At 60.6% G+C, this 55,765-nt stretch carries 53 protein-coding genes and 5 pseudogenes (1 of these 58 cut by a window edge); 23 read left to right on the top strand and 35 right to left on the bottom strand.

From position 1 onward, the window contains the following. On the bottom strand, window positions 1–123 hold the 5' end (the start) of the coding sequence (locus tag AC3A6J_RS26720; protein ID WP_487863048.1) for an AraC family transcriptional regulator. The gene continues 786 nt to the left of window position 1, outside the view; 123 of the gene's 909 nt are visible here — the first part of the coding sequence; its start codon is at window positions 121–123; the stop codon falls past the left edge of the window. Window positions 124–437: 314 nt separating this feature from the next. On the opposite strand from AC3A6J_RS26720, the gene AC3A6J_RS26715 reads away from it, so the two are divergent. Beyond that, window positions 438–1,205, top strand: a complete 768-nt coding sequence (locus AC3A6J_RS26715) for an SDR family NAD(P)-dependent oxidoreductase (RefSeq protein WP_487863034.1) — start codon at window positions 438–440, stop codon at window positions 1,203–1,205. Window positions 1,206–1,231: 26 nt separating this feature from the next. Next, window positions 1,232–2,089, top strand: coding sequence for an SDR family oxidoreductase (locus tag AC3A6J_RS26710; protein ID WP_487863033.1), 858 nt, complete (start codon window positions 1,232–1,234; stop codon window positions 2,087–2,089). A gap of 137 nt (window positions 2,090–2,226) precedes the next feature. Here the strand turns inward: AC3A6J_RS26710 and AC3A6J_RS26705 are convergent, their stop codons facing one another. The 3 genes and pseudogenes from AC3A6J_RS26705 to AC3A6J_RS26695 form a co-directional block, all read right to left on the bottom strand. After that, entirely contained in the window at window positions 2,227–2,319 is a 93-nt protein-coding gene (locus AC3A6J_RS26705; protein WP_487863032.1) for a hypothetical protein, read from the bottom strand. A gap of 14 nt (window positions 2,320–2,333) precedes the next feature. Beyond that, a pseudogene (locus tag AC3A6J_RS26700) lies at window positions 2,334–2,735 on the bottom strand (ABC transporter substrate-binding protein); the annotation flags it as partial. Window positions 2,736–2,838: 103 nt separating this feature from the next. Continuing rightward, entirely contained in the window at window positions 2,839–3,771 is a 933-nt protein-coding gene (locus AC3A6J_RS26695) for a LysR family transcriptional regulator (RefSeq protein WP_487863031.1), read from the bottom strand. Between the two features lie 125 nt (window positions 3,772–3,896). Between AC3A6J_RS26695 and AC3A6J_RS26690 the strand changes: the two genes are divergently transcribed. The 3 genes from AC3A6J_RS26690 (at window position 3,897) to AC3A6J_RS26680 (ending at window position 7,670) form a co-directional block, all read left to right on the top strand. Further along, on the top strand, window positions 3,897–5,870 hold the full coding sequence (locus tag AC3A6J_RS26690; protein ID WP_487863030.1) for an FAD-binding monooxygenase: 1,974 nt from the start codon (window positions 3,897–3,899) through the stop codon (window positions 5,868–5,870). A gap of 66 nt (window positions 5,871–5,936) precedes the next feature. Beyond that, a complete protein-coding gene (locus AC3A6J_RS26685) occupies window positions 5,937–6,974 on the top strand; it encodes a Bug family tripartite tricarboxylate transporter substrate binding protein (protein ID WP_487863029.1) in 1,038 nt (345 codons plus the stop codon). An 18-nt stretch (window positions 6,975–6,992) separates the two neighbouring features. After that, complete coding sequence (locus AC3A6J_RS26680) at window positions 6,993–7,670, top strand: EthD domain-containing protein (RefSeq protein ID WP_487863028.1); 678 nt, start codon at window positions 6,993–6,995, stop codon at window positions 7,668–7,670. A gap of 81 nt (window positions 7,671–7,751) precedes the next feature. On the opposite strand, the pseudogene AC3A6J_RS26675 reads toward AC3A6J_RS26680, so the two are convergent. Further along, window positions 7,752–7,947, bottom strand: a pseudogene (locus tag AC3A6J_RS26675) (IS3 family transposase); the annotation flags it as partial. 37 nt (window positions 7,948–7,984) lie between these two features. Between AC3A6J_RS26675 and AC3A6J_RS26670 the strand changes: the two are divergent. Further along, complete coding sequence (locus AC3A6J_RS26670; RefSeq protein ID WP_487863027.1) at window positions 7,985–8,107, top strand: hypothetical protein; 123 nt, start codon at window positions 7,985–7,987, stop codon at window positions 8,105–8,107. Between the two features lie 127 nt (window positions 8,108–8,234). Here AC3A6J_RS26670 and AC3A6J_RS26665 read toward each other — a convergent pair whose 3' ends face one another. From AC3A6J_RS26665 to AC3A6J_RS26640, 6 genes are all read right to left on the bottom strand, one after another. Continuing rightward, window positions 8,235–9,158: an alpha/beta fold hydrolase gene (locus tag AC3A6J_RS26665; protein WP_487863026.1), complete on the bottom strand. Its 924-nt coding sequence runs from the start codon at window positions 9,156–9,158 to the stop codon at window positions 8,235–8,237. A gap of 75 nt (window positions 9,159–9,233) precedes the next feature. Then, on the bottom strand, window positions 9,234–10,244 hold the full coding sequence (locus AC3A6J_RS26660) for a sulfurtransferase (RefSeq protein WP_487863025.1): 1,011 nt from the start codon (window positions 10,242–10,244) through the stop codon (window positions 9,234–9,236). Window positions 10,245–10,263: 19 nt separating this feature from the next. Then, window positions 10,264–11,247 (bottom strand): Bug family tripartite tricarboxylate transporter substrate binding protein, encoded by a 984-nt coding sequence (locus tag AC3A6J_RS26655; protein WP_487863024.1) that lies wholly within the window; start codon window positions 11,245–11,247, stop codon window positions 10,264–10,266. Window positions 11,248–11,290: 43 nt separating this feature from the next. After that, the gene (locus AC3A6J_RS26650; protein WP_487863023.1) at window positions 11,291–12,271 is read right to left on the bottom strand and encodes a Bug family tripartite tricarboxylate transporter substrate binding protein; all 981 of its coding nucleotides are present in this window, start codon (window positions 12,269–12,271) and stop codon (window positions 11,291–11,293) included. A 52-nt stretch (window positions 12,272–12,323) separates the two neighbouring features. Continuing rightward, window positions 12,324–12,704 (bottom strand): tautomerase family protein, encoded by a 381-nt coding sequence (locus tag AC3A6J_RS26645; RefSeq protein ID WP_487863022.1) that lies wholly within the window; start codon window positions 12,702–12,704, stop codon window positions 12,324–12,326. A 17-nt stretch (window positions 12,705–12,721) separates the two neighbouring features. After that, the gene (locus AC3A6J_RS26640; protein WP_487863021.1) at window positions 12,722–13,492 is read right to left on the bottom strand and encodes a 3-ketoacyl-ACP reductase; all 771 of its coding nucleotides are present in this window, start codon (window positions 13,490–13,492) and stop codon (window positions 12,722–12,724) included. A gap of 138 nt (window positions 13,493–13,630) precedes the next feature. Between AC3A6J_RS26640 and AC3A6J_RS26635 the strand changes: the two genes are divergently transcribed. Beyond that, entirely contained in the window at window positions 13,631–14,587 is a 957-nt protein-coding gene (locus AC3A6J_RS26635; RefSeq protein WP_487863020.1) for a LysR substrate-binding domain-containing protein, read from the top strand. Here the strand turns inward: AC3A6J_RS26635 and AC3A6J_RS26630 are convergent. From AC3A6J_RS26630 to AC3A6J_RS26590, 9 genes are all read right to left on the bottom strand, one after another. Continuing rightward, window positions 14,584–15,426: a shikimate dehydrogenase family protein gene (locus AC3A6J_RS26630; protein ID WP_487863019.1), complete on the bottom strand. Its 843-nt coding sequence runs from the start codon at window positions 15,424–15,426 to the stop codon at window positions 14,584–14,586. The two genes, AC3A6J_RS26635 and AC3A6J_RS26630, sit on opposite strands and share 4 nt — an antisense overlap. A gap of 44 nt (window positions 15,427–15,470) precedes the next feature. Then, a complete protein-coding gene (locus AC3A6J_RS26625) occupies window positions 15,471–16,226 on the bottom strand; it encodes an alpha/beta fold hydrolase (protein ID WP_487863018.1) in 756 nt (251 codons plus the stop codon). Window positions 16,227–16,522: 296 nt separating this feature from the next. Continuing rightward, window positions 16,523–17,239: an ABC transporter ATP-binding protein gene (locus AC3A6J_RS26620; protein ID WP_487863017.1), complete on the bottom strand. Its 717-nt coding sequence runs from the start codon at window positions 17,237–17,239 to the stop codon at window positions 16,523–16,525. After that, on the bottom strand, window positions 17,236–17,985 hold the full coding sequence (locus AC3A6J_RS26615; RefSeq protein WP_487863016.1) for an ABC transporter ATP-binding protein: 750 nt from the start codon (window positions 17,983–17,985) through the stop codon (window positions 17,236–17,238). The genes AC3A6J_RS26620 and AC3A6J_RS26615 overlap by 4 nt, the downstream gene beginning before the upstream one ends. Then, window positions 17,982–19,004, bottom strand: coding sequence for a branched-chain amino acid ABC transporter permease (locus AC3A6J_RS26610; RefSeq protein WP_487863015.1), 1,023 nt, complete (start codon window positions 19,002–19,004; stop codon window positions 17,982–17,984). The genes AC3A6J_RS26615 and AC3A6J_RS26610 overlap by 4 nt, the downstream gene beginning before the upstream one ends. A gap of 94 nt (window positions 19,005–19,098) precedes the next feature. Beyond that, window positions 19,099–19,962 (bottom strand): branched-chain amino acid ABC transporter permease, encoded by an 864-nt coding sequence (locus tag AC3A6J_RS26605; protein WP_487863014.1) that lies wholly within the window; start codon window positions 19,960–19,962, stop codon window positions 19,099–19,101. 111 nt (window positions 19,963–20,073) lie between these two features. After that, the gene (locus tag AC3A6J_RS26600) at window positions 20,074–21,282 is read right to left on the bottom strand and encodes an ABC transporter substrate-binding protein (protein ID WP_487863013.1); all 1,209 of its coding nucleotides are present in this window, start codon (window positions 21,280–21,282) and stop codon (window positions 20,074–20,076) included. Window positions 21,283–21,337: 55 nt separating this feature from the next. Next, on the bottom strand, window positions 21,338–22,207 hold the full coding sequence (locus AC3A6J_RS26595) for an alpha/beta fold hydrolase (RefSeq protein WP_487863012.1): 870 nt from the start codon (window positions 22,205–22,207) through the stop codon (window positions 21,338–21,340). Between the two features lie 112 nt (window positions 22,208–22,319). Beyond that, window positions 22,320–22,937, bottom strand: coding sequence for a TetR/AcrR family transcriptional regulator (locus tag AC3A6J_RS26590; RefSeq protein WP_487863011.1), 618 nt, complete (start codon window positions 22,935–22,937; stop codon window positions 22,320–22,322). A 179-nt stretch (window positions 22,938–23,116) separates the two neighbouring features. On the opposite strand from AC3A6J_RS26590, the gene AC3A6J_RS26585 reads away from it, so the two are divergent. From AC3A6J_RS26585 to AC3A6J_RS26545, 9 genes are all read left to right on the top strand, one after another. Continuing rightward, window positions 23,117–24,067: an alpha/beta fold hydrolase gene (locus AC3A6J_RS26585; RefSeq protein WP_487863010.1), complete on the top strand. Its 951-nt coding sequence runs from the start codon at window positions 23,117–23,119 to the stop codon at window positions 24,065–24,067. A gap of 2 nt (window positions 24,068–24,069) precedes the next feature. Continuing rightward, window positions 24,070–24,945, top strand: a complete 876-nt coding sequence (locus tag AC3A6J_RS26580; protein ID WP_487863009.1) for an alpha/beta fold hydrolase — start codon at window positions 24,070–24,072, stop codon at window positions 24,943–24,945. A 274-nt stretch (window positions 24,946–25,219) separates the two neighbouring features. Then, window positions 25,220–26,089, top strand: coding sequence for a sugar phosphate isomerase/epimerase family protein (locus AC3A6J_RS26575; protein WP_487863008.1), 870 nt, complete (start codon window positions 25,220–25,222; stop codon window positions 26,087–26,089). Further along, entirely contained in the window at window positions 26,086–26,721 is a 636-nt protein-coding gene (locus tag AC3A6J_RS26570) for a nuclear transport factor 2 family protein (protein ID WP_487863007.1), read from the top strand. The genes AC3A6J_RS26575 and AC3A6J_RS26570 overlap by 4 nt, the downstream gene beginning before the upstream one ends. 2 nt (window positions 26,722–26,723) lie before the next feature. Then, complete coding sequence (locus tag AC3A6J_RS26565) at window positions 26,724–27,569, top strand: sugar phosphate isomerase/epimerase family protein (protein WP_487863006.1); 846 nt, start codon at window positions 26,724–26,726, stop codon at window positions 27,567–27,569. 246 nt (window positions 27,570–27,815) lie between these two features. Then, on the top strand, window positions 27,816–28,673 hold the full coding sequence (locus AC3A6J_RS26560) for a sugar phosphate isomerase/epimerase family protein (protein ID WP_487863005.1): 858 nt from the start codon (window positions 27,816–27,818) through the stop codon (window positions 28,671–28,673). Window positions 28,674–28,794: 121 nt separating this feature from the next. Beyond that, window positions 28,795–30,186: an MFS transporter gene (locus AC3A6J_RS26555; protein ID WP_487863004.1), complete on the top strand. Its 1,392-nt coding sequence runs from the start codon at window positions 28,795–28,797 to the stop codon at window positions 30,184–30,186. A 7-nt stretch (window positions 30,187–30,193) separates the two neighbouring features. Further along, window positions 30,194–31,264, top strand: coding sequence for a Gfo/Idh/MocA family protein (locus AC3A6J_RS26550; protein ID WP_487863003.1), 1,071 nt, complete (start codon window positions 30,194–30,196; stop codon window positions 31,262–31,264). Between the two features lie 177 nt (window positions 31,265–31,441). Further along, on the top strand, window positions 31,442–31,912 hold the full coding sequence (locus AC3A6J_RS26545) for an IS4/Tn5 family transposase DNA-binding protein (protein ID WP_487863002.1): 471 nt from the start codon (window positions 31,442–31,444) through the stop codon (window positions 31,910–31,912). Between the two features lie 220 nt (window positions 31,913–32,132). On the opposite strand, the gene AC3A6J_RS26540 is transcribed toward AC3A6J_RS26545, so the two are convergent. The 5 genes from AC3A6J_RS26540 to AC3A6J_RS26520 form a co-directional block, all read right to left on the bottom strand. Then, on the bottom strand, window positions 32,133–32,426 hold the full coding sequence (locus tag AC3A6J_RS26540) for a DUF1330 domain-containing protein (protein ID WP_487863001.1): 294 nt from the start codon (window positions 32,424–32,426) through the stop codon (window positions 32,133–32,135). 413 nt (window positions 32,427–32,839) lie between these two features. After that, entirely contained in the window at window positions 32,840–34,027 is a 1,188-nt protein-coding gene (locus tag AC3A6J_RS26535; protein WP_487863000.1) for an L-dopachrome tautomerase-related protein, read from the bottom strand. Window positions 34,028–34,145: 118 nt separating this feature from the next. After that, complete coding sequence (locus tag AC3A6J_RS26530) at window positions 34,146–34,625, bottom strand: putative quinol monooxygenase (RefSeq protein ID WP_487862999.1); 480 nt, start codon at window positions 34,623–34,625, stop codon at window positions 34,146–34,148. 52 nt (window positions 34,626–34,677) lie between these two features. Next, a complete protein-coding gene (locus AC3A6J_RS26525; RefSeq protein WP_487862998.1) occupies window positions 34,678–35,106 on the bottom strand; it encodes a GlcG/HbpS family heme-binding protein in 429 nt (142 codons plus the stop codon). Between the two features lie 18 nt (window positions 35,107–35,124). Further along, window positions 35,125–36,138 carry a zinc-binding alcohol dehydrogenase family protein gene (locus AC3A6J_RS26520; RefSeq protein WP_487862997.1) on the bottom strand — a complete coding sequence of 338 codons (1,014 nt, stop codon included), beginning with the start codon at window positions 36,136–36,138 and terminating at the stop codon, window positions 35,125–35,127. A gap of 137 nt (window positions 36,139–36,275) precedes the next feature. Between AC3A6J_RS26520 and AC3A6J_RS26515 the strand changes: the two genes are divergently transcribed. Beyond that, window positions 36,276–37,208, top strand: a complete 933-nt coding sequence (locus tag AC3A6J_RS26515; RefSeq protein ID WP_487862996.1) for a LysR family transcriptional regulator — start codon at window positions 36,276–36,278, stop codon at window positions 37,206–37,208. Window positions 37,209–37,519: 311 nt separating this feature from the next. Here AC3A6J_RS26515 and AC3A6J_RS26510 read toward each other — a convergent pair. The 3 genes and pseudogenes from AC3A6J_RS26510 to AC3A6J_RS26500 form a co-directional block, all read right to left on the bottom strand. Then, window positions 37,520–37,681 (bottom strand): annotated as a pseudogene (locus AC3A6J_RS26510) (IS66 family transposase); the annotation flags it as partial. A gap of 141 nt (window positions 37,682–37,822) precedes the next feature. Further along, a complete protein-coding gene (locus AC3A6J_RS26505; protein ID WP_487863047.1) occupies window positions 37,823–38,290 on the bottom strand; it encodes an Lrp/AsnC family transcriptional regulator in 468 nt (155 codons plus the stop codon). 81 nt (window positions 38,291–38,371) lie between these two features. Beyond that, the gene (locus AC3A6J_RS26500) at window positions 38,372–38,704 is read right to left on the bottom strand and encodes a hypothetical protein (RefSeq protein WP_487862995.1); all 333 of its coding nucleotides are present in this window, start codon (window positions 38,702–38,704) and stop codon (window positions 38,372–38,374) included. 86 nt (window positions 38,705–38,790) lie between these two features. Between AC3A6J_RS26500 and AC3A6J_RS26495 the strand changes: the two genes are divergently transcribed. Both AC3A6J_RS26495 and AC3A6J_RS26490 read left to right on the top strand, forming a co-directional pair. Beyond that, window positions 38,791–39,411, top strand: coding sequence for an aminotransferase class I/II-fold pyridoxal phosphate-dependent enzyme (locus tag AC3A6J_RS26495; RefSeq protein WP_487862994.1), 621 nt, complete (start codon window positions 38,791–38,793; stop codon window positions 39,409–39,411). Window positions 39,412–39,615: 204 nt separating this feature from the next. Then, the gene (locus AC3A6J_RS26490; protein WP_487862993.1) at window positions 39,616–41,253 is read left to right on the top strand and encodes a thiamine pyrophosphate-binding protein; all 1,638 of its coding nucleotides are present in this window, start codon (window positions 39,616–39,618) and stop codon (window positions 41,251–41,253) included. Between the two features lie 152 nt (window positions 41,254–41,405). Here AC3A6J_RS26490 and AC3A6J_RS26485 read toward each other — a convergent pair. From AC3A6J_RS26485 to AC3A6J_RS26465, 5 genes and pseudogenes are all read right to left on the bottom strand, one after another. Continuing rightward, window positions 41,406–41,642, bottom strand: a pseudogene (locus tag AC3A6J_RS26485) (IS3 family transposase); the annotation flags it as partial. Window positions 41,643–41,815: 173 nt separating this feature from the next. Beyond that, a pseudogene (gene istB / locus AC3A6J_RS26480) lies at window positions 41,816–42,624 on the bottom strand (IS21-like element helper ATPase IstB). Then, window positions 42,617–44,128, bottom strand: coding sequence for an IS21 family transposase (istA, locus tag AC3A6J_RS26475; RefSeq protein WP_487862992.1), 1,512 nt, complete (start codon window positions 44,126–44,128; stop codon window positions 42,617–42,619). Before istA ends, istB begins: the two are co-directional and overlap by 8 nt. An 81-nt stretch (window positions 44,129–44,209) precedes the next feature. After that, window positions 44,210–44,593: a hypothetical protein gene (locus AC3A6J_RS26470; RefSeq protein ID WP_487862991.1), complete on the bottom strand. Its 384-nt coding sequence runs from the start codon at window positions 44,591–44,593 to the stop codon at window positions 44,210–44,212. A gap of 51 nt (window positions 44,594–44,644) precedes the next feature. Further along, on the bottom strand, window positions 44,645–44,983 hold the full coding sequence (locus AC3A6J_RS26465; RefSeq protein WP_487862990.1) for a hypothetical protein: 339 nt from the start codon (window positions 44,981–44,983) through the stop codon (window positions 44,645–44,647). A gap of 289 nt (window positions 44,984–45,272) precedes the next feature. Between AC3A6J_RS26465 and AC3A6J_RS26460 the strand changes: the two genes are divergently transcribed. The 3 genes from AC3A6J_RS26460 to AC3A6J_RS26450 all read left to right on the top strand — a co-directional run bounded on the left by AC3A6J_RS26460 (window position 45,273) and on the right by AC3A6J_RS26450 (window position 49,518). Further along, window positions 45,273–45,602 (top strand): helix-turn-helix transcriptional regulator, encoded by a 330-nt coding sequence (locus AC3A6J_RS26460; RefSeq protein ID WP_487862989.1) that lies wholly within the window; start codon window positions 45,273–45,275, stop codon window positions 45,600–45,602. A 7-nt stretch (window positions 45,603–45,609) separates the two neighbouring features. Next, entirely contained in the window at window positions 45,610–46,956 is a 1,347-nt protein-coding gene (locus tag AC3A6J_RS26455) for a HipA domain-containing protein (RefSeq protein WP_487862988.1), read from the top strand. Window positions 46,957–47,049: 93 nt separating this feature from the next. Beyond that, window positions 47,050–49,518, top strand: coding sequence for a YecA family protein (locus tag AC3A6J_RS26450; protein WP_487862987.1), 2,469 nt, complete (start codon window positions 47,050–47,052; stop codon window positions 49,516–49,518). A gap of 106 nt (window positions 49,519–49,624) precedes the next feature. Here AC3A6J_RS26450 and AC3A6J_RS26445 read toward each other — a convergent pair whose 3' ends face one another. Beyond that, complete coding sequence (locus AC3A6J_RS26445; protein WP_487862986.1) at window positions 49,625–52,027, bottom strand: hypothetical protein; 2,403 nt, start codon at window positions 52,025–52,027, stop codon at window positions 49,625–49,627. Beyond that, on the bottom strand, window positions 51,976–53,460 hold the full coding sequence (locus AC3A6J_RS26440; protein WP_487862985.1) for an nSTAND3 domain-containing NTPase: 1,485 nt from the start codon (window positions 53,458–53,460) through the stop codon (window positions 51,976–51,978). The genes AC3A6J_RS26445 and AC3A6J_RS26440 overlap by 52 nt, the downstream gene beginning before the upstream one ends. Before the next feature lie 497 nt (window positions 53,461–53,957). On the opposite strand from AC3A6J_RS26440, the gene AC3A6J_RS26435 reads away from it, so the two are divergent. After that, on the top strand, window positions 53,958–55,679 hold the full coding sequence (locus AC3A6J_RS26435) for a hypothetical protein (RefSeq protein WP_487862984.1): 1,722 nt from the start codon (window positions 53,958–53,960) through the stop codon (window positions 55,677–55,679). The last annotated feature ends 86 nt before the right edge of the window (window positions 55,680–55,765 follow it).

Raw genomic sequence — 55,765 nt, 5'->3', positions numbered from 1 at the left:
GCTCGGCTCGTACAGGACCGGCGTCCGTCCCAGCGGCCGGTCGGCGCGCATCAGGCGCACGCCGTCGAGCAGGGACTGTGTGTGGCCTTCGTAAGGCGCAAGCTGCTCGATCAGCGTGGCCATTTCGGTCTGCCGGGAGCTGCCCGGATTGATCTTTCCCACGGTGATCACCCATTCTTAGAAATAGCAGGAGGCCATATTGTTTCCGCTTTTATGGCCCGTCGTCCTTGATCCGAAGACGAATAGGCAATGACGGGAGAATTTTGACTCTAGTCCCATTCGCGCGGTCTTCCTACGATCACAGCTCGTTCATTCATCCGCGCCGATAGCCGCCGCAAGCCATCCCCTCACCGGATGATGACCACGTCAGCGAAGCCGCCGTGCGTGCACTTTTTCGTCTTCACGATCCACAAGATCAATCCGCCAAAGGACTTTCCATGTCTCCAGAGAGATCTCCCGCCAACGACGCGGCATTTGCCGGGCGCGTCGCCATCGTCACCGGTGCCGCCAGCGGCATTGGCTTGGCCACCGTCGAACTTCTTCATCGCCGAGGCGCGCGCATCGTCACGGTGGACAGCCACGACGACATCAAGACACTTGCCCGTGAAGGCATCGTGCCTCTCGTGGTGGACGTAGCGCGGGAAGCCAGTGCCACGCTGGCCGTGCAGGCGGCCCTGGAGCGCTTCGGCCGCCTGGACATCCTGATCAACAACGCGGGAATCATCATCAACAAGCCAGTGGTCGAGATGAGCCTGGAGGAATGGAACCAAGTATTGGCAGTCAATGCGACCGGCGCTTTCCTTTTCGCCCGGGAAGCGATGCGGCCAATGATGGCGGCTGGGTCCGGCGCCATCGTGAATATCGGTTCCTACGCCTGCTATCGATCGTTCCCCGGCATCGCTGCCTATGCGGCGTCTAAGGGGGCATTGGCCCAGCTCACCCGGACGCTCGCCCTGGAGGCCATCGGCCACGGCATCCGCGTCAATGCGGTTGGCTCCGGCGATGCCATTACTAACATCACGAATGCCATTCATCCGGACGGACAAGCCTACCTGGCCGAGCATGGCCGCAAGGCGCCCATCGGACGCGCTGCCCACCCCCGCGAGATCGCGGAGGTCGCGGCATTCCTGGCTTCGGACCAGGCCAGCTATCTGGTCGGTTCGGTGGTCATGGCCGATGGCGGCATGAGTGTCGCAATTCAGTAAATCAATCCATCAAGGTACATCGACTCATGCAACAACAAGCACGAACTTCCAAGGTCTGGTTCATCACCGGAGCGGCGCGCGGCATCGGACTTTCGCTGGCGCGCAAGGCGCTGGCCAGCGGCGACGCCGTGGCCGCCACCTCGCGCACTCTAGGCAGCCTGCAACAGGCGTTTCCCGGCGAAAGCGCCAACCTGCTGCCGATGGAGGTCGATCTGGGCAGTGAAGCGAGCGTGAAGGCAGCCATCGAGCAAACGATCACCACCTTCGGCCGCATCGACCGCGTGGTGAACAACGCGGGCTACGGTCAGCAGGGCACAATCGAGGCGCTATCCGATGCAGAACTGCGCCGCAATTTCGAGGTCAACGTGTTTGCGCCACTGCACGTGCTGCGCCACGCATTGCCGCTTCTGCGCCGGCAGCGCAGCGGCCATGTCTTCAACGTGGCGTCCATCGTCGGCTTTCAGGGGGGATATGCCGGATGGGGAAGCTACGTCGCAAGCAAGTTCGCCTTAGCCGGGCTGACGGAAACCCTGGCCGCTGAACTGGCCGAACTGGGCATCAAGGCGACCGTGGTCTATCCTGGCCCGGTGCGCACGGGATTTTTGTCGAGGAACAGCCTGGCCGTGGCGCAGCATTCGATCGCCGATTACACCGAAGCTCAGGCTTCGCTGGATTTGCATCTCGATGGGCTCGATGGAAAGCAAGCTGGTGACCCCGAGGAATTGGCCGGCTTGATCCTGCGGGCCGCTGACGTCGACGAACCCCCCGTGCATCTGTTTGCGGGCAAGATCGCCAACACTCTGGCCGAACAGAAGATTCAGACCGTGCGCAACGACCTGGAAGCCTGGCGCAAGATTTCCGAGGCCACTGATTTCGTCGAATGACTGGCACGCGCCGAAGAGCCCAAAAGCCCGAGAGCTTGGCGCCCGCACTCTCTGCGGTGGATCGACTCGGGCACCAGCCGCCAGGAGCCCTGTCGACCCGGACTTTCGTCGGGCCCAACGTTTCCGGCCAGCCGACGCTAGCCGCTGTGCGGTGGTGAAGGGCCTTGTACTAAGAACGCGCCGTAGTATTGCCACCACCCCTGCATCACCGGGTTATATAGCCGAGCCAAGTCAGCCAGCGTCGTGCCACGCCGTGCGTCTGGTACATCTTGCCGGTGTAGCCACGCTCCTTGAGCGTCTTCTGCGGCAGCGCGGCCGGCGTGCCCGAGCTTGCGACGAGCACCGCGTCGGCCTTCGCCGCCATGATCTTCAGCGCCTGGCCGGTGACCGAGGTGTCGGTGCGCGCATAGCGCTCGTTGGCGACGACCTTGAGCTTCTTCAGCTCGGCGGCCTTCGCAAACTCCTGCGACCAGCCTTCGCCGTAGGCGTCGGAGAATCCGATGAAGGCCGCGGTCTTCACGCCGTTGGCCGTCATGTGCTCGGCGATCGCGAGCGACATCATGATGTCGTTCTGCGGCGTCTTGAAGACCCACTTCTTCTTGTCGTCCATCGGCTCGACGATGCGCGCCGAAGCGGCGATGGAGAGTGTGTCTGGCGATTGAGTCGCCAGCGGCGCACCACCTTCCGGCCCGGCAACGCCTATGGCGTGGAGTAGCCCTCGGTGATGGCCGAACTCAGGACTCACGAAGCTAGGGCCGCGGGGACACAGCTATGCCTTCCACCGGGCCCGCACCCGTACCCAACAGCTCTGCCACCGTCGCGCGCAGCCAGCGATTGCCCGGGTCTGCGTGAAAACGTGCATGCCAGTGCTGCTTGACCGCATAGCCCGGCATCTCGTACGGCAGCGGGGTCACGCGGATGCGTTCCTGCGCCTGCATGGCTTCGGCGAAACGCTCGGGCACGGTGGCGATCAGCTCCGTGTCGGCGACGATGCGCGCCAATCCCAGGAAACTGGGCACCCGCAGCACGACCTTGCGTTCGACTTGCTCGCTGCGCAATGTTTTTTCCACCACGACGTGGCCGGTGCCTGAACTGCTCACCACCACGTGGCATTCGCGCACATAGGCCTTCCGGGTCAGCCGGTGTTGCACGCGCGGATGCTGCTGCGCCACCATGCAGACGAAGTCCTGCAGGAACAGCACCTGCTGGTAGAAGCCTGCATCGAGCTGGGGCATGAAGCCCACGGCCAGGTCCACTTCGCCTTCCTCCAGCCGACGCGGACTGTCGGCGGAGATGCGCTCCACGTCGATGTCGACGCCTGGCGCGGTGCGTCGCAGGTGATTGACCAGCGTCGGCAACAGAACCACTTCGCTAATGTCGGTCATGCAGATGCGAAAGTTGCGCCGAGCTGCGTGTGGCAGGAACGCGTCCGGCTGCTGCCGCATGCTGTCCAGACGCGCCAGCAGCTCCCGGACGTCGGCGTGGAGCGCCTGCGCCCGGTGGGTGGGCCGCATGCCCCGGGCGCCGCGGCTGAACAAGGGGTCGCCGTAGTAGGCCCGCAGCTTGGCCAGCGCGGTGCTGGCCGTGGCCTGGGCCATGCCGAGGTGCTCCGCGGCACGCGACACGCCGCCGGTGCGCATGACCGCATCGAAGACCGTGAGCCACTCGACGTCCAGCTTCAAAAGTGGGTCCCCTATGTGTCGTGATATCGAAGAACGTGATGCGAATTATCGAAGATGTGGGCTTGCTGCCATAGCGGTCGCGAGAAAAAATGCCGGCGAATCGCGCAGCTTGACACCCCCAACCCATGCAATACCACCTCCATGGCTTCCGCCCTGGCAACCCAGCCATCGCCCAGCCGGCGCCCCACCTTCCGTCAGCGCCAGGCACTTGGGATTCCTCCGAGGTCGATGTACTGATCGTCGGTTGCGGCCCGGCTGGCCTGACCCTCGCGACGCAACTCGCCCAGTTCCCGTCCATCACCACGCGCATCGTCGAGCAGAAGCCGGGACCGCTGCAGGTGGGCCAGGCCGACGGCATCGCATGCCGTTCGATGGAAATGTTCGAGGCCTTCGGCTTCGCCGAAAAGGTCATGAAGGAGGCCTACTGGATCAACGAGACTTGCTTCTGGCGGGCCGCCACCGGACAGCGTGCGGGCATCGAACGCACCAGCCGCATGTCGGATGTGGAGGACGGCCTGTCTGAATTCCCGCACACGATCCTGAACCAGGCGCGCGTGCACGACTTCTACCTGGAAGCGATGCGGCAATCGCCGCGGCGCCTCGAGCCCGTCTATGGCCGCCGTCTGACAGGACTCGAGATCGATCCGGACGCGACGGCCGACCATCCGGTGGTCGCGATGCTCGAAGGCACGGACGCCCGCGATGGCCTGCGCGAGACGGTGCGGGCCCGGTACGTGGTGGGCTGCGATGGTGCCCGCAGCGCGGTCCGGGCCGCGCTGGGGCACGCACTGCGGGGCGACAGCGCCAACAAGGTGTGGGGCGTCATGGACGTGCTGGCGGTCACCGACTTTCCCGACATCCGGCTGAAGGCGGCCATCCACTCCGCCAGCGAAGGCAGCCTGCTGCTCATCCCGCGCGAAGGCGGCTACCTGGTCCGCATGTACATTGAGCTGGACTCGCTCGGCAAGGCGGAGCGGGTCGCGGACCGCAACATCACGTCCGACCAGTTGGTCGCCGCGGCGCAGCGCATCCTGCATCCCTACACCCTCGCAGTGAAGGAAATCGCCTGGTGGTCGGCCTACGAAATCGGCCAGCGCGTCGCCGACAGCTTCGACGACGTCACCGACGATCAACGCGATGTGCGCAACCCCCGGGTCTTCATCGCGGGTGACGCCTGCCACACGCACAGCCCGAAGGCTGGACAAGGCATGAATGTGTCTATGGCCGATTCCTTCAATCTCGGGTGGAAGCTGGCGGCGGTGCTCGAGCACAGGGCGGATGCGAAGCTGCTCCACACCTATTCCGCGGAGCGCCGTGCCAAGGCGCAGGAACTGATCGCGTTCGACCGCGAGATGGCGCAGCTATTCAGCGCCCGGCCGGCCGGCGGCGGTGCCGACCCGGCAAAGTTCGAGCAGTATTTCGCCAGGCACGGCCGCTACACCGCCGGCGTGGAAACCCGTTACGACCCTTCGCTGATCGTGGGTCCGGACGCCTACCAAGCACTGGCCACCGGCTTCACGATCGGCAAACGCTTGCATTCCGCTCCGGTGGTCCGGCACGCGGACGCCAGGCCCCTGGAACTGGCCCACACCGTCAAGGCCGATGGCCGGTGGCGGCTGTTCGCCTTCGCGGGATCGGACGCCGCGTCAGCCGGCATGGCAGGTATCCGCGCCTTGTGTGACTTCCTCGCCGAGGCCCGGGAATCTCCGTTGATCCGGCATACGCCGCAGGGGTGCGAGATTGACGCGGTCATCGACCTGCGTGCCGTGTTCCAGCAGGTGCACAGCGCCTTGGACAACGGCGACCTGCCCACGCTGCTGCGGCCGGCTAAGGGCACGTACGGGCTGATCGACTACGAAAAAGTCTTCTGCGCCGACCTCAGGAGCGGCTCGGACATCTTCGACCTGCGCGGCGTCGACCGCGAGCGGGGCTGCCTGGTCATCGTCCGTCCGGACCAGTTCGTCGCCCATGTGCTGCCGCTGGACGCCCATGCCGAGCTCTCCGCGTGGTTCGGCGCATGCATGGAGCCGGGCTTCCCGCTTGCGTCGAGCACGAGAAGCGGTGCATCGCCCAGCGAGACCGTCCCCGTCACGGCATGAAGCCGACGGCCGATCCCACAACGACATCGAGCAAGCACGCGGTCATCAACCGGGCAAGGAGAAACCATGGACATACAACTTTTGACGCAAGCAGAAAATCATCTGTCGGCAATGGGGACAAGGCGCTGCATGAACAGACGCAAGGCAATCGCATTCGGCGCGGCATTGCTGGCGTCTTTGGCAACCCTCTCTCACGCCCAGGACTACCCGAACAGGCCAATCCGCCTGGTCGTGCCATTTCCCGCGGGCGCGGGCATGGACGCCATTGCGCGCAGGTTCTCCGAAGGGCTGGGCAGACGCCTGGGCCAAGCGATCATCGTCGACAACAAGCCGGGTGGGAACCTGATCCCCGCGACGATCTACAACGCGAAGGCCGCACCGGACGGCTACACGCTGTTCTTCATGCTGTCCCAGCCCTATACCGTGAACCAGTTTCTGTTCAAGAAGCTCCCGTACGATGCGGCCAAGGACTTCACGCCGATCGGAACCATGATTGCCTTCACCACGGGCATTCAGGTTCCCTCCGACAGTCCTTTCAAGAACTTGAAGGAATTCGTCGAGGCTGCCATGGCATCCCCGGAGAAAATGAACTTCGGCTCGGCAGGCACTGCAACGCAGAATCGTTTGTCCATGGAGATCTTTGCGGCCGCCACGAAAATCAAGCTGACGCATGTGCCCTACCAGGGATCGGGACCAGCCACCATCGCCATGCTGGCAGGCCAGGTCGATGCGGTCTTTTCCGACTACGGCACCATTGCGCCTCACCTGAAGGCGCACAAGGCACGCGGGCTCGCCATCAATCTGCCGAAAAGATTGCCCGGACTTCCTGACGTGCCGACCTTCGCGGAGGCGGGGTACAAGGATCTTCACATCCCGCTACTCTGGACGGGCATAGTCGCACCACCGAACATGTCGCCGCAACTGGCCGCCAAGCTTTCGGCCGCCGTCGTGGCCGAAGCGGGCTCCACAGAGATGCGAAAGTTTGCCGACGAGCAGAACATGATCGTCATGCCCGCTGGCGCGGGTGAGATGCGCACCTTGATCGAGAAGGATATCGAAGCGTGGGGCGGCATGGTTCAGAAACTCAAAATCACCATCGACTGAGGCGGTGGTGAAGAAATCATGACCATTTCCAAGCTGTCCTTTCTCAAGCGCTCCCCTTCGTTGTCCGCAGACGAGTTCTCATCCTATTGGCGTGTGCCTCACGTGAGGGCCCTGGTCGAGAAAGGCGGACACCGCGAGTACAACCGAAGTTATGTGCAGAACCTGATACTGGAACACAGGCTGGAAAGGACGTCGTCCGTGTTCGATGGCATCGCCCAGATGGCAATTCGGGAAGACGTCCCGTCGACACGCCGGTTTCAAGAGGATCCACGCTACATGCGCAGTGTGCGCCCCGACGAAGAGAAGTTCCTCGACGTGGGCCAGTGCAGGGTGGTCTATTGCACGTCCGAAGCTGTCGTCGACGCGCCTGCAGGTGCGCATTTCAAGTTGTTCATCATGCACGCCGCTGATCCACAGATGACCCGCGCCGATCTGGCCAATCTGTTGCAAGAGATCGGGGGTAGCGCTCGCGCTGGCATGACCCACCATGTCGTCGATCACACCAAACTGACAAGCATGTCTGATGGCAGTCCTGCTCGATGGCCCTATACAGCCATCACGGAGATAGGAGTGGTGGCGTCCACGACGACCAGCCAGCTGAACTGGGTCAGTGCCTTGCACGCAAGCATCTCGGAAATGCGAAGCCGTCCTGACGCGCTTGAATTCATGACCGCGTTGGAGCGCGTCATTTACTAAGGTTGGTTTGCCGGCTCCAGCAGTCTGAGCACCAAGCCGAGGTGAAGCGCCCCGGCTTTCGTGGAGGCCGGTTGGTTCAAGTCATACCGCCAGCGTGGCGGTATGACTGGCGAGTTGCCGGTAATAGTTTGCCTCAGCTTCTGCAGGCGGGATGTAGCCGCTCGGTTCGAGCATGCGCCTGGTGGTTGAACCAGGACACCCATTCGAGCGTCGAACTCCACGGCCTCCTTGGTTTCCACGGTGCTCGGCGATGGATCAGCTCGGCCTTGTAGAGCCCCACTGCGAGTCGCAATGTCGCACGCGGGAGATCTCCGATGACGCACGTCATCGCCACGCTGCTGGAAGACAGCCTGCCCAAACTCACCGTACCGTGGCCCACCGCGGCTGCACCTCGATTTCGCTGGCACCGGTTCGAGCGCGTCCGCGGGATTGGCTAACGCATCTAGCGGCACCCGCACTCTTGCCAGTGGTGACGCTGCTTGCGGCGTCTCGATGCTCTTGCTCTTGCTCTTGCTCTTGGGTCGAGCACCTCACCACAGTTCTCAGTTGGTAACGGCCAATTTTCTACAAAAGTCCTCCCAGAACACCGGCGAGCACATCAGGCATCGACGCAAAGGGGGAATGACTAGCTTCCAATGTCTTCACGTCAAATTTGTTGGCCGGCGTCATTGCGTCGGCTTCGGCGATCATCCGGTCCTGTAGCTCAATAGGAAGCGCGCGGTCTTGAGTGCATCGGATAAATGTTCGAGGGACCGCCCCCCACCGCTGGGCGGTCCCTCGCGCATCGTCGTTCACCGCTGCCAGGGGAAGATCGGGGTTGAGATAGCTTGCAAACCCGATGAATTCTTCGTTCGGGACATCGCCATAGAAAGCAATGCGGGATTTCTCCACGTACGAGGCATCGCCGCTACGTGGATTGATGCGTACTGCGCCGATGACGGATGGGTCGCCGATATAGATCGAAGATGCCAATGTGCTCGAGTTTTCGGGTAAAACGCTGTATTCGGAAAGACTCTTAAAGCGCGTTGGCACAAAAGCGGTGAGATAGACGAGCCTTGCGATTTTCTCCGGAGCAGCCTCTCCAGCCAAAGTGATAGAAAGTCCTCCGAAGCTATGTCCGACAAGCGTCACCTTTCCAAATTTCGCGAGTTGTTTGATCTGCGTGACTATTGCGTCGCGATAGTCGGAAAGATGCACATCTTTTGCAGGCGAAACCTCGGTTTCAAGCTTAACGAAGTCGTTCGAAAGATACGATTTCGGATAGCGAGCATTGAGTCCGCTTCCAGGCAAGTCGATAGAAAAGACGTTGTGACCCATCGCCGTCAGGGATTTGGCTAATCTATTCCAATGCGCTGCCGCATGCCAGGCGCCGTGAACCAACAAAAAGTTCTTCTTTCTTGGTGCGGCCGCGTGCCCACTGCCAGAAACGGAAAGAGCTGCGCCTGCGGCAAAAAGGGGACTCTTTTTTAACAGATCTCGGCGAATCATAAATTTCCTTCAATTTTCAATTGACGTACTGACATATGCATCGAATTAAGTGTGTATGCTGACTATTAATAATCTCTAGGATCGGCTCTCAGTGCCGTCGCTCTCCTTGCTACCAATATCTGCCGGTTCGCTTGCCATGGGCAGGCTTGGATCAGCCGCCCACTCAGCAAGCGAGCCGTCGTACAACCGGACATCCTCTCGCCCCAACAGTGCAAGAGAAAACACGGTGCCGCTGGCTGCGAGGCCATAGCCGCAGTAAGCGATGACCTCGCAGCCTGGTGCCAGCACCTTGTCAAATTGCGCACGCAAGTTGGCCACTGGCAGGAACCTTTGCGTCTGCGTATCCAGGTGGAACGCAGCAGGAACGTTGACACTGCCTACGATGTGGCCGCGCCGACCATAGACATTGCCACCTTCACCTAAAAAGAAGGGTGGCAGCCGAGCATTGGTCAAGGCGGTATTTTTTTTCTCGATGCTCCTGAGCACGTCGTGACGATCCGCTAGCAGGGCGATCCGCTTGAGCGGAGTGAATGGCTGCCATCCAACAGGTCGATGGGGTGAGAGAAATGCGTCCTCCCCATTGGCCGTTGGTCGAGCTTCCAGATTCCAGAGTGTCCAGCCTCCATCCAAAACGCTGCATCGGTCGAACCCATACAAACGCAGCACCCACCAAATGCGGGTGGCGGTCCACATCTCGCCGCGGCTGTAGACGACAACTCGTGTGTTCGCCCCGATGCCCAGGCGTTGCAAGGCCCCCGACAACTGCTCAGGCCCCGGCGCCATGAATCGCACGGGATGGGTCGGGTCAGACAACTCTTGCTCAAGATCGACAAACTTGGCCCGGGGAATATGCGACTGACGAAATTCCGAATGCGCTCGAGAAAGCTGCGTAGCAGAGTCCAGTGAGTCATCGAGATAAGCTGTGCAATCGAGAACGATCAGGTCGGGATCTTCGAGATGGGCCTGCAGCCAAGACGGGGAAACCAGGAGCCAAGATGGCGCACTGGGGAGGGCGTTGGTCTCGTCACCAGTGCCACCGTTGATAGTGCCAGGGGCGCCCCGCGGGCTCAGCTGAGTGGACGTCATCGTGCGTGTGTTCTCTCGTCTATTCGTCAAGCCTTAGGCCTGCTTCCTGGATCACATGCTTCCAATCGGCTGACTCCAATCGAATTTGCTTCGCGTAGGCATCATGCGGAAGCTTTGGATCTTCATAGCCGAACGTCCGGTAGCGCTCCACCAAGTCAGGCGAAGCCAGTACCTCGGCGAGGTCATTGGAGATCTTTTCGCGGAGGTCGCGCGCAGTTCCCTTAGGCGCAAAAATTCCCGTCCCACCCGTGACCTCGAAATCCCGAGCAAGCTTGCTATCTTCTGCAGCGGGAAGGTCAGGCATCGAAGCCAGTCGCTTGCGGGCGGCCACTGCGATGAATCGCAGCCTTCCGCTTTTCTCCAAAGCGCCGGCGCTCGCGAGGCTGCCGATCGCCCAGTCGACTTCGCCATTGGCCACGGCGGTGTACAGCTGTACCGTGTCCTTGTACGCCACGTGTAGCATCCGAGTCTTAGTCAACGATTGCAGTTTGAGACCGCCCAGATGGCCGGCGCTGCCGACGAACCAAGAGCCATATGTCACCGCGTCGGGTTTGGCCGCGGCTGCGCGCACGATGTCATCCAGACTCTTGAGCGGACTGTCCTTTGCCACTGCGACAAAGAAGTTTGACAGCTGCAACGCACGTACTGCCTCCAAATCCTTGACGGGGTCGTACGGAAGCTTTGCAAACGTGTGGGGGTACACGCTGACATGACTGGCATCCGCGTTGTAGAGGGTGTAGCCATCGGGCTGTGTCGACTTAAATAAGGCCATTGCAATGAAGCCATTGCCACCGGGTCGGTTGTCAACGATGACCGGTTGGCCCCACTTCGCGTTCAGTCCTTGCGCGATGGCGCGTAGCGCGGCATCAGGACCGCTTCCCGTGGAGAATGGGGAGATGATGCGAACTGGTTTGGTCGGACGAAACTGCGCAAAAGCAGCCAAGGGGGCGATCAGGCCTGCGATTAGGCTGATTCGGAACAAAAGAATGCTTAGTATCTTCACAGCGCGCTTTTCATCAGGGCCTGAAGGTCATCTTTGAGACGGACTACTCGTCCAAGCGAAGACCGGCGGCGTTAACCACTTTTTTCCATTCAGCCGATTCCTTGCTGATGTAGCTGGTGAAGGCGTCCGTTTGCAGGCGCTGGTCTTCGTAGCCGAAGGTCTTGTAGCGCTCCACCATCTCGGGTGAGGCCAGCACTTCGGAAATGTCGTTCGCGATGCGATCACGGATGTCCTTAGGCGTGCCCCTCGGAGCGAAGATTCCGGTCCATCCCGTTACGTCGAAACCCTTGGCCGACACACTCTCGGAAGTGGCGAGCACATTGGGGAAGAGCACGAAGCGCTTGGGCGCCGCAACAGCGATGAATTTGATCTTTCCCGCCTTTTCCAGCGGACCGGCACTGGCAATGCTTCCCAGCGCCCAATCCACCTCGCGGGTGGCCACAGCGGTGTAGAGCTGGACCGTGTCCTTATAGGGAACATGCAGCATCTTGACGCCGGTCAACGACTGGAGCTTCAGTCCCCCAAGGTGGGCTGGACTGCCGGTGAAGTAGGACCCGTAGGTCACACCGTCGGGCTGACCCTTCGCAGTGCGCACAATGTCATCTATCGTCTTGAACGGGCTGTTCTTTGGCACAGCCACGAAGAAGTTCGATAGCAGGAGGCTACGCACCGGCTCCAGGTCCCGGACAGGGTCGTACGGGAGCTTGCGGAACGTGTGGGGGTGGACGGTGACGTGACTGCCGTCGGCATTGATCAACTCATGGCCGTCAGGTGAGAGGTTTTTGAATGCGGTGATTGCGATGAAACCGTTGCCGCCCGGACGGTTGTCCACGATGACGGGCTGGCCCCACTTCTGCGACAGCCCTTGAGCCACGGCCCGCAGCGCCGCGTCAGGCCCGCTTCCCGCCGAGAACGGGATGGTGATGCGTACCGTCCGGGTGGGGTGAAACTGAGCGTGGACGATGGTTGGTGTCAAGACCGTCGACATAGCGGCCAGGAAGGTTATTTTGAAGAATGGAATCACGATGTCTCCTGCATGGTTTTTGGTATCGGTTGACCGCATCAAAGCGCGGCGCTTAGGCGTAAGCTAGGCGGCCGCCCGCGCAGGCCCAGTTTTCCCAGGCGGTTTCCTGAAAGGAAACCATCACGTTTTCCGGGTCAATACTCACGGACCGAAGCTGTTGCACAAGAATTTCGAGCACCTTCTTTTTGATCAGGACGCTTCGGCCAGTCGACCAAAGGATCTCGATGAGGATGAAGTTGTCGTCCCGTACGCGGCGGGCGTCTGGAAACTCGCCGTCGAACCGGAAGTCCTCCTGCTCCATTTCTAGGAAGCGATGAAACTTGTTGGCCTTGGGCACGCCCGCCTGAAGCAAGGCCTCCTGAACGGCGTCAAACACGGCGTCCTTGAAGGCGGCCGGCTTTTTGCCGCGGGCGGTTATGGTCACGATGGGCATAGGCGAAAGTCCCGTGGCTACAGTGATTTGAGATGAATGCCGCCGCCGACTTCGAAGGCGCCGCCCGTTGAGAATGCAAAGGCGCCCGAGCACAGGGTGGCGACCGCCAGACCGATGTCCTGCGGCGTGCCCCAGCGACGTATGGGACTGATGCCTTCGGCGATTTTTTCGTCGAACACGGCTGCTGAGACGGCCGTCATGTCGGTACGAATGATTCCGGGGCGTACCTCGTGCACGCCAATACCGGCTTCTGCGAGACGTAGCGCATACAGCTTGGCGGCCATGGATACGCCCGCCTTGGACAGGCAGTACTCGCCGCGAGAAGGGCTTGCCGTCTCGGCGCTGATGGACGAAATGAAGACGATCGACCGGTAGGCCTTCGTGTCGGCCTGCAGCATGCGTCGGGCAATGTGCTGCGTCAGGAAAAACGGGCCGCGCAGGTTGATATCTAGGTTGCGGTCATAGCTATCGACGCTCACATCCAGCAGGTCGCCGCGCACATTGACGGAGACACCGGCGTTGTTGACCAAGTGATCGATTCCGCCAAAAGCCTCCCACGCCCCCTGGCACAGTGCTGGCAATCCTTCCAGATCGGCAATGTCGGAAATTACCGTTTTGACGGCACGGCCTCGGGTCTCGACGCCGCGAAGGGTTTCGTCCATAGCCGCGTCATGCGTGATGTCGTTCAGAACAAGATCGAACCCGGCATCAGCCAGTGCGTAGGCAATGCCTTGTCCAATGCCACGCCTGGCGCCGGTGACGAGAGCGGTTCCTCGGGATTGAGTCATGAATTTCTACCTTTGCTAGATACAGAGCGCCGGTGCGTTGATGCATCCGACGCGTGCTGTGGAGTGGGACTCTATGGAAGTCAGTCAATGCCGTATAGTGATTGTTTGTAGAAGAAACACTTCCCATTGGTAATTGTCATGAGCTCCTCCAATTTGTCTGAAGCGTTCACTCGAGCCGTGCAATTGAGGCACCTACGCTGCTTTGTCGCGATCGCGCAGGAGCGAAATCTGGCACGCGCAGCGAGCAGGTTGTCCATCACCCAGCCGGCGGTTTCCAAGACCCTTGGGGAGCTCGAATCACTGGCGCAGAGCCAGTTGATGCGCAGGACTACAGAGGGCCGGCGAGGCATGCTCGGATTGACGGATGCAGGCGAGCGCCTCCTGTTGCACTCAATTGCCGTTCTAGACGCTGTCGGCGCAGGCGGGGCATCGCTGTCCGAGGCCCCGGAGGGTGCCTCGGAGTTGCTTCGATTGGGGGTTCTGACTTGCCTGAGCTCTGGGGCGCTGCCGAAATCGTTGGCGCGTCTTGTCACGGACCGTCCGGCCCTACACACCTCAGTAGAGACCGCAGGCAACCAGCTGCTGTTGGAACAACTGCGGTCTGGAACTTTGGATATGGTCTTGGGTCGCATGAGCGATCCCAAGTTGATGACAGGCCTGAGTTTTGAGTTGCTTGGCATGGAGACCCTTGCCTTTGTTGTTCGCAAGGGACATCCCTTGGGAGTGGAGCCATCACCACTGCAATCGGTGATCGCGCATATGCTCGTCGTACACCCCAGGGGAACAGTGCCCCGTCATCGACTCGATACCCTGCTGGCATCGCGTGCCCTCAAGCCGCCGGCGAGGATGGTCGAAACCTCCGACTTCACGTTGGCTCGAGGGCTCGTGATGGACTCCGATGCAGTCTGGATCGCACCGCGCTTGTCGGTGATCGACGACGTGAACTGCGGGCTGCTAGCCACATTGCCAATCGACGCGGCGGGAACCGACGAGCCGGTCGGGCTGTTCCGAAATGTCGGGCAGAGGCCAACGCTCGCGGCCGAGGAACTCGCGCGGTTGCTCAGGACGTATTTCGAACCAGCCCCGCCGCGCTAGCACGGCAATGGCGCGGTGATGACGGCGATGGGATTCACCTCCGGCATGAACCCGAGGAAGCTCCCAATGAACTCCACGGATGCCGCGGCCATCTCCGCGCCCGTCTGGACTTGGCATCCCCTGTCGCGCGCAAACGCGAGAAATGGCGTGATCTCAGGTGAGGTGATCGCATCGCATACCAGCGTGGACGATTCCAGCGTGCTCAGCAACGCACCGGGCAGCGGCATTGGGTCTTGCGAGCTCATGCCGACGGGGGTCACGTTAACGACGAGGTCGAGGCCCAGCAACGTGTCGCACCGCGCCTGCACGTCGACTTCGGGGAATTGACTGCTCAGCATTCTCACCAGGTTGCCTGCACGCTCTTCGTCGGTGTCCAACACCGATACACCGGCGGCGCCCGTCTCGCACAAGGCGTAGGCGATGGCGCTGCCCGCGCCGCCAGCACCGATCACCAGTGCATACTGGCCTGCGCTCTTGAAGCCGTGAGTCCTTGCCGCGTTAAGAAAGCCGAAACCGTCCACATGGTCCCCGTGGAGGCTGCCGTTCGCCTCCCGTCGCACGACGTTGACTGCTCCCAGCGCATGCGCGCGAATGCTGAGCACGTCGACGTTGCGGGCGATGGCCTGCTTGTGAGGCACGGTTACGACCGTGCCCAACAGATTGGCCGTCGCACGCAGCAGGCCGATGAATTGAGGAACTGCCAAGGGATCAAGATCAAAGGGAACCATCGCCAGGTCCTGCCCAGTCCGAGCGAAAAGGGGGTTTAGGTTGCCGGGCATACGGACTTGCGCGACAGGATGGCCGACGATGCCGATGAGTCGAGTGGTGCCAGAGATCATGAATGTTTTGGGTGTGGAATAAACAAGGGAGACATAAGCGCAGTTCACTGGCAGAAGTCGAGCAGCGCCTTGGCGAGTCGGGCGGGATGTTCTTCCGAAAGGAAGTGGCCGCAATCAGGGAAGCTGCCGCCCTGAACCTGATCGGAAACGGCACTTATGCGTTGGCGTACCTGGTCGCCCCACCGTGTTTCGGCTCCCAGGGCTAGCACCTTTAAGTCTGCAGGCAGGCGGCCGGCCGCCCGGTTGTCAGCGACGTCTTGTGGAAATGCGCGGTACCACTCCATGCCCGCCCGAAAAGCTCCCGGGACTGAGTAGGCGCGGACGTATTCGTCCATGTCCTCAGGTGAGATGGCACCGCGAATATGGGTTTGGCGGTGGATGAAATTCGAGAGGTAGGCGTGTTCCCTGCCGCCGCAGACCAGTGCCTCTGGAAGATCCAGTTGCTGGTGAAACGCGAAGTGCCAGATGATGCCGTTGCTCACGATGCCGTCCCAATCGCCAACGCCGGGCAGCGACATGTCCAACACAGTGAGCGAGCGCAGCGGAAACTGCCATGCATAGGCGTAGGCCACCATGCCGCCGATGTCATGCCCGACCACGTGCGGCGCGCCGGCCTCGAGCTGCTCGATGATGCCGTGCAGGTCGGTAGCTAGCTGCTTTTTACTGTAGCCGCCTGCTGGCTTGTCGGACAGACCTACCCCGCGCAGGTCGGGCACGACCAGCGTGTAGCGCTCGCCAAGCAGCGGCATCACTTGGTTCCAGCTCCACCAGTTCTGTGGAAAGCCGTGGATCAGCAGCATCAGGGGCGCAGACCCCAGTGGCTGGCCACCCAAGACATAGTGCAGTTTCACGCCAGATACGATCGCAGCGCAATGCTCGAATCCTGGGGGCGCAACACCGGGCTGGGGAGAGGTAGAAGGAGTCTTCTGGGATGCAAGTTGGGGCATGAGGTGAATCTCGAGAGAGAGAGGTGGATTGGTGAGATGAGTTGGAGATGGATCGAGGAAGGATGTGGTCGTACGCATCTGACCGCCTCTTCGGGTACCGGTCTTCAGAGCCAATGGAAGGCCATCTTGGTGCGAGGCGGGAGACTGCGCTACACGCCAAGATGTTTCGTCAGGAGGTCCGGGTTTTCGCGCAGTTCGGCCGATGTTCCGGAGAACGCGATCTGCCCCTTGACCAGGATGACGCTGCGGTCGGTGATTTGAGTGACGTGACGCCAGCTTTTATCGACGATCACGCTGCTGATACCGCCTTCGCGGATGAGGTTGCACACGCGCCAGATCTCGCGTGCGATAAGTGGAGCGAGGCCTTCAGTGGCCTCATCGAGGATCAGGACGTCGGGGTTGGTCATGAGGGCACGGCCGATGGTCAGCATCTGCTGTTCGCCTCCGGACAGTTGCTGCCCACCATTCTTCAGTCGTTCTTTAAGACGGGGAAAGGTCTCCAGCACGCGGTCGTACGTCCAGTCCTGCTGCCCGCGAGTCCCGGCCCGGGCGGCTACGCGCAGGTTTTCCGAGACACTGAGGTTGCCGAAGATGCCGCGGCCTTCTGGCACATAGGCCACGCCTAGGTTGGCGATCTCGTGGGGCGCCCGAGCGGTCATGGTTCGGCCTGCGATTGAAACCCTGCCACCACGCGGCTTGACCAGACCCATCACGCTTTTGAGAAGGGTACTTTTTCCCATGCCGTTGCGGCCCATTAACCCGACTGATTCCCCAGGCCGGACTTCGAAGTCGATGCCGCGCAGGATGTGGCTGGCGCCGTAGTAGGTTTGCAGATCGACAACGTCGATCAACGGTTGCACGCTCATTGCTCTTCTCCCAGGTAAGCGGCCCGGACATCCGCATGGCTCCGGATTTCCGCGGCGCTTCCGCTGGCGATGACTTTGCCGTTGACCATCACGGTCAACTGGTCGGCCAGCGCGAACACGGCGTCCATGTCATGCTCGATAAGCAGCAACGCGTGGTCCTTTTTCAGCCGCGTGAGCAGGGACACCATCTTTTCCGCCTCGGTCACACCCATGCCGGCAAGCGGCTCGTCCAGAAGTAGGACTTTGGGGTCTGTGGCCAACGCCATGGCGATCTCCAACTGCCGCTGCTCACCATGGCTGATGGCATCCGCCTGGACATCCCGGCGGTGAAGTAGGCCTGCCAGTTCCAGGGCATGCGTCGCACGTTCATTGACCGCTTTCAACGAAGTGGCGCCGGTGAACCAGTGCCAAGTATGCGGGTCGCGTGACTGGGCGGCGAGCCGCGCGTTTTCCCAAACCGTGAAGACGGGAAAGATGTTGGTCTTCTGAAAGCTGCGGCCTAAGCCGTGGCGGGCCAGCCGGCTCGCGCTCCATCCCGTGACGTTGCGCGACTCAAGGACAACCTCCCCCGAGGTCGGCTCCAAGTCGCCGGACAGCAGTGCAGTCAGGGTCGATTTACCCGCTCCGTTAGGACCGATTACGGCGTGGATGCGGTTTCGCCAAAGATCCAGGCTCACGTCGTTGACTGCGAGCAGGCCGCCAAAGCGCTTGCTCAGCTGCCGAGCCGACATCATCACCTCGCTCATTTGGCTATCCTCCGGCGCTGCGAGAGCCAGTGGACCATGCCCAGAATGCCGCGAGGGGCAAAGGTCACCAGTAGGACTATGAAAAGTCCCAGCCACAGCTGCCACCGTTCTCCAAGGTCGACGGGGCCGAGGCTGGGAAGATCCTTGAAGCCAAAGAGGACCAGTTCGTAGACAAATGCGCCGAGGATCGCGCCGGCGAAGTTGCCGGCGCCACCAAGAACGACCATCATGAGTACCAATGCGCTGGTGTGAAAGCCGATCAGTTCCGGGCTGACCAGCCCGTTGAGGCTTCCGTACAGGTATCCCGCCAGCCCGGCGACTGCGCCGCCGAGCGCGAACGCCAGCAGCTTGTAGGAAAACGCGTCGAAGCCCAACGCCGTCATGCGATGTTCGTTGACCCGGATGCCGGCCAGTGCACGACCGAAGGGGCTCCAGAGCAGACGACGGAAGAAAAGGAACACCAGCACCATGACGCCGAGCACGAGAAAGTAAAAGCTTTTCCTTTCCTCTAGGTCCAGAAGCTGGACGCCGAAGAAGTGAAGCGTCGGCCGAAAGTTGATATAGAGACCATCCGAGCCACCCAACGGTTGGTTATCGAAGAAGAGGTGAAAGATCATCTCGGAGATCGCCAGCGTCACCATGATGAAGTAGATCCCTCGCGTGCGGAGGGCAACGAAACCGATGGCCAGCGCCAGCAGCGCCATGGCCGACATGACCAACGGTAGGCTCCACCAAAGGCTAATGGGACCTGAGGCTGGTGTCAGGAATGCAAGGGTGTAACCGCCCAGGCCGAAGTAGGCAGCGTGCCCCTGCGACACCATGCCGCTCACTCCTTGCAGGAGATCGAAGCTCATCGCGAAGATGGACAGCACCAGCATTCGGGTGACCATCTGCGTGTAGAAGTCGCTGCCGGCAAATGGCACTGCGATGAGGCTGGCGAGGCCGATCAATAACGCCAGCCGAAGTCCGGGCGAGAGGACTTCCAAGTTGCCTCGTGGGGTGTTTGGTGTGGAGACCATGATGTTTTGTGCAATGAGTGATGGGTGCGGAAAGCGTGTCCCGCATAGTCAATCGAGCGTTGTGTGTTCTTTACCTTCTCCGTTCTGCAGGCACTCAGCTCTTGAACAAGCCTTCAGGCTTCCAGACGAGGACGGCGGCCATCAGCAGGTAGATCAACATGCCCGCGACCGCTGGTAGGAAGACTTTGCCGAAGGTGTCGACCGTGGCCACGAGAAGTGCGGCGACAAGCGCTCCGCGTATAGAACCAATCCCTCCCAGCACCACCACCACGAAACACTTGATTAGGACGTCGGCTCCCATGTTTGGATAAACGCTGGACAACGGAGCGGCGATCATGCCTGCCACTGCTGCCAGTCCAACGCCAATGGCAAACACGATGGAGAAGATCCGTCCAATCCGAATTCCTAGTGCGTCGGCCATGTCACGGTTGAAAGCGCCGGCCCGGATCTTCATTCCGAGCGTGGTCTTGTTGATCACGAGGTACAGGCCCGCCACGAAGGCCAGGCAAACTCCAGCGACGAACAACCTGTAGAGCGGATACGACTGGTTGTCGGTGAGTGGGATCGCATGGTTTAGGGCGCTGGGAATCGCAACTCCGTGCACGTCCACACCCCAGAGAATGGCGCGCATTTCCTCGAAGATGTAGATCAGCCCGAAGGTCAGCAGCACCTGGTCCAGGTGATCGCGGTCGTAGAAATACCTGAAGAGAGCCTTCTCGAGCAGGATGCCGAAACCGACGGCAAGAGCCGACCCGAGCAGAAGTGCTATGGTGAAGCTGCCTATCGACACCGTTAGCGCCCAGGCGAGATATGCACCCAGCATGTAGAAGCTGCCGTGCGCCAGGTTGACCACGTTCATGATTCCGAAAATGAGCGTGAGGCCGGCAGCCAGCATGAACAGCAGCAGTCCATACTGCAGGCTGTTGAGCAGTTGGATGAGAAATCCGGTGAAATCCATCGGGCTCTTTCTTTGGGAGGGCGATCACTGGGGGACCGCTGGTCGGTCGCGCGCGCTGCGACAGGGTCGCAGACCTACACGGGGCCTGCGGAGATGGGGCAGTAGCGTGTATCAGCCTGCGCTCAGCTTGCAACCCGTGGCTGGGTCGGCCAGTGCTTTGGCGGCGACTCCGACGGGCCGGTTTTCCTTACCGACGACTTGGTTGAGGTAGAAGTCCTGAACCGGGTTATGGGCCTTGCTCATCGAGAATCGCCCGCGCGGGCTGTCAATGACCGCGCTCTCGAGGGCCCTGTAGAGCGCCGGCTTGTTCGAGAAATCTCCATTCACCGCCTTGGCTCCTTGCAGCAGCAGCAGCCCCGCGTCGTAGCCGTGTACCGAATAAACATCCGGTTGGCTCTTGTAGAGTTTGGCGTAGTCCAACCGGAACTGTCGGTTGCGTGGACTGTCCAGGCCGTCGCTGTAGTGCAGCGTCGTCATGATTCCTTCGGCATCGCTGCCCACTGCTTCAAGGACGCCTTCGGTCAGGAAGCCTGGTCCCCATAGTGGAATCTTTCCGCGCAGACCAGCTGCGGCATAGTCGCGGATGAACTTTGCCGCACCACCACCCGAGAAGTAGGCCACGACTACGTCGGGTTTCAGGGCGGCGATCTCCGAGATCTGAGCCTGAAACTCCACCGAGGGAAAAGGCACACCAATGGACTTGATCAAGGTGCCGCCGGCCTTCTCGAAACTTTCCTGAAAGCCTTCGAAGGTCTCGTCTCCGGCGGCGTATTTCCACGTGATCCAGACTGCACGCTTGAATCCCCGCGAGACGAGCGCCGAACCCAGCGCTGCGCCCGGTTGCCAGTTGGAAAAGCTTGTGCGAAACACATTGGGAAGACACAGCGATCGCGTCGCAGCATTGAGGCCTGCGTTGGGGATGATGTTGAGCACGCCGCTGTCGCGTGCGACCTTTTGTACCGCCATCTGTACGCCCGAGTGCACGGTTCCAATAAGTGCATCCACCTTCTCGCGTTGCACCAGCTTGTTGGCGTTTTCAATCCCCTTGGACGGATCGGCTTGGTCGTCCAGTGTGATGAGCTCTACGTCGCGGCCACCGAGCTTGTTGCTCTGCTCATGCAGAGCCATGCGCAAGCCATTGGCAACGTTGGTTCCGATCTGCGCGAAGGTGCCGGTAAAGGGCAACATCACACCGACTTTGAGCTTGGTGCCCTGGGCGCGTGCGGCAATCGGCAGCGCGGCGCCGGATGCTGCCAGGCCGCTGATAAGCGAAGCGCCTTGAACGAGGAAGGTTCTTCTTCCTGGGGTGCGATGGCTCATGTCTTGTCTCCTTGGTGATGGCTGGTGGCTCGTCTGTTGGCGTTGTCGTGACGACTCAGGACTCGAAAAATCGGGACAAGTGGCTGACGAGGAGTGCTGGTTGCTCCTCGGGTGGGTAGTGGCCAGATGCGGCGATCAACGCCGTCTCGATCCGCTCAGCCACCGAGCCCATCGACGACAGCCAACTCTCCCCATAGGAGTGCTCCGCGCCGATGAGTTGGACAGGCGTGGACAGGGGCCGCTGGACCCAGTCGCGGTTGTCTTGCGCGTCCTGCGGGAGCGAGCGGTAGTAGGCGAAGCTCGAGCGCAAGCCGCCCGGTTGCCGAAGTCCCGCTTCGTAGACATCGAGGTCGCCGTCTGTGATCGCCTGGGCGTTGAAGAGGCCCACTTGGTCTCGCCACAGCACACAACGAAGAAACACACGCTCGCGGCCTGCGACCAGAGCTTCGTTTAGGTCGGACATCATGTTGAAGGCGTAGTGCCAAGACCCGCCCAGCAGGGGATTAGCGACCGACGGTTCCATGATTCCGGGGATCCCGCACTCGATCATGGTGAGGTGGCTCACCTCTTGCGGCCAGGACGCCGCGTAGGCATAGGCAACCTGCCCGCCCACGTCGTGTCCCACGAGGCGAATCGATGAGTGCCCTAGCGTCGCCAGCAACTCACGAACCACGCCGGCTATGGTTTTCTTGTCGAAGCCCGTGGAAGGGTGGGAACTCTCACCGAACCCTGGCAGGTCGGGTGCGATGACGGTGTAGCGTTCCGCCAGCAGCGGGACCACATGACGCCAGGCATGGGATGTCTGAGGCCAGCCGTGCAGGAGCACCACTGGCTCACCTTGGCCTGCGATCGTTGCGGCGATCGTGTGGTTACGCAGCCTGATCCGCTCACGGCGCGGGACATTCAAACAGGAGGGTGGTGTCATGGGGTGGGCGGCTTGGGGGTGGAAAACTGATTCCCGAGATCTGGTCTAAACGGTCCATAAATCGGCAAAATGAAAGGAGCTTGCGCCCCGTCGTTGGTGTTCGGTCGCGACCTTACTTCTTGAAGCGGTCTACCAACGCGTCGATCGTGATCCGCCACGACGCCTCGTCAAGACCTGTTTTGCCAAGGACGCGTAAGCCTTCCATCATGCACAGAAGAATCCGAGCCGCATGGGCCGGCTCTACGCCTTCGGCGAGTTCGCCCTGCTCCTGTGCCAGCACCAGTGTCGCGACCAAGCGTTCTTCATAGCTGGCAAAGAACTTCCGGATGCGTTGGCCTACTTCTGCGTCCTTTGCAGCCAGCTCCATGGCCGTGGCAATTAACAGACAGCCGCGTTTGCCTCCAGGGCCGCACGAGCGATCCACATAGCCGTTCAGACAGTCGCGCACCCTCTCAAGGGCGGGCAGCGGAGCGTGGAGGCTGCTGTTGATACGGACATTCGACTCGTCGATGTACTGCTCCAGGGCACTCAGGAACAAGCCGCGTTTGTCGCCGAAGGCGGCATAGAGGCTGCCTCGAGAAAGTCGCGTGGCCTTGAGCAGGTCAGGCAGCGAAGTCCCGCTATATCCATTGGTCCAAAAGACGTTCATGGCGCGCTTGATGACGTCCTTGGGATCGAACTCGCGAGGCCGCCCCCTGGTCATCGACAACGACGCATTGTTGGTGTTCATGTGAGGAATATAAACCGGTTGGTTCAAAAGTAAAGCAAGGGTTAGTACCGATTTTTGAAGGGAAAAGATTTTTTCACAAAAAGATCGTTGATCGTGAGAGCGCTTTCAAGACCAATCGGTCGTTATTGAAGTAGCATCTGCGCCATTCCTAGATCGCATCAGTCATCTTCGAAAACGCCATGAACCCTGAACCTAGCACCACATCGCGGGGCGAGCTTTTCGCCAACTTTGAACGACTCGACGAGCGTACGCCGCGCGCGCGCTTTCGCGGCGTGACTGGGGGCAACGGGCCGCCGGTGCTCTTGTTGCACGGCTATCCGCAGACTCACGCCGCCTGGCATGTGGTAGCCCCGCGTCTTGCCGCACACCACACCCTGGTCATTCCTGATCTGCCTGGCTATGGGGAGAGTGAACTCTTGGACGCAGGCCCGTGGCACAAGCGGGCCGTTGCCGAGGAATTGCTTGCCCTGATGCATCAGCTCGGCCACCAGCGTTTTGGCGTCGTCGGCCATGACCGAGGAGCACGTTCGGGTTACCGGCTCGCGCTCGACCACCCGGAGTCCGTATTCGCCTTCGCCTCGTTGGCGGTGGTGCCCATCCACGACGTCTGGCCGGCACTGGACCGTTCGTACGCCATGAGCGTGTTTCACTGGTTTCTCCTGGCCCAGCCCGGCGATCTGACCGAACGCCTTTTGTCCAGCGACCCGGACTTTTTCTTGGACACAACCCTCGATCGTATGGCGGGGGGTATCGACTCTCTGCACCCGCTGGCCGTGGCCTCCTATCGGGAGGCGTTCCGCAAGACGACGGTTCGGCGGGCCATCATCGAGGACTATCGAGCAAGTCACGGGGCGGACGCCGCGCATGACGCGTCTGACGTCGCAGCAGGCCGCAAGATCGCCTGCGCCGTGCTCGTCCTATGGGCCGCCGAGCGTCTGGTTGCCAGCGGGATGGAGGCGCCTTCCGGTCTGAGTGCCGCGCAGGTGTGGCAGCGGTGGGCGGCAGACGTAAGAGGCATCGAAGTGAGCTGCGGCCACCTGATTCCAGAACAAGCGCCTGATGAAACACTGGACGCGCTCATCCCGTTTCTCAACCGTGGCGCGATGACGCCGTGCATGGGAGGAGCCTAGCGGTGAACGACGTCGAACTTTTCACGCCACAGGGGTTTCGCCACCGCTTGGTCGGTGCCGGTGGCATCAAGCTGCACGCGGTTGTCGGCGGGGAGGGACTGCCCCTTCTACTCATCCACGGATTCCCCCAAACCTGGTACGCATGGCGCAAGGTAATGCCACTGCTTGCAGAGCATCACACGGTGGTCGCCTTCGACCTTCGGGGCGCGGGCCACTCCGATTGCCCCCAGGGCGGCTATGACAAGGCAAGCCTGGCGGGAGATGGGCATGCACTCATGCTCGCCTTGGGGCATAGCCGCTACGCAGTGTGTGGTCACGACATCGGTGCCATGGTGGCGTATGCCCAGGCTTCGCTTTACCGGGACCATGTGTCGCACCTCGCGGTTCTTGATACGCCTCTTCCAGGCTGGAGTCGTTGGGAGCAGCTGTTCGCAGACCCCAAACTCTGGCACTGGTCGTTTCACAAAAAAACCGATCTTCCAGAGCGCTTGATCTATGGACGGGAGTACGACTACATCTCGACATTCCTTTTCGATCGGGTGTTCGATCACGGCGCGTTTGATGACGCGTCGGTAAATGTCTTCTCACGTGCTTGGGCGCAACCGGGCCGTACGCGCGGCGCGATGGAGTGGTATCGCACTTTCGAGAAAGATCGCGTAGATGCACTGGATTGGAAGAGGCGGTTGCTGACGATTCCTGTGCTGGCGCTTGGCGGTGATCAGCGCTGGGGCCCGGATATGGTTCGCATGACCGAGGAGCTTGCCTCCAATGTGCGCGGAGGCAGCATCTTGGACTGCAACCACTGGATTGCGGAAGAAAAACCTGCAGAACTATGTTCCGCGTTGCTCGACTTTCTGGCCGAGGGCTCTGATGGTTGACCCTTTTGTCGGATCAATGCTGATGCCTTCCCCGCCTTCCGGTCTGCCCAAACAGTCAGGCTGCGCGCCATCGTCGTCATATTGCAGAAGTGTGCTCCGGGCTGGGCGTTCTATTGAACGTGGATCGCTGCAGAGCGACGTCGCAACCCACTTCCAAATTCGCCCGGGGATTCCTGGCACTACGGTCAGCGCCTAAGCCTTCATGAGCTGCCCGCACTTACACACTGAACTTTGACTTCATGACGAACCACGACAACGCATCGAAGGCCATCGCATGACTGATGCCCACTCCTTGCCGCTGCTGTCTCTGCATCATCTGACGATGCTGAGTGCGCATCCACTCGAGCTCATCGATGCAGCCGCTGCTGGTGGCTTCGACTACGTTGGTTTGCGCATCGTGCGCCCGATGAAGAGCGACTCGCTGGTTGACGTGGTGGGCAACGGCGCGCTCATCCGTGACATCCAGCAACGCTTAAGTGATACCGGAGTGCGCTTGCTCGACATCGAGGCAATCTGGTTGCAGGAGAACTCTGACTTTGGCGAACTGGAGGCCGCTCTCGCTGTCGCCCGCGAGCTCGGTGCAAGTAGCGTGCTTTCCGTCGGCTTCGATGCAAACCAGGCTCGGCTGCAGGAGAACTTCGAGCGCCTTTGTGAGCTCGGTGCACGCTACGACCTAGATATCGGCCTCGAGTTCATCACCTATTGCGCCGTCGGTACGCTGCGGCAGGCTCAGGCCATGGTTGCGGAGAGCGCTCAGCCGAATGCGCGGCTACTGATCGATGCACTGCAGTTCTTCCGGTCCGGTGCTACCAACGAGCAGCTTGTAACTGTCGATCGGTCGCTCTTGCGCTATGCCCAGCTGTGCGACGGCCCAGCGATTGGGCCGGTGTCCCTCGACGATCGCCGCCGTGAAGCCCGCGTTGCGCGCTTGCTGCCGGGCGAAGGCGAACTGCCATTGGCCGGCTGGCTGGCGGCGCTGCCAGCCGGTATCCCGCTGAGCGTTGAGGCTCCCACGCTCAAGCTGGCCGGGCTGCCATTCGATGAGCAGGCACGCATCGTGGGCCAAACCACGCGCACCTTCTTGCGGTCTTTACCAGAGATCGCTTGTTCTTCCATCCATACCACAAGGAAAGACCTCTCATGACCATCACTTCGTCCAGCCCTGAAATTTTGCAGCAGGAACTACTCATACGGCAGCTCATCGAGCGCTGGGCAGTGTGGCGCGACGCTGGCGACTGGGAGCGCTTTGCGACCGTCTGGCACCCGGATGGCGTGATGATGGCAACTTGGTTCCAGGGCCCGGCCAGCGAGTTCATCCGCGTCACGAAAGAAGGCTGGGCCAAGGGCGTCAGCATTCTGCACTTCCTCGGCGGCTCGGCCATCGAGGTGGAGGGCGACCGCGCCATCAGCCAAACCAAGATGACCATCTCGCAACGTGGCATGGTTGAAGGTTCCGACGGCCCGGTGCTCTGTGACGTCGTCTGCACTGGCCGCTTCTATGACTTTGTCGAAAAGCATGAGGGCCAGTGGAAGATTTTGCACCGCCAGCCGATCTACGAGAAAGACCGCATCGACACGGTCGACCCGACGGCAGAGTTCAAGCTCGACAAGGATTACCTTGCCTCCATGCCCGAGGGCTATCGCCACTTGGCCTACATCCAGACCCGCATTGGCTACCAGGTTAAGCTCGACATGCCCATGCTCAAGGGCGACGTGGTGCAAGAACTTTATGCACGCGGCGCACGTTGGCTGGCAGGCGGCGCGCTGGAGCGGTGAGTATGTCTAACGTCAACGCTCCTGCGTCGTCCGTCCGCACCTCGCTTGCTGCCTACGGCGGCAGCACGTTCTCCTACATGTGGAGCGGCACGGCGCTCGACGCCATGCGCCAGATGCAGGCGCTGGGTCTGAACGTCTTCGACATCATCATGGTGCCAGGCCACTGCTGGCATGACGAGCTGTCGCCCGCGCAGCGCACCGAACTCTCAGCCACGCTGCGCAGTGAAGGCCTGGCCATCGATTCGCTCAACTTGCCTGCGCTTGATCAGAACCTTGCCAGTTGCGTGCCAGAGGCGCGGGCCTATGCGGTTTCGCTATACACCGACGTCCTGCAACTAAGCGCCGATCTGGGCGGCCGTGCCGTCGTGGCCGTCCCCGGCCGCGTCTCTGCCTTGTTTCCGCCGCCCCGGATCAGCAGCGAGGGGTGGCTCGAAGACAGCGTGACGCAGTTACTGCGGGTGGCCGAGCGACTGGATCAAACGCTTTACATCGAGTCGCATCCGCAGACACCGATACCCACGGTCGCCACCATCGAGGCATTCATGGCGCGGTTGCCACACGAACGCCTGAAGGTGGCTTATGACGTGTCCAATGCTGAGTTTGTCGCCGAAGACCAAGTTGATGCTCTGCGTCGGCTTGCCCCGCGGCTGGGCCAACTTCATCTGTCTGACGGCACGAGGTCACGGTGGCGCCATGACCGTATCGGCTTAGGGACCGTCGATTTTCCCGCGATCATGCGCACGCTGGATGAGATTGACTTCGCCGGCACGCGCGTGCTGGAGATCGTCTCGCCCACACCTCGCGAAGATATCGAGCGGTCAATCGAGGCCTTGGGTTTGATGCGCTAAGGCCTTCAACGACGCGTTCCGCCTCGAAAAACCGTATGACCGTGCATTGGTTTTCGCCGGCCGGCTCGCGCGCGACCTATGGCGGCGTCGTCGGTGAACTCCACAACAACCCCTTCCCGAATTGTTGAAGCGATCGGATGCCTCAAGCCTTTGCAGCGGTCGATCGAAGGAAGCACGTTGTTCGGTTGATGCGGCGACAGACGCCGTCCCTTTCACGCGCTCTGCCGCTACCTTGAGCTCACCTATATGAAACTTGCCATCGATTCCTACAGCTACCACCGCTATTTCGGAGAAATCTACCCCGTCATCGAACAGGATCCGGGCACCCGCATCGGCGTGCACGACTTTCTGGACAAGGCCAAGGCGCTGGATGTGGCCGGCGTGTCCATCGAGTCCTGCTTTATCCCCGATCCGTCACCCGACGAGGTGCGCGCGCTCGCTGCGAAACTGAAGACGCTGCAACTCGACTGCGTCTGGGCTTGGGGCCACCCGGGAGGGTTGCGCTCGGGGCAGGCTCCGGAACAGGTGGCTGACCTCCAGCGCCACACTGCGATCGCGGCAGAGGTGGGAGCGGCGGTGATGCGCATCTGCTGCGGCGGTCGCCGCACCCGGCCAGCCGACTGGGCCATGCACAAGGCCGGCCTGCTGCCGCTGCTGCGCGATGCCACAGCCCATGCGAAGGACCACGGCGTGACGCTGGCCATCGAGAACCACATCGATTTCCTGGCCGACGAACTGTTGGAGCTCGTCGAGACGGTGAATTCGCCCTGGCTGGGTGTCTGCCTGGACACCGCCAACAACCTGCGCATGCTGGAAGACCCAGCCGTGGCCATTGAAAAGCTTGCGCCCCTTACCCGTACCACGCATATCAAGGACATCACCGCGCAGGGCGGCAACCCGCGCGAGTTCGCCTTCTGGCCGAGCGTGCCGCTGGGCCGCGGACTGATCGACCTACCGCGAGCCTTCGGCGACCTTCGCAAGCACGGCTACACCGGCCTGCTAGCACTGGAGATCGACTACCTGCACCCCGGCTACGCCGACGGCGATGCGGCCATCGCCGAAAGCATCGACTACATGCGGCGCCTACTTGGCGGGGCTGAATAAACCTGCCCTACGGCCGCCATTACCGCCCCCGGCGTGTGGCCGTTGTTGCTCAACACGCGCTTGCCGCGCCATGGTTTCACCCTATCCAGATAGCCATCCTTCCCTGAACCGACCAACCAACATGATCCCCTCCAAGCAACTCGACATCCAGGACTTCCTGGACACGCGGCCCTTCGCGGGCTTCCAATGGAAGATCCTCCTGCTCTGCTTGACTGTCCTGGTAATGGACGGTTTCGACGTCGTCGCCATGGGCTTCATCGCCCCTGCGCTGATCGTCGACTGGCAGATGCCGCGCGAAGCGCTCGGCCCGGTGCTCAGCATGGGCCTCTTCGGCTTGGCCATTGGCGCATTGAGCGGTGGCCCCCTGTCCGACCGCTTCGGACGTCGCAAGGTCATCATCGCCTCGGTGTTCTTCTTCGGGTTGATGAGTCTGCTGTCGGCCTGGTCGACCAGCGTGGTCATGCTGTCGGCGCTGCGCTTTTTGACAGGGCTGGGCTTGGGCGCCTCGCAGCCGAATGCGGCCACACTGGCCTCCGAATATGCGCCGAAGAAATACCGCGCGCTGATGGTCACCGTCGTCTATTGCGGCTTCACGCTGGGTGCGGCGGGCGGAGGTTTTCTCGCGAGCTGGCTCATCGCCACACACGGCTGGCAGTCCATTCTCGTTGTCGGCGGTGTGGTACCCATCGCTTTCGCCTTCGTGCTGATGGCTGTGTTGCCCGAGTCGGCCAAGTTCCTGGCCGTAAAGCACGGCGGCCGCGACGCGCTGCGGCGCATTGTCAACGACATCGCGCCAAACGCGGCGAACGCATCGACCGAGTACGTGACGGCCGAGCGCATCCATGCTGGTGCGGTGAAGAAGAACGTTATCGGCCTCATCGTCTCGCGCCCGCATGCGGTGGTGACGATGGCGCTGTGGGTCGGCCTTTTCATGAACCTGCTGACGGTCTACTTCCTCAACAGCTGGCTGCCCATCATGGTCAAGGACGACGGCTTCACGCTGGCGGATGCGGCGCTGGTCGGCGCGATGATGCAGGTCGGCGGCACCTTGGGCAACATCTTCATCGGCTGGGAGATGGATCGCTGGAACCCGAGCAAGGTGATGATTGGCACGCTGCTAGGCGCGGCCGTCTTCACAATCTGCCTGGGCAATCTCAGCCCTGGCCTCTACGGCCTGATGGGCTTGTGCTTCATGCTCGGCTTCTGCATCAACGCCTCCAACACGGGCTGGACGGCGATGGCCGCTGCCTACTATCCGACGGAAATGCGTGCCACCGGTACCAGCTGGATGACCGGTATAGGTCGCTTCGGAGCCATTTTTGGCGCAACCATTGGCGCGGTGCTGCTCAGTTTAAATTGGGAGTTCGGCCAGCTCTTCCTGGCACTCACTGTGCCCATTGGCATTGCCGTGCTTGCTGCTTGGGTCAAGGGCCGGCACTCCGGCGGCACGGGAAAAGCCTTACCTGTGACCATCTCCGCCCCTAGTAATAGACGCACCGCATCCGCGCGCTGAGGCCACCATGTCGACACTACCTGTGAGCAGAGTTGGCCTCATCGGCGCCGGCGCCATCGGCCGTGCACACCTTGTTGGCGCGGCCGGCGCTAACGGCGTCGCCATCGTTGGCATTGCCGACCCCAGCCCCGCCGCTCAGGCGCTTGCAGCTGAATTCGGCGTGCCGTGGTTCAGTGACTACCGTGCGTTGATGGACGGCGCGCAGCTCGACGGTGCCGTCATCGCCACGCCCAATGCACTGCATGTTCCGATCGCGCTGGACTTCATTGCTGAGCGCAAGGCGGTGCTCATCGAAAAGCCCATCACTGATACGGTGGAAGAGGGCCTGCAGCTGGCGCACATCGCCCAAGCGGCCGACGTGCCGGTGCTTGTCGGCCATCACCGGCGGCACAACTCGATCGTGCGCGTGGCGCGGGTCATCGTGCAGCAGGGCCGGCTCGGCAAGCTGGTGTCGGCCTCGGTGCTGGCGACCTTCCTCAAGCCCGACAGCTACTACACGCAGGCGTGGCGCCGAACCTTGGGTGCCGGCCCGGTGCTCATCAACCTGATCCACGAGATTGACCTGCTGCGCTTCGTCTGCGGCGAGGTCGAGAGCCTGCAGGCGCTCACGTCGAACGCCGTACGTGGCTTCGAAGTCGAAGACACGGCTGCCGTGCTGTTGCGCCTGAAGAACGGCGCTGTCGCGACGATCACGCTGTCCGACACCGCAGCCGCGCCCTGGGCCTGGGACCTGACTTCAGGCGAAAACCCGGCTTTCGCGAAGGTCCCTGCCAGACTCGCCGACAGCCATTTCATCAGCGGCACTGAGGGCTCACTCACTTTGCCAGGCTTGCGCTTATGGCGCTATGCCGTAGGCGTGGAGAACGCCGCGGAACCGGGCTGGGAAACACCGCTGACTGGCGCCAAGCAACCATTTGATGTCAGCAACCCATACGTCGAGCAGATGCGGCATTTTGGTGCTGTCATTCGCCGTGAAGAGCAACCTCTGGTTGACGCTGTTGATGCGACTCGCACCCTCGAAATAACGCTAGGCGTGCGTGCGGCTGCCCGGGCCGGTACCGCGATCGACTTCAATTGACCATCCGTCCTCTTTTCCAAGCGCTTCTCACGGTCAGCCCAGTAGTTCGATTTCTGGTTGTGCCAGGTAAGCGTGGCCCCAAGCTTTAAATTACCCACAAGTCTGGTGCGTCGGCGGTCCACGGAGTGATAGAGATTTCCGTTATTCCTCGCGAGAAGAATCTACCGACGGAGATAGATGACGAAATTTGTGCGGGTTGATAGTGCCAGCAAGCCATTGGTGAATGGGTCATGGATAGCCGGTGAGGTCGCCGGCTGCGAGTTCCGCGACTCACGATTGGGCAAGAGATTGAGCAGCTTGCTACATCAACTTGGAGGCAGCGTTGGACGCACGATCCCGTTCGCATGCCAGGACTGGGCTAACACCAAGGCTGTGTACCGGTTCCTGTCCAACGTCAATGTTGACGAGCATGCCATTCTTGCTGGGCACTTCCAGGCCACGCGTGATCGGGCCCGGGCGAACTCCGGCCCATTGCTCGTCCTTCAGGACACCACGGAGTTCTCGTACAAGAGGGACAAGGCGGAATTGATCGGCTTCAAGGGAGTAACTCACAGCCGACGCGACGAAGCGGGTTGTCCGCAACCGCACACTGCCTGCGGCGTCTTGATGCACCCGAATCTCGCCGTACGGCGCAGGGGCTGCCTCTAGGCTTGTTTGCCGCCAAGTTACGTGCACACATGAACAAGCGAGCCCCTTAGGGTCAGGGCACCTGGCGCAGGCACAGCGAAGAGCAGAAGCAGGAGTTGGTCGATCACAGTCTGGAACTCGGAGCTTCAGGCGGTGACATTGCACAGGAACATGGCATTGCAGAGTGTGCCGGCCGTGAGGGGGTTCGCGTTGGTGCCAGCGCATGCAGCGTCAGAGCCTTTCACGCCTTGCCTTCAACAAGGATGGCTCGAAACGAAGCGCCACGTTGGCGCACGGGGATTGCGGCCTGGTACTCAGGGCTGCCGTACCAACTCTTCGCTTCGTCCCAGCTCTCGAACTCAAGCACAACCACGCCATCCGCTTCCGGTCCCTCCAGGACTTCCTGCCGCCCGTAGGCGGCATGGAACTTGACGCTTCGTCCAGCGAAAGTCGGTGGCACCAAAGACGAATAGCGTGCGAGAGCGTCCCCGTCGACGCTGGACTCACGGATGAATACTATGTAGGCAGAAGCCATGATGAGTTCCTTTTGTAGTGAGTGGACCTGTGCACAATGTGCGATTTGAGGCGCACATTGTGCCGATCTTCCTTCTCTTGAAAAATCGTCAAATGCCATAAACACTTGTCCGGCCTTCTTTGAAAATGATCCGGCTCGATGACATCCAGATTCTTGTAGAAACGGCAGAGCAGAAAGGTTTTCCGAGGCGACTCGCCAGAGCGACTCCGCTTTCTCCGATTCGATCTACCGGGGACTGCCCAACAGGTCATTCAGCGCGGAAACGACCGCCTGACTACTAGCCGCTAACATCACCTCCCTTTGATGTCTTCACGAAGCATTTATGCTTCGTGCCCTCATGGCAAGACAAGCTGTTAGCGAAGAGCTGTGGCAACAACTACAGGATTTACCGGACGCATGCCCTGATACCTTCTTCAGTGAGTTGGAGCCGGGGCCGCGTCGATCTTTACGCGCAGCAGGCTGTAGGGTTTGTCGCGCAGATCCTTGCCATCATGGAATCCTGCCTGACGTTGAAGTTGATTGACGATGAAGTACAGGTAACCGTCAGGCCCGATCGACAAAGTGTCTGGCCACAAAATCCGGGGATCGTGAACGATGGTATGCCAGCTTCCATCAGCCAATCGTTTGCGGATACTGTTATGTTCGTAATCACCGGCGTACACGGCACCGTTGGCGTCAGCTTCAAGGCCGTCGGAGGCACCTTTTTCACCCAGATCTTTCACCGCTGCCGCCAGTTGGGCCTCGCTGACGTTCGGGTCCCGCAGCAGCGCGGTAGGCACGGAGTAAAGATGGCGACTGGACAAAGGGCAGAAATACAGCGTCTTGCCATCGGCGGACAGCGCAATGCCATCGGATGCAACGGTCAGTGTCTTCGGTCTACCGTCCGGGCCCCTGGTGATGAGCGCTTGCTGCCCCCCCACCACAGGGATGAAATCCGGATCCGGAGAGGTCGATCTAGCACCGCTCAGACGCCGTACGGCTTTGCCGCTGGCGATGTCCATCACGATGATGGCGCCAGGACCGGAGATGGATGAATCGGTGACGTATATCGTGCCTTCCTTGCCGACGCGGAAATCAAAGCGCATGTCGTTCACATAGGTGCTAGGCAGCATCACGTTGGCCGGAAACACCAGGGTTTTGATGACCTTGTTGCGTGCCAGATCCACCGCCACCAATTTCGCGCCGCCTGTCTTCGGAGTCGCAAAGCCGGGTGCTGCGGTATCCAGAAGCCAAACGCGACCCTTGCCATCGGCAACCACGCTCTGCACGCTGATCAAACCTTTGGCGGGATCGTTGGCATCCTCGCGGTTGAACGCGGCATCGGGATATGGAAAGACCCGACCCTCACGGATTTCGCCGACCGTGAACGTCACTTCGTCTCCCCATTTCGGGTAGTTGACGAAGATGCGCCCGTTGTCGGTGACGGTGACTCCGGTGGGCATCGCGTCATGGAAGGTGAACACCTGGTCGATCTGGCCAATGGTTTTATCTGTCGGAGCATTTGCATGCAATGATGTGAATTCGCTGGCGAGGCTGGTCTGGCTTGCTGCTGCAACCGAGAAGGCGAGTGCAGATGCGAAGAAACGAGACTTCATGGCCATGAGTAGGCTCCTAGGCCTGCAGTAACAGGCCGGTTGAATAATTGAAATGGGTGTCAGAAACCTTCGAGAACAATCTCGCCAGTGGCCTTGCCGATTTTGATGAGGACGCCTCGATCGATCAGTCTGGCGTAGTTGCAATAGCGTGCTTGGCGCGTAAAAAAACGCTCGAGGTGTCTGGCGTTAGCTCGGCCGCATATGCTTGCCCTAGAGGTTCCAGGATTGAAGCTTCAGGTGATCCGTTCAAAAGGGGCTTTAGTACATTCAGGAAACTTTGCGATTCCGGCAGCTTCTCGAAGGCTCTAAACGCATCCTTGTTTCGGAAACTTTCGAATGCAACGAAGACATTGGGGTCAGGGGTAGCAAGGACTCGAAAGTCCACGACTTCCGAGCGTTGGCGACTTGCAGCGACGCGATCTTTGATGATCCGAAGGAAGTCAGAACGGCCTTCCGGTCGGATCGGAAGCTTGACGAGCAGGCCGTAGCTAGCCTCATCCAGGGCCGTGGAGACATTAACCGTCGACTGGGCGCCAGCGGCGGACAAAAGGCCCAAGGTCGCAACGACGGCGAGGGACACAGCGCGGGAGAGTGTTTTCTTCATTTGTTTATCCACGTAGATAGATGCAGCCTTTGCATGCCCGGCTTTCACTTCATTACAGAAAACCGGCGTTACGCAGAGCTTCCTCGGCAGCCTCGTGGTCTTGGACCGAGGTTCCGCCGGAGATACCGATGCCACCCACGAGGTGCCCCTCATGCGCGATGGGCACGCCACCACCCACCGGTGTCATGCGTGGATGATGGGCCAGCCCGGCCACGGTGGGGTCTGCCATGTACTGGTTCCATTGATGCGTAGTCACGCCAAACGAGGCAGCCGTCCAGGCCTTGTCAGTGGCAACACCGACGGTGAGAAAAGGAGCCGTATCTGCGCGCTCAAAAGCACGCAGGTGACCTCCTGCATCGGTGATGGCGATGGTCGCAGCGAATCCCCGCGCTGCACAGGCGCGGCGCGCTTCTGCCAGCAACGCTTGTGCGGCTTCCAGGCTGATCGTTGCCGTATTGATAATTTGTGGTGTCACTTGCATGCTTCTTCTCAGTAAGGTTCAAGGGTTGGCGATCACGACTTTGCCGATCATGTTGCCGGCCTCGACCAGCGCATGCGCTTGGATCAGACCGGCGGCGTTGATGCCGTCTATGCGCTGGGTGAGGGTGTGTTTGATATCCCCCCGATCGACCAGTTCGGCCACTCGGCGCAGCAAGGCATGTTGGCGGGTGATCGTGCCGGTGGTGAACATGGCTCGGGTGAACATCAGTTCCCAGTGAATAGAAATGGACTTTCCTTTGAATGGTCCGATATCCAGATCCACCGGGTCGTCGATGAGCGCAAACTGACCCTCGGGCCGCAGCACGGCGGCGATCTGTGGTACATAGGCGGCGCTTTGGTTCAGACCGGCTACATGGGTCACGTGCTGGATGCCGAGCTTGGCCAATTGCGGCGCCCAGGGCTGGCGGTGATCGATCACATGATGCGCGCCATGCTCCAGCACCCAGTCACGGGTTTCTGTCCGCGAAGCCGTGCCGATGACGGTCATGCCCGTTAACGTGCGCGCCAATTGCGTCAGAATGGAGCCGACTCCGCCTGCCGCGCCGATGACCAGCAGTACGTTGTTGTCGGTGGGATCGGCCGCCTGGACTCGCAGACGGTCGAACAACAGCTCCCAGGCGGTGATGGCCGTCAGCGGCAGCGATGCAGCTTCCGCGAAATCCAGCGAGGTCGGCATCGGTCCGACGATGCGCTCGTCCACGGCTTGCAATTCGCTGTTGCTGCCCGCTCGCGTGATGTCACCGGCGTACCACACGCGATCACCTCGCTTGAAGCGCGTAGCCAGTGGCCCTGTGGCGCGGACGATACCCGCGGCGTCCCAACCGAGGATGCGGGCGCCACTCGCTGGAATATCGCCACCGAGCCGGATCTTGGTATCAACTGGGTTGACTGATACCGCTTTGACTTCGACCAGCAGGTCGTGGTCACGGAGTTCCGGCGTCGACACTTCGATGTCTTGCAGGGCCTGCGGGTTGCCGATGGGGTGATTTTGATAGAAGCCTATGGCCTTCATGAGAAAACTCCTGTGAAGATCGGAAGATGAGTGGATCCCAGAGGGCCGTTTGGCTGTCCGGGATGAAAGAACCTCATGCTAATCTTCTTCAATTTGCAGATAAACTCAGTTAGAACCAAAACACTTTCCTTGATTCAATGAAAGTCATCCGACTTGATGATGTTCAGATCTTTGTGAACACTGCAGACGCCGGCAGCTTCTCGGAAGCAGCACGTCAACTGAACATCGCGCCCGGGCTGGCGAGCGCTTCTGTGCAAAGGCTCGAGAAGGCTCTGGATACCCGTTTGTTCACGCGCTCCACCCGCAGCATGCAACTGTCGGAAGCAGGCGAGCGCTACCTGCCGCACGCGCGGATCATGTTGGGCGCGCGGGAGCAAGGTGAGCAGGCCTTGGCTGACGGCCGCTCGGCATTGACCGGCGCGCTGAGGCTATCGATGCCCTCCGACTTCGGACGCAACCTGCTGCTGCCGTGGCTGGACGACTTCCAGCACCAGCACCCAGGTCTGTCGTTGCACCTGAAAATGAGCGACCGCGCCGCCGACCTTATCCGCCAGCCGCTGGATGCCGTCGTGCGCTACGGCACATTGCCCGATTCATCGCTTTTGGCCCTGACTCTGGCCGGCGACAACCGACGTGCGTTGTGCGCCTCACCGGCATACATCGAGCGGCACGGAGCACCGGCCAAGCCCGACGACCTGCGGCGGCACAACTGCCTTCGCTACGTATGGAGCCAACAGGTCCATGAACGCTGGCGCTTTACCTTGCCCGGCGGCGAGCGTACCGTGGCGGTCACGGGCAACCGTGTCAGCGACGATGCCGATGCGGTGCGCCGCTGGGCCATCGCCGGGGAAGGCCTGGTCTACAAATCACGGCTGGACCTCATTGACGATCTGAAGGCGGGACGGCTGGTGGAGTTGTTTCCACCAACGCATTGCGAGCCCGCGCCGTTGCACCTGATCTGTGCCCACCGTTCACAGCTCACGACCGCGATCAACCAATTGCATGGTTTCGTGCGAGAACGTTGCGCCGCGTTGCTGGCCAGTCATCCGCCACAAGGCGAGATTGGATGAATTGACCAAGCCGCACGGTGTGTACCCGAAGCAGATCACCGATCAGAAGCCTATTGCCTGGGCGGATGACGGGTGTGTTTATTGCAGCCACAACCCATCGAAGGCGCCTCGAGTGCCCGCCAACGGCGCGGGCTATCTTGCGCACGTGGCATGCCGATCGCAGCATCAGCGAGTCCAGCGCGGGGCGGTATCTGAGCGAGATCGGGAGCTTCCGCCGACATTGTGTTCAGCGCGGGCTGTGTGAGGTTGTAGCTTCGTGCCCGCCAGCACGTAGCGCCCGAGCGCTGCACCCGGCGGGTCCGGCAGCTTCTCGCTCTGGCCGACCCAGCCAGCCGTCGTGGAGTGTTCGATCACGACGCCTTCGCGGGCGTAAATGCGGCTCTGGCGGTAGAGCGGCTGGTGGTCGCAATACTTGGCCACCAGCGGGCCAGCAGTCCGGGGCCGGTGATGCCACGTGCGATGGGCTGGCTCGGTGGTGCTGTGGCATGGGCCGGCGCCACCGCAGGCCGCTGCGCGCGCCCAGATAGACCATAGTCGCGTGAAACCTCAGTATTCGTTGATGTGCCAGCGCTCTTCACTGGGAGTCGCGACCACCTCGCGCTGACAAGAAGTTCCTACAACTGGAACTCGGTTGTCCTCAAGATTTTCCGCAGTGGAATCTCCGTTTCAACGATCTTGACGTGCCGAATCTTGGTGAGTTGATGCGCTTGGAACTGCTGATAGTCATCGAGATCCGAGGTGGCTACCCGCAGCAAAAAATCGTAGCTTCCTGCCATCAGGTGGCACTCCTGTACCTCGCGCATGTGTTGAATCTCTGACGCAAAGTTCTCGATGGCGTCATGGTCCTTCGTATCTAGCGTCACGCGCACGAAGATTGTCATCTTGAGGCCGATGGCTGCCTGATTCAGCAACGCGACGTATCGCTCTATCACACCCTGGTCTTCAAGCAGCTTGACCCGCCTCAGACATGGAGAGGGCGATAAGCCCACTTGCTTGGCGAGTTCCGCGTTAGGGATGCTCGAATCGCGCTGCAATGCCTGAAGAATCCGTCGGTCAATTGCGTCGAGTTGTCTTGTTGGCATTTTCTGCTTCATAAATGCTGATTGTTGGTTCTCAATGTCAATAACGTCGCTTTTCGTGGGTAATTTCGCCCACAAATGCTATCAAAAAGGACGCAAAATTTCAATCAAAATCAGCGGTGAGATCAACCCTTCCAGCACATCATGAAAACCCTTGCGGTGGACAAATATCGCGTAGCTTATCGATTGGAAGCCCTGCAACCCTTTCCTTTTCTCGCGGTCATTCAAGCGGCGCGACAGATAGAAAAACAAGGCCGAAACGTACTCTATCTTTCGATGGGGAGCCGGACTTCCCGACAGCGGAACACGTGGACATTCAAGCCATCCGACGCGGAGATACACGGTACACAGCGATGGACGGGACGGTGCAGTTGAAAGACGCTTGCTTGCAACCGTCGAGCCTGGAGACGAAGTCATTTTGCCCGCGCGATTCTTTCAGCCTTACGTCTCCGCGATTCGTCTTTGCGGGACCGCTCCCGTCGTTCTCCAAACCCGCGGAGAGGATGGGTTCGCGCCGCGCTGAGCACATCGCAGGCGTACTTACCGACAAGACGCGATGGTTGATTCTGAACTCGCCTTCTAATCCGGCCGGGGCTGTAATCGACGAGGTTGCGTTGGCGGCCATCGCCGTGGTGCTGAGACAGCATTCAGGCGTCCTGGTCTTCTCTGACGAAATCTACGAGTCGATCTATTTTGGTGGTAGGCGACTGTGCAAAATTGTCAACGCCGCGCCTGATTTTTCGGACCGCACAATGATTCTTAACGGGATCTCCAAGGCCTACGCAATGACAGGTTGGCGAATCGGATACCTCGCTGGTCCGGCGCCACTTATTGCCGCGATCTCTCAAGTCACCGCAACTTCCACCTTCACGGCGTCTTCGATTGCGCAAGCCGCCGCCGTGGAGGCGCTCGACGGGCCGCAGGATTCCTTGGCTATCCAAAACGCCGCCTACCGTGTCCGGAGAGATTTGCTGCTGAGCAGCATCAATCGGATTTCGGGGCTGAGCTGCGTGGCACCAGAAGGCGCGTTCTATTTATTTGTCAACTGCTCGCGTGTTCTGGGTAAAAGAATGCGGGATGGGGAAGTAATTAGCAGCGACTTTGAATTGCTCTGTCCGTGTTGAATTTCTCCGGGCTGGCCGTCGTTCAAGGATCTGCTTTCGGTATGCCTGGTTTCATTCGTATTGCATATGCCGCGCCCGAGCAACCTTGACTGATGCTGTTGGGCGCCTAGCGCGTGCGTGTGCCGCGCTGAGTTGACAAGCTACGGGGCCAACTCGGCTCGGTTTTCAATGACCATTTCAATGACGAAAAGTGATCAAACAATAATGACGAACAAAGCTAAAGAGCCGGTCCTGGCAGCGGCTGCCATGCTGGATGTTCTCGTGGATGAAGGGGTATCCTCAATCTTTGGGAATCCAGGGTCAACAGAAATGCCCTTGATGGAGGCCTTAGTGGATCGCAAGGATATTCAGTATGTCCTTGCACTACAGGAGGCTACTGCGATTGGGATGGCCGACGGCTATGCTCAAGCTACAGGGCGCCCTGCGTTTGTCAATCTGCATACCGCTGGGGGGCTAGGCAATGCAATGGGCGCGCTCGTGAATGCGATGAACACGAATACGCCGCTGGTGGTAACAGCCGGGCAACAAGACAGTAGGCATTTGTTCGGCGACCCTTGGCTTAGCGGAAATCTCACGGCAATGGCAACGCCGGTTACCAAGTGGGCATACGAAGTGCGCAGCGCGCGGGAGATCGTTCCGGCACTGCGAAGGGCGTTCCTGATAGCGAATACGTACCCGAAGGGCCCAGTCTTTGTCTCTCTGCCAATGGATTTGTTGGACGAGAAGCTTGAAGGGCCGATCTTGCGACGCAGCGCAGTTCCATTGCCTGCGCCGGGTAATGTCTCAGTTTTGCTGGCTTGGTATCGCGCGCAACGGTCAAAACCTCGGATTGCGATACTCTTGTCGGATGCGGTGGTCCAATCTGGCGCCGTGCTCGATTCGGTCGCGGTGGCAGAGGCGCTGGATGCTGACGTATATGGGACGCCGCTTGCGGGCGGAAACCTTTTTCCCACTAGGCATAGTGCTTGGAAAGGCGTTCTGGCGCCAAACTTCAAGAGCATTCGGGATCAGTTGGGCGGCTACGATGCGGCGCTCATGGTCGGTGACCATGCTCTGCTAGCTTACCCCTACAGTGAGGGCGACCCAATTCCGCCATCGGTTAAGTTCATTCAAATCTCTGCGGTGGCGGCCAAGATCGGACACGACGCTCCCGCCGATATTTCGATCCACGGCGATCCTAAGTTGACGCTGGCCGTCATTGCCAAGGAACTCGGTGCAGGGCGGACGGCTGAAGTGCTTCGAAAATCTAACAGGGATCCGAAGAAGTTTAAATCGGAGGGTATACAAGGTGCTCCCCTGCACCCCAACGTCGCAGTTGAGGCCGTTCTCGCAACGCGCCCGGCAGGAATGCCGATCATTAACGAAGCGCCGTGCACATTTGGAGCGGTCCGTGATCTTTGGCAAACAGACGAAAGCGACCGCTACTATTTTGTTCGTGGAGGCGCACTGGGATTTGGCATGCCGGCAGCCGTCGGAGTTTCGCTGGCAGGCGAGCGCCAGCGGGTGATGTGTTTCATGGGCGATGGGGCGACGATGTATTCGCCACAAGCTCTTTGGTCGGCTGCTCGCTATAAAGCGCCTGTGAAATACATCGTCTTCAACAACCGAAAGTACGACATCTTGATGCGGGTTGCGAAGGAGTTGGGCGGAAAAAATGCGAATTCCGACCGGTTCGTCGGAATGAACATTGATTCTCCGGGTATTGACTTTGACGCTCTTGCACGAAGCGCAAGCCTTCAATACGCCAGTTTTGATACGGTCGACGAGGTGCTGCGGCAACTACCGTCGATCCTCGAGAATGATGAACCGTGGCTGGTCGAGATTCGTGTGACGGGCCTCTGACAAAGATGAGGTGAGACATCTGACGTCGCACCTCCACTTCGCCCCATGTACTGTGTTGCGAACAGAAATCAGTTAGACCCAGTCAAAGAAGGGCTAGTGGCGGACGGACGCTCTCGGGATAACTACGGGGTGCGGCGGAATTCTTAGACTAGTTATGCCGCGAGACCGAGGGTTTTTCGATATTCGACCGGACTGAGAGCGCCGAGAGATATCTTGATGTGCTTCTCGTTGTACCAGCGGATGTATGAGTCCAAGGTCTGGGTGAACTGCTCGATGCTCGATGACTGCCAGTTGCAAGGATAGAGCAGCTCGTTTTTCAACCGACCGAAGAAGCCTTCGCATGCCGCGTTATCAGGAGAGTACCCCTTGCGCTGTTGGCGCCGAAGTAAAACTGAGCCACCGCGCCGACTGAATCGTGAGCCAGGGGTGGAAGCCGACGCAGCAATGGTCGACTGTGGATAAGTGTATGCCTTGCCTTTTTCTGACCTCCTTCGCTTCTGATGATCGAACTCATAGGGCGCGAAGGGCGTAGCCCGTAGCGCCTTGCCACGCGCGGCCGCCGTTAGTCAGTGGCGCCTGTTGGTTCGGCCTTGGTGCCTGCTTTGCGGGTCTGCTCTCGAGCCTTTATGCGCTTCTTCGCCGTGGCGCTGCTGTGCAGGAAGCGATGGCTTTCGTTGCCCGTCTCCACGATGTGGCAGTGATGGGTGAGGCGGTCGAGCAAGGCGGTCGTCATCTTGGCGTCGCCGAACACCGTCGACCATTCAGCGAAGTCCAGATTGGTGGTGATCACCACGCTGGTGTGTTCGTACAGTTTGGACAGCAGGTGGAACAGCAGCGCGCCGCCGGCCTGGCTGAACGGCAGGTAGCCCAGCTCGTCCAGGATCACCAGGTCCATGCGCAGCAGACCACTGGCGATCCGCCCGGCTTTGCCCTGGGCCTTCTCCTGCTCCAGCGCGTTGACCAGATCGACCGTCGAGTAAAACCGCACGCGCTTGCCTTGACGCACGATGCCCGACACCCCAAGGCCGTTGCCAGATGGGTCTTGCCTGTGCCCGGTCCGCCGACCAGCACGGCGTTGTGCGCCGCCTCGGTGAACTCCAGCGTCGCGAGCTGCTGGATCAGCTTCTGGTCCACCGGCGAGGCATCGAAGTCGAAGCCCGCCAGATCTCGGTGCACCGGGAAGCGTGCAGAGGTCATCTGGTACTGGACCGAGCGCATCGCCCGGTCCGTCGACTCGGCCTGCAGCAGATGCTCTACCAGCCAGCGCGAGGCCTCCAGACCCGAGGCCGGCCCTTGCTCATGCAGATCGCACCAGGCAGCGGCCATACCGTGCAGGCGCAATGCCTTGAGCTCAACGGTCACGTCACGCATGGCCCACCTCCTGGCCACGCAGGCTGTCATAGCGCGCCGTGTTGGCCAGCGGCGGCGTTGCGACCTGCAGCGCCGTCTCGGCGCTTGGCGGCGTTGCCGGCGCATTGAGCCGGCCGAGCACGTTGACGACATGCTCCACACTGACGCGCCCGGATGGAGGGCTGTTCTCCATGGCCAATTCGACCGCCACGATCACGGTATCCAGACCGGCGGTTGCCGCAATGGCCAGCACCTGGGCCATCACACGGTCCCCGCCGGCCTGGCGCAGCAGGCCACGGCGCAGGCGTTGCAGCGCCTCGGGCATGTCGGCGAAGGGTGCGCCGTTCCTCAACGCGCCGGGCTTGCGCTGCACGAGCGGGATGTAGTGCTGCCAGTCGTAGCGCGTACCGCCCGAATCGCTCATCCGCTCGTGGCGCGAGACGACCGCATCGTCTGCGACAACCACCACGCTGCCCGGGTACAGCCGCGTGCTGACCATCTGCCCGGCCAGCTCGCACGGCACCGAGTAGCGATTGCGTGCCACCGACACCAGGCAGGTGCTCGACACCCGCGCGGGCTTCTCCACGTAGCCATCGAAGGGCTCAGGCATGGGCATCAGGTGGGGCCGCTCGTGCTCGAGCATCTCGGCCACGCTGAACTGGCTGTGCTCGGGGTGCCGCACCTCGTTCCACAGGGCCCGGCAGCGCTCGCCCAGCCAGGCGTTGAGTTCGATGAAGGAGCCGAAGCGGCGCCGGGCCGCCTCGATCCAGATGCGCCGACGGCTGTCCTGCACGTTCTTCTCCACGCGCCCCTTCTCCCAGCCCGAGGCGACGTTGCAGAAGTCGGGGTCGTACAGGTAGTGCGCGCACATCACGGCGAAGCGGGCATTGACGGTGCGACCCTTACCCTTGTGAACCTTATCGACGGCGGTGCGCATGTTGTCGTAGATCCCGCGGCGCGCCACGCCGCCCAGCGCTGCGAACGATCTCGTGTGGGCGTCGAACAGCATCTCGTGGCCTTGGCTCGGGTATGCCACCAGCCAGAACGCACGGCTCGCACACAGCTTCAGGTGCGACACCTGCATGCGGTAATAGATGCCGCCGACGACCAAGCCCTCTTCGCTCCAATCGAACTGGAAGGCCTCGCCGAGTTCGAAGGCCAGCGGCACGAACGCCGTGACGTTGACTGCCTGGCCCTCGCCTTGGCGCCACGCTCGAACGAAGTCAGTGACGGCCGAGTAACCGCCGCCGTAGCCTGCCGCCTTGATCTCGGCATGCAGCGCACGTGCCGTGCGCCTCTCGTGCTTGGGCCGCCTGGCATCGGCCGTCAACGCCTGCTTCAGCGTTGCCTCGAACGCGCTGAGCTTGTTCGGGCGCGCCTCGCGCCGGTACTTCGGCGCTTCGGCAACCGGCGCGCGCAGCCACTTCGACACCGTGTTGCGCGACAGCCCTGTCACGCGCGCTATCTCGCGCTCCGACAGCTTGTCCCTCACGTGCAGCCGACGGATCCTGCCAATCATGTCCATGGTGATCACTCCTCGAACCCCGCTGCGTAAAAAAACAGCAGGGTAGGTTGAACACCTGGCTCACTTTTACTTCGGCACTACCTACAAAACTGGCTCAGTTTCCGGTCGGCGCCAACAGCCAATCGCCTGGTGGTAGGGGTAGATGTAGTCCAGCTCGCGCAGCATGCCGGCCATCGTGTCGATGGATGTGCGGTCTCTCGCAGCCGCATAGGCTTGGAGGACTTGCCGTGGGCCGCCGCTGTAGGCGGGGCGGACAACGATGTCAATGAGGGTGCGCTCCAGTCCTGTGACGTGCAGTGGATGCACCGGATCCACATGGGGAAATAGCGCGGTCACGACGCCGAGCATTCCAGTCTGCATCCCATTGAGCAGTCGGACCTCCTTGTCCTGAAACGTCGCCACGCTGTTGGACATGCGTGGCGGGCGCTTGAAGGCCGCGTCAATGCGCGCCTGCTCGAGCACCACGGGCTCGTCTCTCAGCCGGGCCACTTGCTCCACGTTGAGGTAAATGGGATTTCAGGTGCCGGCGACCAGCTGGTGGAGCTCCAACGCCGTCTGGTGGCTGAAGTAGGCTTGCGGTTCCAGCGCCAAGAGGGCCGGCAGCGGCGCCGCGTCACCCCAGACGTAGCAGATTTGCGTGCGTGTTGAGAAAGGAAGCTCGAGACGTGAGAACTTCGAGTACGCTGGCAGCAGTTTCAGGAAATCCTTGAAGCTGACGGCGGACAGCCGCCACGGGGCCCGGTGCTCCAAGAAAAGGTTGTTCAGCTCGGTGGCCCGGAATACCTTCTGGGGGCTCCGTTCGAAGTACCGGTGAATCGGCGCCTTCGCTACCTTCATCCAGACTTCGGGTTCCATTGAGGCCTTTCGTGGTGCTAGCCGTGTTGGTAGGAGCGGGTATATATACCCGCTCCTACCAACACGGTATGTAGTTCCTTAGAACTGTATCTCAGCATCATCCGGCACCGTATATACGGTGCCGGATGATGCTAGGGATTGGAACTTTGGACCGTATTTCCTAATAATTGTCTAGAATTCTAGGCATGACGCGTTGAAATGCCTCTTCGAGACCATTAGGGCTAGTTTTCTAGACATTTCCCTATCTATTGCCGGTCCGCTGTCATAAAATCTAGAAATCTAGTCTTTTATGAAACGCGTCAAGTTCATCTCCCCGCCCCCGGACCTGGTCGTGTCGGACAGCAAAGCGTTCGGCGCGTCGATCCGTGCGGCACGCTGCGCGGCCAATATGACGCTAGCCGACGCTGCGCTGCTGCTTGGGGTCGCGCGGCAGACCCTTACCAACCTCGAGACTGCCAAGAGCAGCGTCAGCCTGGACACCGCCCTGCGCGCCGCCCGGGAGTTCGGGGTGTCGATCCTGGCCGTCCCCGGTGGACAACGGGAGGGCGTCCGGCGCGCCCTGGCCAGCTTGAAGCCGGGCGTCGAGGGCACGCCGGACGGCGCGTCGCCCGGCAGGTGAGCCGAAGATGGTGACCTTGGATGTCTGGGTAGGTCACGACCTCGTTGGCGTCCTGGGACACGACCCGAAGGCCAACCAGTTCAGCTTCGACTACGCGGCCGGCTGGCGCGAAGCCGCAGGTCGCTTTCCATTGAGCCCGCAGCTTCCGCTGCAGCGGCCGGCCGGCGAAACCGCCGAACAGCACAGTGCGCAAGTCCGGCAGTTCTTCGAAAACCTGTTGCCCGAAGGCGAGGCGCTGGACCACGCCGCGCAGTCGGCCGGCACCACGCGATCGAACCTGGTGGGGCTGCTGATCGCCCTCGGTCAGGAAACCGCGGGCGCATTGCGCGTTACGCTCACCGATGACAACGCGGCGGTGCCCCCCGACGCTGGCGCCGATCAGCTGCGCGAGATCACGCCCGAGCAGCTCTCCGAACGGATTCGCGAACGTGGGAACCTGCCTTTTTCTGTCTGGGATGGCAAGGTACGCCTGTCCATCGCGGGGTACCAGGACAAGATCGCGGTCTACGAGCGGGAAGGCCGGTGGTACCTGGTCGAAGGCGGCCGGCTGGCCTCTACCGAAATCGTGAAACCGGTGCCGGTGCGGCCTCAGTTGGCCAGCCTGCCGGCGAATGAGCACATGTGCATGCAGCTTGCGCGACGCGTCGGGCTCGAAGTGGCGCCGACGCGGCTGGTGCACGTGCCGGAACCGGTACTGCTGGTGCGCCGGTTCGACCGTGTCGAGGCACCGGACGGAATCCGACGCCTGCATATCGTCGACGGCTGCCAGGCTCTGGGCTTGTCAGTGGCCATGAAGTACGAGCGCGCGTACGGTGACGGTGCGGAAGTCGCCCACCTCCGCGATGGGGTGAGCTTTCCGAAACTCTTCTCGCTGATCGACCAAAGCCCGTTGCCGGCGGTAGATCGGCTCGGCTTGTTGCGCTGGGCCATCTTCCAGGTGTTGATCGGCAACACGGATGCCCACGGCAAGAACGTGTCGTTCTTCTGCGACGAGCGCGGTCTCCGGCTTGCACCGGCGTACGACCTTGTCTGCATGGAAGCCCTCGATGCCGGCTTCGGCGACGCGTACGCGATGGCGTATGGCGATGCGTTCTCGGAGCACGAGTTGAGCCCCTACGAATGGGGCCACTTCGCTTACCAGTGCAAATTGCCGTTCCGGCTGGTGGCCAACGAACTCGACACCCTCGCCGGAAAGGTGCTCGCCGCGATGGACGCGCTGGTGGCAGATAGCCTCCAGCAAGGCGTCCCGGCCGCTGTCGCGCAGCGCGTCAAGGAAGTGATTCTGGGCATCTGCGCCCGCCAGCGGGTGCACACCAAACAGATCTCCCGGGCCAAGCGCGCCGACTACGAGTGAGCTTGGGGGACATCGCGAGTCGCAGTACATGTCAAGCGCAAACACCGTTGTAGCTGCCATGATGGAGCGACGAACCGATCAAGCCCAAGTGCAATGAAGAAAAAATTCAAGAAGGTCACCAATCGCCGCTCGACGGCTCGAGGTCCTGACGAGGCTTTTTCGGCTGGCCCCTTGAAGGTCGCACGCTTCGGCAAGAACGTCATTTGGAAGGCGGACTGGGCCGAAGGCGAGTTCGACCTGATGCAGCAGCGCCTGGCGGCCAGTCACGATGACGTCGTTCGGAGAATAGATGAGTCCGTCGGCGCAATTGTTGAATTGGTTGCAGGCCTTCCTCCGCTAAAGATGCTCCATCGCGCTTGGTGGGAGCGCTCAGCTGCGACATTGGGAATCGACAACGAGTTCGACGTGAAGTCGGAACATGTGCACGCAAGTCGCATGCTCGATTTTGTGCAGAGCGTCGTTGCAGCTGTGGAGCCCGCAGGAAATGTGAAGGCGGAGCTGCCCGACGAAGAGTGGATGAAGCTGCAGGCCCAAGTGGAAAACCTGTTCGACATCTTGAACCGCGAGTACTTCATGGTGGCCACTGCAAAGCGGAAACTCGAAAACCCGCAACTGGACATGGAGTTTGAAGAGTTCCAGTTCAAGTCGCAGGTGTACTGGGCGAACGTAACTGGCGAGCGCTATCAGGTGCACCAGGTACAGGCGCTGAGAGACCTGCTTGAGCATCAGCAGGCAGTCATTGAGCGCATGTATGGCCTGTCAGCGGAACTGCTCTGCGACGAACTGGAGAAAATTTGGAAGTCGCTCACCTTTGGGGTGACAGATTCATTCGAAGCCATGAGGGCTTTCCGCGACAAGGCGTTGGCGGCAGCCGAGACGGATCTCGCCGCTGGCATCGCACCGGTCGAGGGGGATCCAGGGGAGTTCTTGAGGCAGGCGGTTGTTCGAAATGGGCTGCAAGATGAGCAGGAGAGGGCAGTCGGACTTTTCATGCTGTACGACCTGTTCGATGTTGAGAAAATCACAACCCTTCCGGAGGCCTTTCTCCGAGACTTTGCTTGGTCGCCGGGCGAAGACAAGGACTTCCTTGCTGACGGCTCCTTTCGCGGCTGGCCCTTGCGCGTATGGCCGACGTTCAAGCGACCGTTCCTGAAGCTGAATAGTCGGTACTACTGCTTCGATCTATCCACGCTCTTTGACCACTTCTATAGGCAGTTTGAGAAGCGGGTGTTCATGCAAGGGGAGGAGCTCAAGCAGCAGTGGATCACGAAGCGCAAGGAAGTGACCGAGACCCTGCCGTTTAAATACCTTGAAAGAATCCTTCCAGGGTCACGGTGTATTCGCGAGGCGTACTACTGGACGGCCGATGGCGCCGCATCCAAGCGGTTCGAGACCGACGGCCTGGTGATTTTTGACGATCACCTGTTCATCGTCGAAGTCAAGGCGGGCGCGTTTACCTACACGTCTCCGGCTACGGATGTCGATGCGCACGTGCAGTCCCTCAAGAACCTCGTGTCCAGCCCGGCCCAGCAAGGGCTTCGATTCCTCGGCTACCTGAAGTCTGCAGCAGAGGTTACGGTGTTTGACGCTGCGGGTGATGAAGTCGCGCGCTTGCGATTCGGCGACTTCCGCCATGTGAGTGTGTGCGCGGTGACGCTGGATCCCTTCACCGAGCTGGCCGCACAGATTCAGCATCTGCGAAGCGTTGGTGTCGATGTGGGCGCCACTCCAGTTTGGTCCATGGCGATCGACGATCTGAGGGTCTATGCGGACGTGTTTTCGAACCCCTTCGAGTTCTTGCACTATGTTGAACAACGGAAAGAAGCCTTCGGCTCGACCGTCTTGCAGTTGGATGACGAGCTGGACCACCTTGGCCTGTACCTGAAGCACAACCACTATGCCAAACAGGCCGCCGGCCTGTTCCCCAATCGTCAGGCGCACTTGCAGTTTGTCGGCTATCGGGTCGACATCGACAGGTACTTTGGCGCGCGGCTCGCAGAGGAGGTGGACGCTACCCCCTTGCGCCAGGACATGCCAAAAGGCCTGACCGAGGTGCTCGATCTGCTGGAACGAAATGTGAAGGCGGGGGCTTCAGTACTTGCCTCGCATCTGTTGGACATCAGTGGTGACTGGCGCATAAAGGTGTTTGACGGGGTGGCCTCTGAAGTCGCCGTAGCGGCGCAGAAGCAGCCGCGACCAATGTCAACGCACGGGGAAGTTCGACTCACAATTTTTCCGTGGTCGGCCTTGGCGAGCGAGCGGAATGCATCCTTGGCACAGGATCATGCGAAGGCCCTGCTGTTGCTGAATGGTGAAATCGATCGAACACTGCTTGAACTGAGTTACGGCGATGATGGCCGACTGGTCGACGCCGAATGGCGGACACTCACCCGGGCCGACATTGCTGAGGACGAACTGCCCCGTTTGTCGGGCATCGCCGCCCGGCTGCGCGCCAATCGCATCGAAAAGGCGAGTAGCGGCGGATCAAGAATCGGTCGTAACGACTCTTGCCCTTGCGGAAGTGGCCGAAAGTTCAAGAAATGCTGCTTGCTCGACCATTGATCTGTTCGATCGGGCGATCCAACGCCTTTGACCAGATGGCGGCGACATCCTCGGCCGTCAACATGTCGGGGCCAACGTGCGAATCGTGTCACATCTTATCGGCCGCTCAGTTCACCCAATTTCTCAGCTCGGGGATGTACGGTTGTGGCGAGCCATCATACGAAGGGTGAGCAGCAAGGCGCCGTTGTTCCAATTCCTCCAACAATCCTCGACCGTCGATACCGTGCCGCCGTAGCGCCGCGGCTGCGTGTTCGAAAGTCGCCGAATGCAAAGGGGGAGTGGTTTCGATGATCTTCCGCAGCAATTTGATCATGGCGTCATTTAGCATGACTCGAACCTCGTGACCAGGTGGCGGCGCTATCTCGGACGCATCGTCAAGCTGGGCCAAGAATTTATAGACGTTCAGATCGCCGGGGAACTCAGCAAGAAATTCGTTGCGATACTCCTGCGGGATCCACTGCTTGACCTCGAAGAGGCCGTCAAGAACGCGCGGCGCGGCAAGGGCCATCCGCTTGAGCCATTCAGTGCGCACCGCGACATCCGGAGCAACCTCGAACAATGCTTCCCATGCTTTGGGCATGAAGTCGCCTGTTGTTCTGAGCTTTCGTGACATCATCAGCTCAAACAGGCGGAGGGCGTTTGGCGTCCCCAAGGATCGTATAAGTCGCGCAGAACGCGCCCCGTCGCCGATTGCCAGATGCTCCCACGCGACCTCGAACAGCTCGTGTGTCGGAGATAGGGCGACCGCTTCAACGACTGGATCCCAGATTTCCCCTCGATTCCCGTGCGCCCCTATCGAATAAAGCGTGGGGTGGCCGCCCGTGTAGATGAGCAAGCATGCATTCAGCAGCTCGGGCTCTAGGGAAGACAAGATGGCTGCAGGCCCCTCGCTTAAGGAGAATCGCGCAGGCAGGATGGTCTTTGCGAGTTGTTCAGGAACCTCCTCGCGCGTTAAAACTGCCGCAGATAACCAAACCGAGTCGGCAGCTTCGGCGGCCAAGTGCCGTTGGAACTCCTGGCGTTCATCGCCCCTGAGGTGCGGCCAAAGATCGGTGAGATCTGCGACAACGCGGATTCGAGTTGCCGTTCCCCCAAGCTGCAAGAATTTGAGAAGACGTGCTTCCCGAAGATGTGGAGACTTTTTGGTTCCTTCAACAAGAACAACCGTACAGCCAAGAAGATAGTCAGATGCGGACCTAGCACTCGGTAGCGCTTCCAAGTATTCGATCCACCGGTCGGCAATCGATAGGAGTGCATCCACCGGGATGTGCTTTGAGGCGGTGCGCACCACATCGTACAGCCGTGCATCATGCAACGCTGTTCCCGGGGGCAGCATTTGCAACACGAGCGGCATCAACGAACCAAACAATTCCCACGGCGGACGCTCTCCATATTCGGCACGCCCGAACAGAACCATCTGGTCGACTAGCGACGCGGCCCCCGTCGGGGAGCTGGCCAACCTGAGTAAGCCGAGCTTCAGCAACTCTCTGCGGGCTACGTCGCACTCCCACCATGCAATCACTACCGATCGGTAGACTGCACGCACGACGGCAGGGTGGTCATCTCCGAAAATCCGCCTGAGGATGACTTCGTCATCCTCTCGAGGAATGCGTAGCCAAGCTGCTGCGGTCGGGGCGCGAATTAGCCCAACATCAAAGCTCAGTAGCCTTGAAACAGCCTGTGCACTCAACTTCTTCGGATGTGATTCGTAGTGCGGCAAGGCAAGCGCCGCTTCCTGCGGTGTGATCGGCGCCGCGTCTGTGCTGTTCAGCACCGCGACTACTGCGCGAACTGAAGCATCGTTCGGACTCGGGCGCGCAAGGTCGAGCTCGAGAACGTCCGACAAAGCATTTGCCTGTGGGATACGTGGTTCGCCGCGAAACCAGCCCACTTCTGAAGCAGCGAACGCAGTGACCGCGTTTACCCACTGGGTGACCTCAGCCTGTTCATTGACTGGAAGGCTGGCAAGGACGCTACTCAGAAAAGCGAAGCAGGCGTCTCGCGTGACCGGAAAGATCGATTTGAGACCAGCTTTTGCCGCTTCGACTAATGCGGTTCGTACAGGAGCACGTTCTGCCGAAGAGCTGTACAGCCAATGAAGGTTCGCCGCGGCGGCGGAAGCTGTGACCGATGACAAACTAAAAATGGCACGCTCGACATGCGTCACGAGTCTGTGACCGGCTGCGATGGTTGGAGCATCCAAGAGGGACTCCGCGCCTGCGCGGTAGAAAGAATGCGAAAAGCCCAGTGTGTCTGTTCCGATTTCCTCGATGATGCGACGCAACTCCAAGAGTTCAAGTGCTCGCAATTCCGCCTCGGTGGGACTGGGATCGGGACCGTAGCGAGGTTCTGGCGAGCTTGGGGGCGGCCCGCCGCCGAATGACACCATCGTTCCGTTAACGTTGGACTCACCCGGCCGTGCAGGTCCGCCGTGGCCCATAACAAACGCGAGCTCCGTCAAATGAATGGGACGCTGAGGCGTCGTGGCCACAGCAAGGGCTTCGAGCAACGCTGTGAATCCTTCTGCCGCCAACGCTCGACCGAATGAACTCGCATTCTGAGGCCAAGCCGTTCGACGTCAGCCAAGCGCGCGTCTGGTGGCAGCGACTCGTAGTTGTAAGCGAGGTGTACCAGGCAGCCCGGCTCAAGCGCGAGATCGCCTTCGCTCAGTGCATGCGCTACCAAGCTCGCAAGCCCTTCGGGGATCTTGCGGCGCAGGCATAGGCCTCGCCAAATTTCCGCGAGGTGCTGTTGAGACAGGGGATCTAGCTGTACCCACGCGAGCCCTCCCGTCCTGAGTTTGGCAAGCGAAGCGCCGCGTACTACCTCCGAAAGACGGTCTTCGGATTGCGCCACGATGATTCGGCGGTGCACAGACAGGTCGCAAATGAGTCGATCGAGTGACTCCATCTCTCGCAGAGCCGACGGCACGCTGTGGGCGCCGCCAAACGGATCGTCGACGACGGCCACCCGAGGCTGGTCGACCGGCTCTAGCAGAAATCGCTGGGCAGCGTCAACACTGCTGGTGACAAGAACGGCAAACCCCTGGTCCTGCAAGGCCGCCGCGACATACCTCGCGGTCGATGTCTTTCCAACACGCGGTCGACCAGCCAATAGCAACGCCTTCTCCCCGGCGAGACGGGCCTTTAGCGCCTCTTCATCGCCCCGGCGCACATAGTCGGGGGGCCGTAAACTAGTCTGAGCCTTGGCCGCATTGATTGCCGCACGCACAAGAGGAAGTATGTCCTTGCCCGTTCCTTTGTGGTCAACGACGATCTTCTGGATTCTCCTCAAGGTGTCTTCAAGTCGATCGGGTACAACCTGATGCCTTTTGAGCAGAAGGCCTTCGGCTTTTCCTGTCACATCGGCTTCAAGTGAACGCTCCACAATCAGTACTTGGTGCAGCGCTTCCTGCAGGGATCGCTCTTTGAGCGAATCCAGGTACGTCTTCAACGCAGCTCGGCGCTTGTCTTCAAGACTGTCGTCGCCAGCGCCCCCCGCCGTCCAACGGTAGAGAGCCGCCTTCATTTCCGCCGCATGCGCTTTCTTAAGCGACCCGGCGGCTCTTCGTCCCACCTGATCGGAAAAAGGCACCACATATGCGGACGCTGCGTCGTCGCACCTCCCGCTCGCAGTGAACAGCACAATTCTCTGGCGGTCAGTGACCAGCCGTTCAAGCAAAGAGCCTGATAACGCGTAAGGAGGGAAGTGGGCCAGCCAATCCGCGACCCTGTCAAGTGTGACAGTGCCCTCGGCGCCCTTCACCTGAACTTCAACGTGTAAGACCGCTCCGTTGGCCAAGAATTCAAGCTCGGCATCCTCCCCCCCGCGAGTCTCGATCGTGAGCGTGGAGGATTCGGCTTCTGCGTAGAGAACCGCGACCAAGACACACGTGAGGTCCTGTAGGAGATACTTCTTGGGACCGACAATCTCAATAGACATGCGGGATTCTCGCGGAATTGGCGTCGGACCGCGCGGGCCGCGGCTTCAACGTCAATGCCGACTCGCCCCCGTTCTGGCGCAAGGCGTTGTTATGTTCTCCGTGCGAATCTAGCTCTACGCGTGGCTGCCTGCGCCGCTCGTGGTTCCCATCTGGCGTCATATCCCTCCCCGCTCAAGCGTGCAAGCTTAATTGAACTTTAAGTTCGACGGAGAGGGATCGTCTCACTCGTGGGCTACCGGTCAGGTCATGACGGTTTAGATGCATGAGCGAGTGTGGTGAGCCCCGTGAATCTTGAGGGCACGTAGCGAGGGCCGCGTGCTGTCGCCCTTGCCCGGTTCGAATGTCCGACGTCAGCTTGCGGCTTTGCAGGGGCTGCCGAGGTGGTCTTCACAGAGTCGACGAATGCCCGCATGGGTCCTGGCAGGTGGCAGCTCGCTCTCTGCGGGTCCAATGAGCGTCCGCGGTTGGGCCACGGGCGGAAGAAATACACTTGGCTATGCGCCGTTTCAATTCCAACGAACTGATTGCCATTGCGGCCCCGCCACTGGACGACGATGGACGGTGGTTCAGAGGTGCTGAGAGCTCAGTCGAATTTCTTCGAATCAATGCGCTGGCCGACGAAATTGTGATCTTTGCCGCCGCCCCGATGGCGTTGATCGTCGGCGTGCTCGCGCCGCTGGAGAACTTGACCACATCCGAGGCAGAGGGCCTGCAGAATGCGATCATATTTACGGACGCGAGCTGGAAAACCCAGAAATCGTGGAGCAGCGAAGGACATCGTGTCTATTTGGAGCCACCATTTCCCGGAACGAGTGGTCGGTCCCTCGCGGGTGGGGAGCCGCTCGTGCATCGACGCTCTTTTCGTGGAGTGCAGACGGGGCGAGCGCGCATTGAGCTGAGCGAGAAGCTCATCCACTGCCTGGACGTGCACTACGTGCCCGAGCGCAGCGCCTACTGCCGGTTGGACAAGAACGGTGACATCGAGGACGTGATCCGCGTCATTGCGCCGCAGGTTCCGGGTTCTGACGAACCGTGCGAGCTCGTGACCATCCTTCGCAGGGACCTTGATGCGTACATGGCGCTGGCCGGCATGGCACTTGTGCTGAAATTTGACTTCACGCGCACCGAGCCGAGCGCGTTCAACGGATGGAACGATGGGCAACGATTCAACCGGAATGAACAGGACCTGTTCTTCCACGGCGGTGGAACGGCCAATGCGAGCTACGTGAACGGCGCGATGATCGTGCGCCCCCAAGTCACCGTTGACACTCTGGAGGACGAGTGGCGCAGGGAGTTCAGCGGAGATGAAGAGAAGTCGTACGCCACTTTCAAGATCCATGACCGCAAGAACGATCGCGACGTGGAAACCTCGTGCAGCCCGAAACACATCGTCAGCTATTTCGAAAAGAGTGACCTGCCGTGGCAAATCTCTCCGGCGTTCTTTCGTCCGGAGGTGTTGCATCGCTTCAAGGCGGACCCGGAAAAGTACTCCCTTGAGGAACGGAGCATCACCTGCCGCGGCGGCTGGTACCTCAAGACGTATGACATCAACGAGGCCGGGCAGGTGCATACCTACATCGGCTATCTTGCCGATCTTCCGTACGAAGAGCAGATGTACTGGGCGACCTTCAATGAGTGGCCAAAGGGCCCCATCTCGGCGCGTGCCCACAAGACGGACATCCTCGGCGAGTGGCAGACCGACTATGACCCGCTCATGTCCTTGAAGTCGAAGGTCCGCAACCTTGATGAGACTCGACCGGCATGGTGGAGCCCGCGAGGTACCGCCGTCGTCGACGCGGTGCTTGCGCCGGCGACGGATTCCCCGAAGGAATGGGCGGACGAGATTCTCGCGCTGGACCAACTGGTGGTCGAGGGGTTCGTCGTTACGCCGCTTCGTGCGATCGCTCGAAAGCTCGGGCGCAGCCCTAACGACTCCTGGGCCTCTCTGCGGGTCTTGGGCGAGATCCTCGTGGGTAAGGGCTTGACGCCGCAGCAGGCAAAAGAGCGAATGGCACCCCTGGCGAAACTGCATGCATTGCGCACCGAGATCCGTGGCCACGCTACGTCTGCCAAGAAGGAAATCGCCATCCGCGAGGCGCGCACTGAACACGGGAACTTCCGCGCACACTTCTATGATCTTGCCGCCAAGTGCGACGAAACGCTGGGCGCGTTGCTCGAAGTCCTGCAACACGACAACGGCGGCGCCAAAGCGGTTTAGCTATCCAGCTGGGTATTCCGGAGCATCGTGACCGTCAATTCCGGACGAACGTGACCGAGCATTCCGCACGAACGTGACCGGTGATT

It is taken from the genome of Variovorax sp. Soil_C_39 (assembly GCF_057656815.1).
The sequence above is the reverse complement of the archived record's forward strand: the minus strand, read 5'-3'. Positions and strand labels throughout refer to the sequence as shown.

Excerpts from the sequence above, each read along its gene's own strand:
- AC3A6J_RS26565 (WP_487863006.1), top strand. The coding sequence starts at position 26,724 with ATGTCTAACGTCAACGCTCCTGCGTCGTCCGTCCGCACCTCGCTTGCT.
- AC3A6J_RS26490 (WP_487862993.1), top strand. The coding sequence starts at position 39,616 with ATGACGAACAAAGCTAAAGAGCCGGTCCTGGCAGCGGCTGCCATGCTG.
- AC3A6J_RS26465 (WP_487862990.1), bottom strand. The coding sequence starts at position 44,983 with ATGGAACCCGAAGTCTGGATGAAGGTAGCGAAGGCGCCGATTCACCGG.
- AC3A6J_RS26615 (WP_487863016.1), bottom strand. The coding sequence starts at position 17,985 with ATGAGCGAGGTGATGATGTCGGCTCGGCAGCTGAGCAAGCGCTTTGGC.
- AC3A6J_RS26505 (WP_487863047.1), bottom strand. The coding sequence starts at position 38,290 with ATGCCAACAAGACAACTCGACGCAATTGACCGACGGATTCTTCAGGCA.
- AC3A6J_RS26600 (WP_487863013.1), bottom strand. The coding sequence starts at position 21,282 with ATGAGCCATCGCACCCCAGGAAGAAGAACCTTCCTCGTTCAAGGCGCT.
- AC3A6J_RS26435 (WP_487862984.1), top strand. The coding sequence starts at position 53,958 with ATGCGCCGTTTCAATTCCAACGAACTGATTGCCATTGCGGCCCCGCCA.
- AC3A6J_RS26635 (WP_487863020.1), top strand. The coding sequence starts at position 13,631 with ATGAGCTCCTCCAATTTGTCTGAAGCGTTCACTCGAGCCGTGCAATTG.
- AC3A6J_RS26450 (WP_487862987.1), top strand. The coding sequence starts at position 47,050 with ATGAAGAAAAAATTCAAGAAGGTCACCAATCGCCGCTCGACGGCTCGA.
- AC3A6J_RS26495 (WP_487862994.1), top strand. The coding sequence starts at position 38,791 with ATGGGTTCGCGCCGCGCTGAGCACATCGCAGGCGTACTTACCGACAAG.
- AC3A6J_RS26715 (WP_487863034.1), top strand. The coding sequence starts at position 438 with ATGTCTCCAGAGAGATCTCCCGCCAACGACGCGGCATTTGCCGGGCGC.
- AC3A6J_RS26710 (WP_487863033.1), top strand. The coding sequence starts at position 1,232 with ATGCAACAACAAGCACGAACTTCCAAGGTCTGGTTCATCACCGGAGCG.
- AC3A6J_RS26595 (WP_487863012.1), bottom strand. The coding sequence starts at position 22,207 with ATGACACCACCCTCCTGTTTGAATGTCCCGCGCCGTGAGCGGATCAGG.
- AC3A6J_RS26665 (WP_487863026.1), bottom strand. The coding sequence starts at position 9,158 with ATGATTCGCCGAGATCTGTTAAAAAAGAGTCCCCTTTTTGCCGCAGGC.
- AC3A6J_RS26640 (WP_487863021.1), bottom strand. The coding sequence starts at position 13,492 with ATGACTCAATCCCGAGGAACCGCTCTCGTCACCGGCGCCAGGCGTGGC.
- AC3A6J_RS26530 (WP_487862999.1), bottom strand. The coding sequence starts at position 34,625 with ATGAAGAAAACACTCTCCCGCGCTGTGTCCCTCGCCGTCGTTGCGACC.
- istA (WP_487862992.1), bottom strand. The coding sequence starts at position 44,128 with ATGGACATGATTGGCAGGATCCGTCGGCTGCACGTGAGGGACAAGCTG.
- AC3A6J_RS26575 (WP_487863008.1), top strand. The coding sequence starts at position 25,220 with ATGACTGATGCCCACTCCTTGCCGCTGCTGTCTCTGCATCATCTGACG.
- AC3A6J_RS26500 (WP_487862995.1), bottom strand. The coding sequence starts at position 38,704 with ATGACTTCGTCTCCAGGCTCGACGGTTGCAAGCAAGCGTCTTTCAACT.
- AC3A6J_RS26545 (WP_487863002.1), top strand. The coding sequence starts at position 31,442 with ATGACGAAATTTGTGCGGGTTGATAGTGCCAGCAAGCCATTGGTGAAT.
- AC3A6J_RS26585 (WP_487863010.1), top strand. The coding sequence starts at position 23,117 with ATGAACCCTGAACCTAGCACCACATCGCGGGGCGAGCTTTTCGCCAAC.
- AC3A6J_RS26515 (WP_487862996.1), top strand. The coding sequence starts at position 36,276 with ATGAAAGTCATCCGACTTGATGATGTTCAGATCTTTGTGAACACTGCA.
- AC3A6J_RS26525 (WP_487862998.1), bottom strand. The coding sequence starts at position 35,106 with ATGCAAGTGACACCACAAATTATCAATACGGCAACGATCAGCCTGGAA.
- AC3A6J_RS26670 (WP_487863027.1), top strand. The coding sequence starts at position 7,985 with ATGACGCACGTCATCGCCACGCTGCTGGAAGACAGCCTGCCCAAACTC.
- AC3A6J_RS26520 (WP_487862997.1), bottom strand. The coding sequence starts at position 36,138 with ATGAAGGCCATAGGCTTCTATCAAAATCACCCCATCGGCAACCCGCAG.
- AC3A6J_RS26540 (WP_487863001.1), bottom strand. The coding sequence starts at position 32,426 with ATGGCTTCTGCCTACATAGTATTCATCCGTGAGTCCAGCGTCGACGGG.
- AC3A6J_RS26570 (WP_487863007.1), top strand. The coding sequence starts at position 26,086 with ATGACCATCACTTCGTCCAGCCCTGAAATTTTGCAGCAGGAACTACTC.
- AC3A6J_RS26455 (WP_487862988.1), top strand. The coding sequence starts at position 45,610 with ATGGTGACCTTGGATGTCTGGGTAGGTCACGACCTCGTTGGCGTCCTG.
- AC3A6J_RS26685 (WP_487863029.1), top strand. The coding sequence starts at position 5,937 with ATGGACATACAACTTTTGACGCAAGCAGAAAATCATCTGTCGGCAATG.
- AC3A6J_RS26625 (WP_487863018.1), bottom strand. The coding sequence starts at position 16,226 with ATGCTGCTGATCCACGGCTTTCCACAGAACTGGTGGAGCTGGAACCAA.
- AC3A6J_RS26550 (WP_487863003.1), top strand. The coding sequence starts at position 30,194 with ATGTCGACACTACCTGTGAGCAGAGTTGGCCTCATCGGCGCCGGCGCC.
- AC3A6J_RS26460 (WP_487862989.1), top strand. The coding sequence starts at position 45,273 with ATGAAACGCGTCAAGTTCATCTCCCCGCCCCCGGACCTGGTCGTGTCG.
- AC3A6J_RS26680 (WP_487863028.1), top strand. The coding sequence starts at position 6,993 with ATGACCATTTCCAAGCTGTCCTTTCTCAAGCGCTCCCCTTCGTTGTCC.
- AC3A6J_RS26645 (WP_487863022.1), bottom strand. The coding sequence starts at position 12,704 with ATGCCCATCGTGACCATAACCGCCCGCGGCAAAAAGCCGGCCGCCTTC.
- AC3A6J_RS26535 (WP_487863000.1), bottom strand. The coding sequence starts at position 34,027 with ATGGCCATGAAGTCTCGTTTCTTCGCATCTGCACTCGCCTTCTCGGTT.
- AC3A6J_RS26690 (WP_487863030.1), top strand. The coding sequence starts at position 3,897 with ATGCAATACCACCTCCATGGCTTCCGCCCTGGCAACCCAGCCATCGCC.
- AC3A6J_RS26620 (WP_487863017.1), bottom strand. The coding sequence starts at position 17,239 with ATGAGCGTGCAACCGTTGATCGACGTTGTCGATCTGCAAACCTACTAC.
- AC3A6J_RS26440 (WP_487862985.1), bottom strand. The coding sequence starts at position 53,460 with ATGTCTATTGAGATTGTCGGTCCCAAGAAGTATCTCCTACAGGACCTC.
- AC3A6J_RS26560 (WP_487863005.1), top strand. The coding sequence starts at position 27,816 with ATGAAACTTGCCATCGATTCCTACAGCTACCACCGCTATTTCGGAGAA.
- AC3A6J_RS26605 (WP_487863014.1), bottom strand. The coding sequence starts at position 19,962 with ATGGATTTCACCGGATTTCTCATCCAACTGCTCAACAGCCTGCAGTAT.
- AC3A6J_RS26555 (WP_487863004.1), top strand. The coding sequence starts at position 28,795 with ATGATCCCCTCCAAGCAACTCGACATCCAGGACTTCCTGGACACGCGG.
- AC3A6J_RS26660 (WP_487863025.1), bottom strand. The coding sequence starts at position 10,244 with ATGACGTCCACTCAGCTGAGCCCGCGGGGCGCCCCTGGCACTATCAAC.
- AC3A6J_RS26610 (WP_487863015.1), bottom strand. The coding sequence starts at position 19,004 with ATGGTCTCCACACCAAACACCCCACGAGGCAACTTGGAAGTCCTCTCG.
- AC3A6J_RS26630 (WP_487863019.1), bottom strand. The coding sequence starts at position 15,426 with ATGATCTCTGGCACCACTCGACTCATCGGCATCGTCGGCCATCCTGTC.
- AC3A6J_RS26590 (WP_487863011.1), bottom strand. The coding sequence starts at position 22,937 with ATGAACACCAACAATGCGTCGTTGTCGATGACCAGGGGGCGGCCTCGC.